This is a genomic window from Streptacidiphilus cavernicola (genome assembly GCF_042510955.1).
Lineage (GTDB): Bacteria > Actinomycetota > Actinomycetes > Streptomycetales > Streptomycetaceae > Streptacidiphilus > Streptacidiphilus cavernicola.
The window spans coordinates 23,562-68,240 of record NZ_JBHFAB010000035.1 but is presented as its reverse complement, the minus strand read 5'-3'; the positions used below and the strand labels follow the sequence as shown (position 1 = coordinate 68,240).

Annotated in this window: 44 protein-coding genes; 15 read left to right on the top strand and 29 right to left on the bottom strand. The window is 71.6% G+C overall.

Annotation, left to right across the window (positions count from 1 at the left end; all coding sequences use genetic code 11):
• Positions 1-207: 207 nt before the first annotated feature.
• Both ACEZDE_RS32000 and ACEZDE_RS31995 read left to right on the top strand, forming a co-directional pair.
• A complete protein-coding gene (locus ACEZDE_RS32000) occupies positions 208-666 on the top strand; it encodes an ASCH domain-containing protein (RefSeq protein ID WP_380544040.1) in 459 nt (152 codons plus the stop codon).
• Between the two features lie 77 nt (positions 667-743).
• Positions 744-1,538: a maleylpyruvate isomerase family mycothiol-dependent enzyme gene (locus ACEZDE_RS31995; protein WP_380544037.1), complete on the top strand. Its 795-nt coding sequence runs from the start codon at positions 744-746 to the stop codon at positions 1,536-1,538.
• 25 nt (positions 1,539-1,563) lie between these two features.
• On the opposite strand, the gene ACEZDE_RS31990 is transcribed toward ACEZDE_RS31995, so the two are convergent.
• Both ACEZDE_RS31990 and ACEZDE_RS31985 read right to left on the bottom strand, forming a co-directional pair.
• On the bottom strand, positions 1,564-2,892 hold the full coding sequence (locus tag ACEZDE_RS31990) for an ATP-binding protein (RefSeq protein ID WP_380544034.1): 1,329 nt from the start codon (positions 2,890-2,892) through the stop codon (positions 1,564-1,566).
• A gap of 205 nt (positions 2,893-3,097) precedes the next feature.
• The gene (locus ACEZDE_RS31985; RefSeq protein ID WP_380544032.1) at positions 3,098-4,384 is read right to left on the bottom strand and encodes an agmatine deiminase family protein; all 1,287 of its coding nucleotides are present in this window, start codon (positions 4,382-4,384) and stop codon (positions 3,098-3,100) included.
• A gap of 185 nt (positions 4,385-4,569) precedes the next feature.
• Here ACEZDE_RS31985 and ACEZDE_RS31980 point away from each other — a divergent pair, with 185 nt between their 5' ends.
• From ACEZDE_RS31980 to ACEZDE_RS31960, 5 genes are all read left to right on the top strand, one after another.
• On the top strand, positions 4,570-5,526 hold the full coding sequence (locus tag ACEZDE_RS31980) for a Dyp-type peroxidase (protein WP_380544029.1): 957 nt from the start codon (positions 4,570-4,572) through the stop codon (positions 5,524-5,526).
• On the top strand, positions 5,526-7,121 hold the full coding sequence (locus tag ACEZDE_RS31975; RefSeq protein ID WP_380544026.1) for an APC family permease: 1,596 nt from the start codon (positions 5,526-5,528) through the stop codon (positions 7,119-7,121). Before ACEZDE_RS31980 ends, ACEZDE_RS31975 begins: the two co-directional genes overlap by 1 nt.
• A 125-nt stretch (positions 7,122-7,246) precedes the next feature.
• Entirely contained in the window at positions 7,247-7,459 is a 213-nt protein-coding gene (locus ACEZDE_RS31970) for a dodecin (protein WP_380544023.1), read from the top strand.
• Between the two features lie 46 nt (positions 7,460-7,505).
• On the top strand, positions 7,506-8,075 hold the full coding sequence (locus ACEZDE_RS31965; protein WP_380544020.1) for a hypothetical protein: 570 nt from the start codon (positions 7,506-7,508) through the stop codon (positions 8,073-8,075).
• Positions 8,076-8,264: 189 nt separating this feature from the next.
• Positions 8,265-8,480 (top strand): hypothetical protein, encoded by a 216-nt coding sequence (locus tag ACEZDE_RS31960; protein WP_380544017.1) that lies wholly within the window; start codon positions 8,265-8,267, stop codon positions 8,478-8,480.
• 74 nt (positions 8,481-8,554) lie between these two features.
• Here the strand turns inward: ACEZDE_RS31960 and ACEZDE_RS31955 are convergent, their stop codons facing one another.
• Positions 8,555-9,367, bottom strand: coding sequence for a maleylpyruvate isomerase family mycothiol-dependent enzyme (locus tag ACEZDE_RS31955; protein ID WP_380544014.1), 813 nt, complete (start codon positions 9,365-9,367; stop codon positions 8,555-8,557).
• A gap of 84 nt (positions 9,368-9,451) precedes the next feature.
• Between ACEZDE_RS31955 and ACEZDE_RS31950 the strand changes: the two genes are divergently transcribed.
• Both ACEZDE_RS31950 and ACEZDE_RS31945 read left to right on the top strand, forming a co-directional pair.
• Complete coding sequence (locus ACEZDE_RS31950) at positions 9,452-9,838, top strand: MmcQ/YjbR family DNA-binding protein (RefSeq protein WP_380544011.1); 387 nt, start codon at positions 9,452-9,454, stop codon at positions 9,836-9,838.
• Positions 9,839-9,860: 22 nt separating this feature from the next.
• On the top strand, positions 9,861-10,163 hold the full coding sequence (locus tag ACEZDE_RS31945; RefSeq protein ID WP_380544008.1) for a DUF3099 domain-containing protein: 303 nt from the start codon (positions 9,861-9,863) through the stop codon (positions 10,161-10,163).
• Between the two features lie 16 nt (positions 10,164-10,179).
• Here ACEZDE_RS31945 and ACEZDE_RS31940 read toward each other — a convergent pair whose 3' ends face one another.
• Positions 10,180-10,854: a TOPRIM nucleotidyl transferase/hydrolase domain-containing protein gene (locus tag ACEZDE_RS31940; RefSeq protein ID WP_380544005.1), complete on the bottom strand. Its 675-nt coding sequence runs from the start codon at positions 10,852-10,854 to the stop codon at positions 10,180-10,182.
• A 186-nt stretch (positions 10,855-11,040) separates the two neighbouring features.
• On the opposite strand from ACEZDE_RS31940, the gene ACEZDE_RS31935 reads away from it, so the two are divergent.
• Positions 11,041-11,838 (top strand): DUF4389 domain-containing protein, encoded by a 798-nt coding sequence (locus tag ACEZDE_RS31935; protein ID WP_380544002.1) that lies wholly within the window; start codon positions 11,041-11,043, stop codon positions 11,836-11,838.
• Positions 11,839-11,898: 60 nt separating this feature from the next.
• On the opposite strand, the gene ACEZDE_RS31930 is transcribed toward ACEZDE_RS31935, so the two are convergent.
• The 19 genes from ACEZDE_RS31930 to arc all read right to left on the bottom strand — a co-directional run bounded on the left by ACEZDE_RS31930 (position 11,899) and on the right by arc (position 30,944).
• Positions 11,899-12,645, bottom strand: a complete 747-nt coding sequence (locus ACEZDE_RS31930) for an ABC transporter permease (RefSeq protein WP_380544049.1) — start codon at positions 12,643-12,645, stop codon at positions 11,899-11,901.
• Between the two features lie 107 nt (positions 12,646-12,752).
• Entirely contained in the window at positions 12,753-13,784 is a 1,032-nt protein-coding gene (locus ACEZDE_RS31925) for an ATP-binding cassette domain-containing protein (protein ID WP_380543999.1), read from the bottom strand.
• Between the two features lie 187 nt (positions 13,785-13,971).
• Positions 13,972-14,622, bottom strand: coding sequence for a PadR family transcriptional regulator (locus ACEZDE_RS31920; RefSeq protein ID WP_380543996.1), 651 nt, complete (start codon positions 14,620-14,622; stop codon positions 13,972-13,974).
• Positions 14,623-14,703: 81 nt separating this feature from the next.
• Positions 14,704-17,616: a DEAD/DEAH box helicase gene (locus ACEZDE_RS31915; protein ID WP_380543993.1), complete on the bottom strand. Its 2,913-nt coding sequence runs from the start codon at positions 17,614-17,616 to the stop codon at positions 14,704-14,706.
• Between the two features lie 164 nt (positions 17,617-17,780).
• A complete protein-coding gene (gene tatC / locus ACEZDE_RS31910) occupies positions 17,781-18,731 on the bottom strand; it encodes a twin-arginine translocase subunit TatC (protein ID WP_380543990.1) in 951 nt (316 codons plus the stop codon).
• A 110-nt stretch (positions 18,732-18,841) separates the two neighbouring features.
• Positions 18,842-19,135: a Sec-independent protein translocase subunit TatA gene (gene tatA, locus ACEZDE_RS31905; protein ID WP_380543987.1), complete on the bottom strand. Its 294-nt coding sequence runs from the start codon at positions 19,133-19,135 to the stop codon at positions 18,842-18,844.
• 107 nt (positions 19,136-19,242) lie between these two features.
• On the bottom strand, positions 19,243-19,494 hold the full coding sequence (locus ACEZDE_RS31900) for a hypothetical protein (RefSeq protein ID WP_380543984.1): 252 nt from the start codon (positions 19,492-19,494) through the stop codon (positions 19,243-19,245).
• 10 nt (positions 19,495-19,504) lie between these two features.
• Positions 19,505-19,750, bottom strand: coding sequence for a hypothetical protein (locus tag ACEZDE_RS31895; RefSeq protein WP_380543981.1), 246 nt, complete (start codon positions 19,748-19,750; stop codon positions 19,505-19,507).
• Entirely contained in the window at positions 19,747-20,700 is a 954-nt protein-coding gene (locus ACEZDE_RS31890; RefSeq protein WP_380544046.1) for a helix-turn-helix transcriptional regulator, read from the bottom strand. The genes ACEZDE_RS31895 and ACEZDE_RS31890 overlap by 4 nt, the downstream gene beginning before the upstream one ends.
• Before the next feature lie 26 nt (positions 20,701-20,726).
• The gene (locus ACEZDE_RS31885; protein ID WP_380543979.1) at positions 20,727-21,731 is read right to left on the bottom strand and encodes a helix-turn-helix transcriptional regulator; all 1,005 of its coding nucleotides are present in this window, start codon (positions 21,729-21,731) and stop codon (positions 20,727-20,729) included.
• A gap of 147 nt (positions 21,732-21,878) precedes the next feature.
• Complete coding sequence (locus ACEZDE_RS31880; RefSeq protein ID WP_380543976.1) at positions 21,879-22,250, bottom strand: FKBP-type peptidyl-prolyl cis-trans isomerase; 372 nt, start codon at positions 22,248-22,250, stop codon at positions 21,879-21,881.
• Positions 22,251-22,316: 66 nt separating this feature from the next.
• Positions 22,317-23,333 carry an FKBP-type peptidyl-prolyl cis-trans isomerase gene (locus ACEZDE_RS31875; RefSeq protein WP_380543973.1) on the bottom strand — a complete coding sequence of 339 codons (1,017 nt, stop codon included), beginning with the start codon at positions 23,331-23,333 and terminating at the stop codon, positions 22,317-22,319.
• Positions 23,334-23,516: 183 nt separating this feature from the next.
• Positions 23,517-24,878 carry a Pup--protein ligase gene (pafA, locus tag ACEZDE_RS31870; RefSeq protein WP_380543970.1) on the bottom strand — a complete coding sequence of 454 codons (1,362 nt, stop codon included), beginning with the start codon at positions 24,876-24,878 and terminating at the stop codon, positions 23,517-23,519.
• Between the two features lie 157 nt (positions 24,879-25,035).
• On the bottom strand, positions 25,036-25,878 hold the full coding sequence (gene prcA / locus ACEZDE_RS31865; protein ID WP_380543967.1) for a proteasome subunit alpha: 843 nt from the start codon (positions 25,876-25,878) through the stop codon (positions 25,036-25,038).
• Positions 25,879-25,943: 65 nt separating this feature from the next.
• Complete coding sequence (gene prcB / locus ACEZDE_RS31860) at positions 25,944-26,789, bottom strand: proteasome subunit beta (protein ID WP_380543964.1); 846 nt, start codon at positions 26,787-26,789, stop codon at positions 25,944-25,946.
• Complete coding sequence (locus ACEZDE_RS31855) at positions 26,741-26,917, bottom strand: endonuclease domain-containing protein (RefSeq protein ID WP_380543961.1); 177 nt, start codon at positions 26,915-26,917, stop codon at positions 26,741-26,743. Before ACEZDE_RS31855 ends, prcB begins: the two co-directional genes overlap by 49 nt.
• A gap of 76 nt (positions 26,918-26,993) precedes the next feature.
• Positions 26,994-27,212 carry a ubiquitin-like protein Pup gene (locus ACEZDE_RS31850; RefSeq protein WP_380543958.1) on the bottom strand — a complete coding sequence of 73 codons (219 nt, stop codon included), beginning with the start codon at positions 27,210-27,212 and terminating at the stop codon, positions 26,994-26,996.
• Positions 27,213-27,434: 222 nt separating this feature from the next.
• Complete coding sequence (dop, locus tag ACEZDE_RS31845; RefSeq protein ID WP_380543955.1) at positions 27,435-28,955, bottom strand: depupylase/deamidase Dop; 1,521 nt, start codon at positions 28,953-28,955, stop codon at positions 27,435-27,437.
• 222 nt (positions 28,956-29,177) lie between these two features.
• On the bottom strand, positions 29,178-30,944 hold the full coding sequence (gene arc / locus ACEZDE_RS31840) for a proteasome ATPase (RefSeq protein WP_380543952.1): 1,767 nt from the start codon (positions 30,942-30,944) through the stop codon (positions 29,178-29,180).
• Positions 30,945-31,167: 223 nt separating this feature from the next.
• Between arc and ACEZDE_RS31835 the strand changes: the two genes are divergently transcribed.
• Positions 31,168-31,455, top strand: a complete 288-nt coding sequence (locus ACEZDE_RS31835; protein WP_380543949.1) for a ferredoxin — start codon at positions 31,168-31,170, stop codon at positions 31,453-31,455.
• A 16-nt stretch (positions 31,456-31,471) separates the two neighbouring features.
• Here the strand turns inward: ACEZDE_RS31835 and ACEZDE_RS31830 are convergent, their stop codons facing one another.
• The 3 genes from ACEZDE_RS31830 to ACEZDE_RS31820 all read right to left on the bottom strand — a co-directional run bounded on the left by ACEZDE_RS31830 (position 31,472) and on the right by ACEZDE_RS31820 (position 34,396).
• On the bottom strand, positions 31,472-32,035 hold the full coding sequence (locus ACEZDE_RS31830) for a hypothetical protein (RefSeq protein WP_380543946.1): 564 nt from the start codon (positions 32,033-32,035) through the stop codon (positions 31,472-31,474).
• Between the two features lie 158 nt (positions 32,036-32,193).
• The gene (locus ACEZDE_RS31825) at positions 32,194-33,183 is read right to left on the bottom strand and encodes a tRNA (adenine-N1)-methyltransferase (protein WP_380543943.1); all 990 of its coding nucleotides are present in this window, start codon (positions 33,181-33,183) and stop codon (positions 32,194-32,196) included.
• Between the two features lie 61 nt (positions 33,184-33,244).
• Positions 33,245-34,396, bottom strand: a complete 1,152-nt coding sequence (locus ACEZDE_RS31820; protein WP_380544043.1) for a site-2 protease family protein — start codon at positions 34,394-34,396, stop codon at positions 33,245-33,247.
• Between the two features lie 232 nt (positions 34,397-34,628).
• Here ACEZDE_RS31820 and ACEZDE_RS31815 point away from each other — a divergent pair, with 232 nt between their 5' ends.
• Positions 34,629-35,543, top strand: coding sequence for a RecB family exonuclease (locus ACEZDE_RS31815; RefSeq protein ID WP_380543940.1), 915 nt, complete (start codon positions 34,629-34,631; stop codon positions 35,541-35,543).
• A 16-nt stretch (positions 35,544-35,559) separates the two neighbouring features.
• Complete coding sequence (locus tag ACEZDE_RS31810) at positions 35,560-36,231, top strand: response regulator (protein WP_380543937.1); 672 nt, start codon at positions 35,560-35,562, stop codon at positions 36,229-36,231.
• Between the two features lie 64 nt (positions 36,232-36,295).
• Here ACEZDE_RS31810 and ACEZDE_RS31805 read toward each other — a convergent pair whose 3' ends face one another.
• From ACEZDE_RS31805 to metH, 3 genes are all read right to left on the bottom strand, one after another.
• Positions 36,296-37,951 carry an ABC transporter substrate-binding protein gene (locus tag ACEZDE_RS31805; protein ID WP_380543934.1) on the bottom strand — a complete coding sequence of 552 codons (1,656 nt, stop codon included), beginning with the start codon at positions 37,949-37,951 and terminating at the stop codon, positions 36,296-36,298.
• A gap of 197 nt (positions 37,952-38,148) precedes the next feature.
• Positions 38,149-38,859, bottom strand: coding sequence for an HAD family hydrolase (locus tag ACEZDE_RS31800; protein WP_380543931.1), 711 nt, complete (start codon positions 38,857-38,859; stop codon positions 38,149-38,151).
• Positions 38,860-38,940: 81 nt separating this feature from the next.
• Complete coding sequence (gene metH / locus ACEZDE_RS31795; protein ID WP_380543928.1) at positions 38,941-42,438, bottom strand: methionine synthase; 3,498 nt, start codon at positions 42,436-42,438, stop codon at positions 38,941-38,943.
• A gap of 156 nt (positions 42,439-42,594) precedes the next feature.
• Here metH and ACEZDE_RS31790 point away from each other — a divergent pair, with 156 nt between their 5' ends.
• Positions 42,595-43,581 carry a hypothetical protein gene (locus ACEZDE_RS31790; RefSeq protein WP_380543926.1) on the top strand — a complete coding sequence of 329 codons (987 nt, stop codon included), beginning with the start codon at positions 42,595-42,597 and terminating at the stop codon, positions 43,579-43,581.
• A 92-nt stretch (positions 43,582-43,673) separates the two neighbouring features.
• Positions 43,674-44,573, top strand: a complete 900-nt coding sequence (locus tag ACEZDE_RS31785; protein WP_380543923.1) for a PAC2 family protein — start codon at positions 43,674-43,676, stop codon at positions 44,571-44,573.
• Positions 44,574-44,679 lie beyond the last annotated feature (106 nt).

Genomic DNA, 44,679 nt, shown 5'->3' with positions numbered 1-44,679 from the left:
GTCCACAACACCCGCACCATCGGCCCCCACAACATGATCCACAACCACCGCACCGGCACCATCGACGTCAACCCCACCACCGGCCTCGTCACCCTCGACGGCGAACCGCTGGAATCCACCCCCACCGACTCGGTCTCGCTCAGCCGCCTCTACTACCTCTGACAAAAAGGCGCGCGCTTGAGCTGGAGTGGTCGTTACGGTGACCGCATGACGACGACTGACTCCTCCTCATCCGCAGACCACGCCTCTCTGCCCAGAGCCGAGTTCGCTTTCCCGGGCCCGCTGCGTGACCGCCTCGTCGCGGCGATCCTCGACGGTTCCAAGACCTCCACGACGGGGCTCGTCGTCGACTACGAGCACGAGGGCGAAGCCCTGCCGGAGGTCGGGGACCGTTCGGTGGTCATCGACTCGCAGGACCGTCCGGTGGCGGTCATCGAGGTGACCGGCGTGCGCGTCGTCCCGCTGGCACAGGTGGATCTCGCCCATGTGGTCGACGAGGGGGAAGGGCACGCCGGCGTCGCTGAGTGGCGGGCGGGGCACGAGCGATTCTGGCACAGCGAGGAGATGCGTGCGGCGTTGGCGGAGCCCGATTTCACCGTGGACGACACGACGTTGACGGTTCTGGAACGCTTCCGCCTCGTCACCGACCTCCGTCACGCCGACTGACCTGGATCGGTGCAGCACCGGATGCCGCAGCACAAAATCGCTGGCCGTCGGCCGAGGCACGGTGATACACAGTCGGCGTGCGAGAGAATCTGGAATTCCCCGACCTGCTGCGGCTGATCGACGAGCGGGCAACTGCCTTCCGGGCTGCGGTCGCCGCTGCGCCCAGCCTTGATGTGCAGGTGCCGAGCTGCCCCGAGTGGACGCTGTTCGAGCTGGTGCAGCATCTGGGCGTAGGGCGTCGTGCCTGGGCTGCCACCATCGCCGCGGGGCCCGACGCCGCGGTCAAGTCCACCGCGGAGGGGGCGCCGGCCGCGCCCCGGGAGCGCGCGGCGCTGCTGGCCTGGTTGGCCGCCTCGACACAGGAACTGCTGGACGCGCTGCGGGAGGCCGGGCCGGACCGCGGCTGCTGGACCTGGTGGGGTAGCTCGCAGTCGCCGCGGACCTGCGGTGCCGTCGCCCGGCACCAGCTCCAGGAGATCGCGGTGCACACCTACGACGCCCAACTCACCCTGGGCGCCCCGCAGCCGCTGCCGGACGAGGTGGCACGCGACGGTGTCGCGGAGTTCCTGTCCACCTGCTGCGCGACGACGGCCGCCTGGCCGCACAAGCCCGCGACCCTCGACTTCCATGCCGTCGAGGGCCTTTCCTGGCGCCTCTCGCTCTCCGCCGACGGCGCGCGGGCCAGCCGTCTCCCCACGCCAGCAGCCACGCCCGCCACCGGCGAGGGCCCGGACGCAGCCGATGCCTCCGTCCGGGGCACAGCCCATGAACTGGTCCTCTTCTTCTACGACCGCGTCCCGATGGACTCGCTCCACATCGACGGCGACGGACGGGTTTTCGACCTGCTCCGTGCCTGGGAGCCGGACGAGTAGCGCGGAGTGCTCCGGTCCGCCCGGGTCACAGGCGGGCGTGGGCGGTGATGTCCGCGGTGAACTCCTCGACCATGGCCGGGGTGACCGTGGGGCGGCACCGTCCCAGGGCGTCGAGGTAGTCCGCGGTCCCCGCGCCCGCCGGGGTGCTGCCACTGCCCGGGTCGGCGGCCAGGTCGCGTTCGAACGCGGCCTGGGCCGCGCTGCGGGCCACGTGCTCGATGTCGGCCGGGGTCAGCAGCTCGCTCGCGGCGACCAGCGCGTCCAGGTCGACGTCGGGGCGCAGTGCCGCGTACCGGGACCAGATGGCCGAGCGGGCCGCCGCGTCCGGGGTGCCGATCGGGATCAGGCAGTCGAACCGCCCCGGGCGCAGGAACGCCGGGTCCAGCGAGCGGATCGAGTTGGTGGCGCACACCAGCAGCCGCTCCTCCCCCTCCCGGAACCGGGGAATGAGTTTGAGCAGCTCATTGGTGACGCCGTGCGTCGTCCCTGGCATCCCGTGCATCCCCGCCGTCCCGTGCGCCCCCGCCGTCCCCGCCTGCGCGGGCAGCGAGCGCACCGGGGCGATCTCCTCGACCTCGTCGATGAAGACCAGTACCCGCTCCAACTCCCCCACCCGGGCGAAGGCGGTGCGCAGCGCAGCGGCGAGGTTGCCCTCGTCGGCCAGCCGGGAGGGCAGCAGCTCGACGAAGGGCCAGCCGAGCCTGGAGGCGACGGCTCTGGCGAAGGTGGTCTTGCCGGTGCCGGGCGGCCCGAACAGGGTGATAGCGCGGGGCGGACGGACGCCGTGCCGGGCGGCGCGCTCGGGTTCTGCGAGCGGTCGCACGATGCGCCGCTCGATGACGTCCTTCTCCGCCTCCATGCCCGCGACCTTGCCCCACAGGTCGCCGGGCAGCAGTTGCCCGCCCAACTCGTCCAGCGACGCCGTGGCGGAGGCCCCCGCAGGCTCCGTCTTCTCGAAGTAGGCGACCGCGGGCCGCCGGGCGTAGCCGGCGTTGCGCAGCCCTTCCTCCAGCAGTTCCTCCTCGGGCAGCACATAGGCGATCCTGCGGACCCGCGCGGCGACCAGCCGACGTTCCAACTCCCGCAGCAGCGCGCTCGCCAGGCCGCGCCCGCGCCAGGCGGGGGCGATGGCGATCCGCATCACCCAGGCGCGGTCACCCGCCAGGCAGGCCAGTGCGGCGCCGATAGGCTGTCCGTCGCTGACGGCGACGACGCCCGGCTGCCGCGAGGTGAGCGCGCCGATGCACTCGGCGAGGGAGAACACCGACTCCTGGCCGAGATCGGCGGTGGAGTCGATCAGATGGACGACCGCAGCAAGATCGTCCTCGCGGTAGTCATGGATGAGCCAGTTCACCGGGGGTTCCGCCTCTCGACCGGGGATGGAGCCCGAAGCTACGGGCGGGCACCGGGGCGGCGACAGCTCCACAGCGGACAAGGAGCAGCGGCGCAGCCGACGTTCTGTATCTAGCGGAGCGGGCGGACCGGACGCACCGGGCCGAGGACTCGACGGCCCCGACGGCCCGATCCGCCTGCGACATGGACAGCGACGGCGACAGCGACTACGGCACCGGTTGCGGCTGGGTGACGCAGTGGATGCCGCCGCCCTGGTTGCCCAGGTTGTCGATGTTCAGCTGCTCGATCGTGCGGCCGGGGAACAGCCGGGTCAGCACTGCCTTCGCGTTCGCGTCCGCGGTCTTGTCGCCGAACTGCGCCGAGATCACCGCACCGTTGCACACGTAGTAGTTGGCGTAGGAGTCGACGAAGTCCACGCTCGTCGCCCGGATCTTGTTGTAGTCCGGCGCCTGCAGCTTGGTCACGCTGATGGCGCCGCCCAGCGCGGTGGTCGCCGTCGACAGCACGCCGTACTGCTGGTTCTCGTCGTTCGACCAGATGTCCGCCGGGTCGGCCGGGTTGGGCGTCTGCACCAGGCCCGTCCCGGTGCCGAGGAACCGCGACGTCGCGTCGACATGGTCGTTGGTGATGTCCTGCCCCGAGATCCCGGTGAACCAGATCACCTTCGACGCCCCGTACGCCGCGCACATCGCGGCCTCCAACTGAGCCTGCGTCATGCCCGGGTTGCGTTTCGGGTCGATGATGCTGGACTTCGTCGCCATCAGCGTGCCCACGCCGTCGGCCTCGATCGCGCCACCCTCGCTGACCAGGCCCGCGGCCGTGAACGGCAGCCCCAGGTAGGCCGCCACCCGCGACGCCACCAGCGCGTCGTTCGCGTGGGTCTGGTGGTTGCCCCAGCCGTTGAAGTTCAGCCCCACCGTGTCCAGGCCGCCCGCGCCGTTCGCGCGGAACACCGGGCCCGAGTCACGCATCCAGCAGTCGTCCACCGGGATCGTGCTGATCACGGTCACGCCGGACGCGGTGCACGCCTTCCGCGCGGCGGCGGCGCTCGCCGAGTTCGCCAGGATGAACACCGGCTCGTACCTGGCGATGGTGTTCGCGATCAGCGCGATATTCGCCTGCAGGCCTGCCAGTTGGCCGCTGTAGATGGCCTTGCTGTCCGGCCAGGCCATCCAGGTGCGGGTGTGCGGCACGCTGTCCAGCGGCACCACGAAGGTCCCGGCCCCGGTCCCGCCGGTGGGAGTCGGGGTCGGTGAGGTGCACGGGTCCGTGACCGCGCGGGGCGTCGCCGCGCGGGCGACCTGGCCGGTGCCGCTGCTGGCGGCCCACACCACGCCGACCGTGGTCAGCCCGGCAGCCACCAGGAAGTTCCTACGGCCGAGGGCCTGGGCCCGCGCCTGCACCAGGATCCGCTCGTCGGCGGACAGGGCGGACAGGTCGGAAGGGGCGGACAGGTCTGACGAGTCGTTCCCCGGTTCCGTCTGATCGTTCATTTCGGCCTCCTGTCGACTGCCGCGGGGCTTCCCGGCGGCTGTCGCGAAAGCTATAACTGACCATGCGCTCGGTCAATAGTTTGTGCAATCGACACCGCCAAAGAGCCCCGCCAAGGAGCCCCTGCCAAGGAACCCCTGCCGGAGGCCTGCGCGCCCTCGGGCCCGTTCCCGACTCGCGTGTCAGGATGGTGCGCATGCCCACGCCGCAGTCCGTGCTCGGTCCGACCACGACCGCCTCGCTGTTCCTCGTCCTCACCGTCGACACCGGCGGCGAGCCGGTGGTCAGGGAACTGCTCGCGGACCTCGCCGGGCTCCAGCGGTCGGTCGGTTTCGGCCACCCGGACGGAAAGCTCAGCGTGGTCGCCGGGATCGGCAGCGCCGCCTGGGACCGGCTGGTGGACGGTCCGCGCCCGGCGCAGCTGCACCCCTTCCCCGAGCTGCGCGGCGCCCGCCACCACGCCCCGGCCACCCCGGGCGACCTGCTGTTCCACCTCCGGGCCAGTCGGCAGGACCTCTGCTTCGCACTCGGGGCCGAGATCATGACCCGGCTGCGCGGCTCGGTCGCCGTCGCCGACGAGGTCTCCGGCTTCACCTACCTCGACCAGCGCGACCTGCTCGGCTTCGTCGACGGCACGGAGAACCCGACCGGCCCGGCCGCCGCCGACGCCGTCCTGATCGGCGCCGAGGACCAGGGCTTCGCCGGGGGCTCCTATGTGATCGTGCAGAAGTACCTGCACGACGTCGACGCGTGGAACCAACTGACCGTCGAACAGCAGGAGCAGATCATCGGCCGCCGCAAGCTGAGCAACATCGAGACCGACACCCCCGGCTCGCACGTCGTCCTCAACACCATCACCGGCCCGGACGGCGAGCAGCGGCAGATCCTCCGCGACAACATGCCGTTCGGCAGCCCCGGCAAAGGCGAGTTCGGCACCTACTTCATCGGCTACGCGCGCACTCCCGACGTCACCGAGGAGATGCTGCGGCACATGTTCCTCGGTGACGGGCCGGTCAGCCACGACCGGATCCTCGACTTCTCCACCGCGGTCACCGGGACCCTCTTCTTCGTGCCGCACGCCGACTTCCTGGAGGGCCTGGCCGACGAGGCCGTTGCCCTGGTCGAACCCGCAGCCGACAACTGATGACGGATAGTCAAAACCTCTCCTCCGTAGCCACCGAGGAACGCAGACTCCGGCGCGACCTGGGGTTCTGGGGGCTCACCGCGATCGGCTTCTCCAACATCGTCGGCTCGGGCTGGCTGTTCGCCGCGATGTACGCGGCGCAGACCGCCGGTCCCGCGTCGCTGCTGGCCTGGCTCGGCGCCGGGGTGCTGTGTTCGCTGGTCGCGCTGGTGATGGTGGAGCTCGGGGTGTCCCGGCCGGAGGGCGGCGGGACCGTCCGCTGGCCGCTGTTCGCCAGCGGACGCCTGGTGGGGACGCTGATCGGCTGGTCCACGCTGCTGTCGGTCGGTGGCACCGCCGCCGAGATCAGCGCCATCATGCAGTACGCCGGGCACTACCTGCCGTGGCTCTACCAGGACGGCGGCCTGACCGCCCGGGGCGTGGCGGTGGCCCTGGCGCTCAGCGCCGTGCTCACCGCGCTGAACTGGTTCGCCGTCAAGCTTTTCGCCCGGCTCAACAACCTGGTGTCGGTCTTCAAGATCGTGGTGCCGGTGCTCACCGTGGTCGCGCTGCTGGCCTCGGGCTTCCACTCCGGCCGACTGACCGCCGCGGCCCACGGCGGGTTCGCGCCCTACGGATACACGGCGGCGCTCAGCGCGCTGGCCGCGGGCGGCATCGTCTACTCGCTCAACGGCTTCCAGGCCCCGCTGGACTTCTCCGGCGAGGCCCGCAACCCGCGCCGCACCATGCCGGGTTCGGTGCTGGCCGGGATCGGCCTGGCCCTGCTGCTCTACCTGGCGCTGCAACTGGCCTTCCTCTATACCGTCCCGGAGCGGCTGCTCGGCCACGGCTGGTCCGGGGTGGACTTCGACTCGCCGTTCGGCCAGCTCGCGCTGATCCTCAACCTGCAGTGGGTGTCCAGCCTGCTCTACGTGGACGCGGTGGTCTCGCCCGGCGGCTCCGCCTACGTCGGCGTCGCGATCGACGCCCGGCACACCTACGCACTGGCGAAGAACGGCACCCTGCCGCGCTTCTTCATGCGGGTCAGCGGACGCGACGGGGTCCCGCAGCGGGCGCTGCTGCTCAACCTCGCCGTGATCGTCGTCTTCCTGCTGCCGTTCAGCGGCTGGCAGCAGATCGTCAGCGTGATGGGCGACATGTATCTGCTGATCTACGCCGCCTCCGCGGTCGCCGTGGCCGTCTTCCGCGGGCGTCCGGACGGGCGGCTGCGCGGGTGGATCCCCGGGCTGGCCTGGATCGCCCCGATCAGCTTCGTGGTGGCCGGCGAGTTCGTGTACTGGTCCGGCTGGCACGATCTGCGGCTGGCGCTGCCACTGGTGCTGATCGGCCTGCCGATCTTCCTGCTGCTGCGGCCCGAGCACCGCGAGGAGCCCTCGCTGCGCGCGGAGCTGCTGCGCGGCGCCTGGCTGGTGGCGTACCTGCTGGTGCTGACCCTGTTGTCCTGGCTCGGCTCGTTCAAGGGCTCCGGCCACCTGCCCGCGCCGTACGACTCGATCGCCGTCGCCGCGGTGTCGCTGGCGGTCTTCGCCTGGGCGGTACGGGCCGGACGGGCCCTGCCGGTGCGGGTGCCGGTACCCGCACCGGCGCAGGGCTGATCGCGGTGCAGGGGGCTGATTCCCCAGCACAGGGCTGAGCCCGCCCGTGGTGCGCGGAGCCGGGCGGTGCGTCAGGGTGGAGGGAGCAGGAAAACCCCAGCAGCAGCCCAGGAATGGAGCTCGCCATGAGCGACCGGACATACCGGGTCACCGAGATCGTCGGGACCTCCGGCGAGAGCGTCGAAGCCGCGATCCGCAACGGGATCAGCCGGGCGTCGCAGACCCTGCGCGGCCTGGACTGGTTCGAGGTGACCCAGGTGCGCGGCAGCATCACCGACGGGGCGGTGGACCAGTTCCAGGTCGGCCTGAAGGTCGGCTTCCGCTTGGAGGAGGCTTAAGCCTCAGTGGGCCGGGCCTGTCAGTGGCCCGTGAGACCCTGACGCGGTGACAGGAACGTTCGGGGTCGAGGAATTCCAACTGGTGCTGCTGCGGCGGATGGCCGACTTCCAGCCGGTGCTGGTCGAGCACGCGCGCGGCGGGATGGGGTTCTCGGTCGGCGACATGCGGCAGGTCAACGCGGACTGGCAGCGCTTCGTCCGGTCGCGGTCCGCGCCGCGCGGGGTGGCCCGGCTCAGGGCGGTGCTCGGTCCGCAGGAGTCGGTCCGCGAGCAGCGCAGCGGCGACCTGGTCTGCCGTCTGCACCACTGGGTCCTGCCGCTGTGGCCGGAGCTGCGCTTCGAGGCGGTGGAGGGCCCGGACCGCGGCGTTTGGCAGGAGTGGCTGGTCCGCGCGCCGGAGACGAGCCCGCCACCGGTGGCCCCTGGCGCCGATCCGGCGCCCTGGGCGTATGTGGTCAGCGACCTGGAGCGGTTGTTCCCCGAGGTCCGGCATCTGCCCGAGGACGCGCCCAGCCGCTGGATCAGCCGCTTCGGCGTCCCCGACGGCCAGGGCGGTCTGCGCCACCGTCGCGCCTGCTTCGTGCACGGGCTGCTCCAGGACGTCACGGACGCCTGACCGGACCCTCCTGACCGGACCCCGCTGACCCGCCCGGACCCCCTCAGTCGCCGGTAGTCACAAATGGGGAACGGAATATTCCCTGACGACCGGAGTGTGCCTAGAGTGGTCTACACCACAAAGTGGTGTAGACCAAAGGCGGTCCGCCGGGCGCGGGCGCTGTGCCGGGTCGACGGAACGGAGAGTCCGATGTCCCAGTGGAACGTCACCATCGCGACAGTACGAGACACCGGCACGGAACTGGTGCGCGGACGTCAGATCTGGGTCGTGGACGTCGCCCGGCCGCACGAGGCCAGGGAGCTGGCGCTGACCGCAGCCGTCACCCCGGACGCCGCCCGGCACCGCCGCGGCGCGCTGCTCGACACCACCAGCATCGACGTCGACGAGTGGCAGAACGGCTGGTGACTCCCGGGCCTTGAGCCGCCCACCCCAGGCCGCCCCACCGCGGGCCGCTCACCGCGGGCTTCAGGGCACGGCGCTCAGGGCGCGGTGAAGTACCCGGTGAACCGGGGCGCGAGCCAGGGCCGACGGCCGTAGGCGAGGACGGCGCCCCGGGCCAGCGCGGACCACGGGCCCCGGCGTCCCAGCGCCATCAGGAAGAATCCCACCGGCTCGCAGACGATGGTGCAGTCCGGCCGCGGCGGCGGGTCCGCGGTCACGGTGACCGCGCCGTCGGCGAAGACCACCCCGAAGCGCGGTCCGCCGCGCAGCCCGATCGCGTATCCGGCCCGATGGCCCGCGGCGGCCCGGGAGTCTAGGATCCGGGGCATCGCGGCGGTGAGGAACGGCAGCGCCAGCTCGACCCGCTCACCGGTGACCATGTGCCGCTGCCCGGTCGCCCGAGCCAGGTCGTAGCCGTGGCCGAGCATGTGGGTGAGCAGGTAGCAGGCCAGCGTGCCCAGGTCCATCGGCCCGAGCGGGCTCAGCAGCGGCTCGGCCGCCGGGCGGCTCGCGGCGGCCTCGGCGAAGGCCCGGGTGTGCCGGACGACCGCCTCGGCCAGCACCGTCGGATCGCGTTCGGGGTAGGCGGCCAGCGACTCCTCGTTGGCCGCGGCGAGGCTGCCCGGGGTCCCGTCGCCGTAGCGGCGCTCGCGGCCCGCGGCGAGGTCGGCCATCAGCTCGTTCGCCAGCGCCAGGTGCGCGGCGGCCTCGCCGACCGACCACAGCGCGCCGGGTATCCGCAGGTCAGGACGGTCGCACCGGTGCAGAACCAGGGCGATCTCCGCGGCCACCGCGGCGATCTCGTCGAGCAGGCGGGCATCCACGGCGGTGCCGGGCGGCGGTGCGATCATGAGGTGGAAGCCTGGACCAGGACCTGCCCGTTGTCCAGGGTTTCAACGGCCCGGGACGGGCCCGCCGGGCGTACCCTGGCGAGCGTGGCGACGTGGAACGACGTACGGCGGATCGCGCTGGCGCTTCCCGGGACGGGAGAGCGCCCCTCGCGCGGGAGCGCCATGTGGTGGGTCAAGGACAAGAGCTTCGCCTGGGAGCGTCCGCTCCGCGGGACCGATCGGGAGGCCCTGGGCGACGCGGCGCCGGACGGTCCGATCCTGGCCGTGCGGGTCGCCGACGAGGGGGCGAAGGCGGCTCTGCTCGCCGAGGACGGCGAGGTCTTCTTCACCGTCCCGCACTTCGACGGATACCCGGCGATCCTGGTCCTGCTGGAGCGGATCGGGGTCGCCGAGCTCAAGGAGCTGATCGTCGAGGCCTGGCTGCTGCGCGCGCCCAAGCGCCTCGCCGGCGAGTACCTCGACCGGCCGTAGCCCGGAGCCGTAGCCTGGAAAGGTGCAGGCACACCGGCGCCATGTCAGGTACTTCGTCATGATGAGCGTCTGCGTAGGACTGTTCGTCCTGGCGTGGGGAGTGGTGCGCTTCTACTCGATCGGCGCGGCGGTCGGCATGTGCGTGGTGGCCATGGTGATCCCGCCCTGCGCGGCGATCTTCGCCAACAGCCGGGACCGCGACGACGACTGGTGGGAGGACCCGCGCTGGGACGACCCGGACTGGGACCGGCCCGGCCACGACCGGAACCGTCCGGACCACGAGGACCACCACGAGGACCGTGACCAGCGCGAGGACCGTCCCTGAGCCGACGGCCCCGGCTTCAGAGCCGGGCCGGGTGGACGTGGGCCAGCAGGCGGTCCAGCGGTCGTGGCACCCGGGCCAGGTCCAGGCCGTCGACCAGCGCCTGCGCGTAGTGGATCTTGCGACCGCTCAGCGTCCCCATAAACCGCTTGAGCTGCTGTTCCACCGTCCGTCCGCGCTGGGCGGGCTGCTTCTGGAAGGTGCGGAACGACCGCAGGTCGCCCTGCGCCTCGACCACCTGCTCCACCCCGGCGACGCCGAGCGCGCGGATCAGCTCCTGCTCCAGGTCCGCCACGCAGACGTAGAAGCCGAGCGACTCCATCCCGTCCCTGCTGAGGTCGGCGCCCAGTCCGGCCCGCTCCAGGCTGCGCCGGAAGTAGCCCTCCTCCCCCGCGTCGCAGAGGCCCGCCACCGGGACGTCCAGGCCCTGCGGGCCGACCAGGCCGAGGAACCGCCCGATGCTGGTGGCCCCGCCCAGCGGCACCACCGCGACGCCCTCGGCGTCGAGGTCACGGGACCGGCGCAGCGCGAGCGCCTCGATCGCGGCCACGTCGCTGGCCCCCTCGACCAGGACCACCGCCCGCAGGCCGACGGCCGCGGCCAGCTCGCCCGCGGTCGCGGCGGCGGCCCCCGCCTCGGGACCGCCCGCCGCCCAGGCGACGACGGCCGCGCGGAACCGCTTCATCTCGTCCACACCGCCAAGCTTCGCAGCCCCGCCCGCACCGGACCACGACGGGGGTCGGGTACGGCCGGTCGGACCGACCGCGGGGGCCGCCGGTAGCTCGACCGGGTCAACCCGGGCGTCCCGGCGCGCGGGCCCAGGGCGCCGCTGCCAGGCTGGACCTGAGTGGGGGTCGGACGGCTGAACGGAGCAGGGCGGATGGCGCAGACCGGCTGGGCGAACACGGTTCCCCCGACGGCGCCGGCGGAATGGCTGCCGGCCCTGGACGTCACCGAGCCGGCCCAGCAACGGCGGCTCACCGTGCTGCTGCGCTGGCTGCTGCTGGTCCCCCAGTTCATCGCGCTGTGGCTGCTGGGGATCGCGGCGCTGGTGGTCGTGGTGATCGGCTGGTTCGGCGCCCTGTTCCTCGGACGGCTGCCGGACTTCGCCGCCGAGTACCTGAGCGCCTTCCTCGGCTACGAGACCCGGGTGGGCGCCAGCGCGATGCTGCTGGTGGACCGCTATCCGCCGTTCGCGCTGCAGCCGCCGCCGGACTACCCGGTCCGGGTCGAGGTCCGGCCGGGCGCGCTGAACCGGATCGCGGTGTTCTTCCGGCTGCTGCTGGTGATCCCGGCGGCGATCGTGCACAGCCTGCTGATCACCGGCTGGTACGTGGCGGCGTTCTTCATCTGGCTGATCGTGCTGGTGCTGGGCCGGATGCCGCGCCCGCTGTTCGAGGCGACCGCGGCGGTGCTCCGCTTCGTCATGCGGGTCAACGCCTACATGCTGCTGCTCACCTCGGCCTATCCCAAGCGGCTGTTCGGCGACGAGTCGGCGTTCGACCCGCAGCCGCCGGTGTCGGCGACCCGGCCGCTGCTGCTCAGCGGTCTCGGCAAGGGCCTGGTGGTGCTGTTCCTGGTGCTCGGCCTGGCCGGCAACATCGTCGACGGCACCCTGACCAGCAGCGGCAGCAGCAACAGCAACGACGTCAACGCCAGTGCCTCCGCCGGTCGCTGAGAGCGGCGGAGGCACCGGCGGACGGACCGTCAGGGCGACGATCGGACCAAGGCGGTCGGGTCAGACGGACTTCTGGTAGGAGCGGAAGGTCCGCAGCGAGAGCCAGACCGCGAACGCCGCGAGCAGCAGGGTCCAGCCGCCGTGGCTGAGCACCGACCACCAGTCCGGGTGCGCGGCCATCGCCGCGCGCCCGGTCTCCAGGGCCCAGTTGACCGGGTTGAACCGGGCCACCACCTGCATCCAGTGCGGCATCAGGCCGGACGGCATGAAGGCGGACGAGAGGAAGGTCAGCGGCAGCAGCAGGAAGGTGTTGATGCCGATGATCGACTCGCGTTCGCGGACCAGCATCCCCAGCGCGTTGGAGAAGGCCCCGAAGATCGTGCCCAGCGCCGAGGAGACCAGCACCAGGATCAGCAGCCCGGGGAAGCCGCCGGGGTAGTGCGCGCCGCCGGCCCAGCCCAGCAGGATGATGATCACCGACTGCAGCGCGGTGGTGACCGACTGGGCCACCACATTGGCGTTCATCAGCGCGCTGCGGCGGACCGGGGTGACCAGGAAGCGGTTCAGCGTGCCGCGCTCGATCTCCTCCAGGGTGCCCATCCCGGCCCACATGTTGGCGGAGACCGCGCTCATCACGATCACGCCGGGGACCAGGTAGTCGAGGTAGGAGCCGCCGCCGAAGCCGGGCAGCTCGACCACCCGGCGGAACAGCGCCCCGAACAGGAACAGCCAGATCACCGGCTGGATCAGAGTGATGATCAGGTACGCGGGCTGCCGGGCGAAGGCCATGAACTGGCGCTGCGTCATGTACCAGGTCTGCGCGACGGCCTCGGCCGCGCGCGCCGGGAGCGGGGTCCGGGCCGCGGCGGGAACCGGGGACGGGGACGGCACCGGCGGGGCCGTGTTGACGGTGCTCATCGGGTGGCTCCTTCGGCGTCGGCGAAGCTGCGTCCGGCATAGCGGAGGTAGACGTCGTCCAGGGACGGGCGGGCGACGGTGACCGCGGCGACCGGGCTGCCCGCCTGGTCCAGCGCGGCCAGCAGCGCGGGCACGGCGGCGGCGCCGTCGTCCGCGCGGGCGCTGACCCGGCGGCCGTCCACGGTGATGTCGCGGACGCCGGGCACCCGGCCCAGCGACTGGTAGACGTCGAGGGCGTCGGTCTCAGGGGCGCGGACCAGCTCGACGTGGACGGCGTCGCCGTGCAGTTCGCCCTTGAGCTCGTCCGGGGTGCCTTCCGCCACGATCCGGCCGCGGTCGACGATGGCCAGCCTGGCGGCGAGCTTGTCGGCCTCCTCCAGGTAGTGCGTGGTGAGCAGGATGGTCAGCCCCTCGTCCCCGGCCAGCCGGGAGATCTCCTCCCACATGGCGGTACGGGCCTCCGGGTCGAGCCCGGTGGTCGGCTCGTCCAGGAACAGCACCTGCGGACGGTGGACCAGCCCGAGGGCCACGTCCAACCGCCGCTGCATGCCGCCCGAGTAGGTCTTGACCTGGCGCTTCGCGGCGTCGGTGAGGTCGAAGCGGCTGAGCAGCTGATCGGCCCTGCGGCCCAGCTCGGCGCCGCGCATGCCGTAGAGGCGGCCCTGCAGCAGCAGGTTCTCCCGGCCGGTGGCGACCGGGTCGGCGCCGGAGCGCTGGGCGACCACGCCGATGGCGCGGCGCACCCGGGCCGGTTCCGCGGTCACGTCGAGGCCGGCCACGGCGGCCCGGCCGCTGTCGGCGGCGGCCAGGGTGGTGAGGATCTTGACGGTGGTGGACTTCCCGGCGCCGTTGGGGCCGAGCAGCCCGAAGACGATGCCGGGCTCGACGGTGATGCTGAGCCCGTCGAGCGCGCGGACCGGCTCGTCGCGGCCCTTGACCTGGTAGGTCTTCACCAGGTCAAGGGTCTGGACGGCGGGTGTCGCGGTGGTGCGGCCGGCCCGGGTCACGGGCGGGGCGGGGCTGTTCATGACGGGGTGTCCCTTCGTGCGTCGATCACTGGTCGCGTGTGCGGCGGCCGATCCACGACGGGGACCCGGGCTACGATGAGGGTGCGTGTTCCTCGTAGCTGCCGAGCCCTGTTTGCCGCAGGTCGGTGCCGAGGTTCCCGGCCCCGCCCGGTGTTTGCCGCACCGGGGCGGGGCCTTTCTGCTCAGTTCAGCTGTTCTGCTCCTCGATCCGCTGGTCCTGCAGGGTCGACCACTCCTCGGGGGCCCGGCCGGTGGCGTGGTACTGCCGCCAGCCGTCCAGGCCGGTGAGCGAGCCGTCGGCCATGTCCTTCACCAGCTGCCGGGTCCACTCCGCCTCGGTGGCGAGCATCGCGGCGCTGTACTCGGTCTCGATCAGGAAGACCCGGGGCAGCAGTCGGCCGTACTCGGCGAGCGTGCCGCGCTGCTCGGCGAGCAGGCCGTCGAGGGCCGCGACCCGCTGTTCGAGCAGCTGCCGGACCTCGTCCGGCGGCAGCACTGCCATGAGCGAGAGCGCGGCCTCGAACCGCGGGTACTCCTTGACCGGGGTGCCGATCAGCTCGGAGAGCCACTCGCGCAGCTCCACCGCGCCGGATTCGGTGACCCGGTAGACCGTGCGCTCGGGCCTGCGGCCGTCGCGCTCGGTGCCCGAGGCCTCGATGAAGCCGTGCCGCTCCAGGCTCTGCACCACGGTGTAGAGCGAACCGTAATTGATCTTGATGCTGTGCTCCTTGCCGCGGGCGCGGAGCACTTGGGCGATCTCGTACGGATGGCGCGGCTGTTCCCGGACGGTCGCGAGGACGGCCAGGGCGAGCGGATTGCTCATCTTCCGCCTGCTCATCACGCCTCCTCGGTTCCGACTATCCGTGACCGAGTATAGAGACGCGACAGTCGTGACGTCAACACGCTATATCGCGTCTTTTCAGCCGACCGAGGAGTACGCGATGATCCCGCGCCGGATCCCGTCCACCGCCTTGCGGGCGGTGGCCCGCACCGTGCCGCCTTCCGGAGCCGCGTTGGCGATCTGGCCGAGGACGTCGATCAGCTGACGGGTCCAGCGGACGAAGTCGCCGGCCGGCATGTCCGCCTCGCGGAGCACCGCGTCCAGCGCGTTGCCGGAGGCCCAGCGGTAGGCGGTCCAGGCGAAGCCGAGGTCGGGCTCGCGCTGGCCGACGTTGTCCTCGGTGGAGAGCTTGTGCTGCTCCTCCAGGGCGTCCAGGTGGCCCCAGAGCCGGACCATCTCGCCCAGCGCCTCCCGGGCCGCGCCGTCCGGCAGCTTGGGCGTGCCGCTCTCGTCGTCGGCCCGGCGCGACTCGTACACCAGGGCCGAGGCGCAGGCCGCCAGCTCGGCCGGGGTGAGGCCCTCCCAGACCTCCTCGCGGAGGCACTCCGAGGCCAGCAGGTCCAGCTCGCCGTAGAGCCGGGCGAGCCTGCGGCCGTCGTCGGTGACCGTGTCGGCGCGCAGGTAGCCGAGGTCGGTCAGCAGCGCACAGACCCGGTCGAAGGTGCGGGCGATGGTGTGGGTGCGGGACTGCATCCGGCGTTCCAGCTGCTGGGTGTCGCGGTGCAGCCGCTCGTAGCGCTCGGCCCAGCGGGCGTGGTCCTCGCGCTCGTCGCAGCCGTGGCAGGGGTGCTGCCGCAGCGCGGCGCGCAACCGGGTGATCTCCGGGTCGTCGGCCCCCGCGGCCCGGCCCCGGCGCAGCCGCTCCGGCTCGATGTGCCCGGCCTTGCTGCGCAGCGCCGAGGCCAGGTCGCGCCGGGACTGCGGGCTGCGCGGGTTGAAGCTGCGCGGGATGCGGACCCGCTCGATCGCCGCCACCGGGACCGGGAAGTCGATCATCGCCAGCCGCTTGACCTGCCGTTCGGCGGTGAGTACCACCGGGCGCGGGCCCTCGCTGTGGTCCTGCCGGTCGTGTCGGCTGCCGTGTCGGCCGACCGCCGGGATGCCCGGGTCCAGCACCAGCGCCAGACCGGCGAAGCGGCCGGTCGGGACGTGGATCACGTCCCCCGGCTTCAGTTTCTCCAGCGAGTCCGCCGCGCTGGCCCGGCGCTGGTTGGCGCCCTCGCGGGCCAGCTGGTTCTCCCGGTCCTTGAGCGCGCGGCGCAGCCCGGAGTACTCCTCGAAGTCGCCGAGGTGGCAGCTGATCGCCTCGCGGTAGCCCTCCAGACCCTCCTCGTTGCGCTGCACCTGCCGGGCGATGCCGACCACCGAGCGGTCGGCCTGGAACTGCGCGAACGAGGTCTCCAGCAGCTCACGGGACTTGTGCCGGCCGAACTGCTGGACCAGGTTGACGGCCATGTTGTAGGACGGCTTGAAGGAGGACCGCAGCGGATAGGTCCTGGTCCCGGCCAGGCCGGCCAGCGCGGCCGGATCCAGGTTGGGCTGCCAGAGCACCACCGCGTGGCCCTCGACGTCGATGCCGCGCCGCCCGGCGCGCCCGGTGAGCTGGGTGTACTCGCCGGGAGTGACGTCGGCATGGGTCTCGCCGTTCCACTTGACCAGCTTCTCCATCACCACCGAGCGGGCCGGCATGTTGATGCCCAGCGCCAGCGTCTCGGTCGCGAAGACCGCCTTGACCAGGCCGCGCAGGAACAGCTCCTCGACGACCTCCTTGAAGGTCGGCAGCATCCCGGCGTGGTGCGCGGCGACGCCGCGCTCCAGCGCGTCCACCCACTCGTAGTAGCCGAGAACGTGCAGGTCCTCGTCCGGGATGCTGGCGGTGCGGGACTCGACCAGGGCGCGGACCTGGGCCCGCTCCTTGTCGTTGTTCAGCCGCAGCCCGGAGTGCAGGCACTGCTGCACCGCGGCCTCGCAGCCGGCCCGGCTGAAGATGAAGGTGATCGCGGGCAGCAGCCCCTCGTCGTCAAGACGGCCGATCACCTCGGCCCGGCTGGGGGTGTAGGCGCGGCCCGGACGGCCGGTCGGCATGCTGCGGCCACGGCCGCGCTTCTCGAACCGGTCCCGGCCCGCGCCCCTGCGGTCCTGCTCGGAGCGGGCCAGCCGGACCAGCTCCGGGTTGACGTCGGCCTCGCCGCCGCGCTGGCCGCCGCCCTCGCGCTTGCGCCCGGAGGCGCGCTCCTCCGCCACCCGCGTGGTGAACAGGTCGTACATCTTGTGACCGGCCAGCACGTGCTGCCACAGCGGGACCGGGCGGTGCTCGGAGACGATGACCTTGGTGCCGCCGCGGACGGTGTCCAGCCAGTCGCCGAACTCCTCGGCGTTGGAGACCGTCGCCGACAGCGAGACCAGGGTGACCGACTCGGGGAGGTGGATGATCACTTCCTCCCAGACCGCGCCGCGGAAGCGGTCGGCCAGGTAGTGCACCTCGTCCATGACCACGTAGCCGAGGCCGTTCAGGGTCTGCGAGCCCGCGTAGAGCATGTTGCGCAGCACCTCGGTGGTCATCACCACCACCGGGGCCTCGCTGTTGACCGTGTTGTCGCCGGTCAGCAGGCCGACCTTGTCCGCGCCGTAGCGCTTCACCAGGTCGGCGAACTTCTGGTTGGACAGCGCCTTGATCGGCGTGGTGTAGAAGCACTTGCGGCCCTCGGTCAGGGCCAGGTGCACCGCGAACTCGCCGACGATGGTCTTGCCGGAGCCGGTCGGCGCGGCCACCAGCACGCCGGAGCCGGCCTCCAGCGCCGCGCAGGCCTCGATCTGGAAGCCATCCAGCGGGAAGTCGTACAGCTCACGGAACGCGAACAGGGCGGTGGCCTGCTCCTTGGCCAGGCGCCGGGAGGCGGCGTAGCGCTCGGCGGGGCTGAGGTCCTCGGGGCTCGGCTCCTCGTCGTCGAGCGGGGCAGCTGCGGGGTCATCAGGAGCTGCGGAGGTCATCGCGGCACCTTCCTCCCGGGTCGGGCGCACGGGAGCGCGGTTGGCGGTGCCTCGGTCGTGGTCATCGTGGATCTGCATCTCCAGCAGAGGCTACCCGCCCGGACCGACACTTGACCCAGTGATTTTCCCGGCGGGGCGCGCCCCGCCGGGAGCCGGACCGGCCGTCAGGTGATGTCGTCCATCTGCTCGCCCCGGGCCGAGGGGACGCCCGCCGACTCCTCGTCGGGGTGGTAGACCATCGGCTCGGCGTGGGCGAACTCCTCGGCGGACACCGGATCGGGCGTCACGCCCTCCACCGAGAACTCCGAGGGGGTGAGGTCCAGCGAGGAGGCCTCGTCGTCGCCGAGCAGGCTGTCCGGGTCGTTGGCGCGGCGCCGGGCCTTGGCCCGGTCGTTCATCGTGCAGACCGCGAGCGCGAGCAGGAACAGCAGGCAGATCGGGACGGCCAGCACGCTCATGGTGAGCGGGTCGCCGGTGGGCGTGGCGATCGCCGAGAACACGAAGATCAGGAAGATGATCCCGCGCCACCAGCTGCGCAGCTTGGCGGCGCTGAGGATGCCGAGGAAGTTCAGCGCCACCAGCAGCAGCGGCAGCTCGAACGACAGGCCGAAGACCAGCACCATCCGGATGAAGAAGTCCAGGAACTCGGCGCCGGAGAACGCGATGGAGAAGCCGGGCGGGTTGAAGCTGACCAGGATGCCCAGCGCCTTGGGGAAGATCCAGAAGGCGAGGTACGCACCGAGCAGGAAGAGCGGCACGGCGGCGGCGGTGAAGCCGAGGCCGTACTTCTTCTCCTTCTTGTAGAGACCGGGGGCGACGAAGGCCCACAGCTGGTACGTCCACACCGGGCTGGCCAGGACCAGGCCGGCCATCATCGAGATCTTGAAGCTGAACGACAGCGGCGCGAGCACACCGGTGTTGACCAGCAGCCCGTTCGGGCACTGCGCGGTCTGCGCGCCGTACCCGTGCACCCCCTTGATCGCGCAGGCGGGGCCGGTGAGCTGGTCGATCAGCCAGTTGTGGATCACCCAGCCGACGACGGTCGCCACCAGCAGCGCGGCGACGGCGATCAGCAGCCGGTTGCGCAGTTCCCGGAGGTGGTCCGAGAGGGGCATGCGCCCCTCGTTTTCCTTGGGCTTGTCGCTCACCGTGCGGCTTCAGTCCCTGCGAGGTGGGTGGATGGAGAGGGGTGGGCCGCCGCTGGCGCTCAGGCCCGGTCGGTCGCTCAGGCCTGGTTGGTGGGCTGCGGCTGGGAGACGGTGTCGGCGACCGGGCGGGCGCTGGCGGACTCGCCGGGGGCGGCCTGGATGGTCCGGGGGGCGACGACCGGCTCGGCCGGGGCGGCCTCGGCCTTGCCCTCGGGAGTCTTGCCGTCCGACTTCATCGCGCCGACCTCGGACTTGAGGATGCGCAGCGACTTGCCGAGGGCGCGGGCGGAGTCGGGGAGCCGCTTGTAGCCAAAGAGCAGCAGCAGCACGACCGCCAGGATGATCAGTTCAAGTCCGCGGTTCTCGAGCATGGTTGTCCCTCTTCGTTGTGGTCTCTGCGCCGATGATACGCATCTGCCCCGCAGAAGCGTCCAGAGCGGGTGCACAGAACTTGAGGACGTCGGTCCCCGCTCTTATCCTACGCGCGGCCCGGCCCACCCTGGGTGAACGGAGAACTACGTCCAGGCAGCAGCTCCCCGGCGCGGCGCGCGACCGGCTCCGCGGCCTGCTCCAGGCTCCGCGCGGCGGTGGCGACCCGCAGCGCCCCGGCGTCCAGCTCCCGGGACAGCGCGAGCACCTGCCGGTACACCAGCAGCGCGCACCAGCCGAGCACCAGCAGCCCGGCGGTGGACAGGCCGACCACGGCCAGAACGGTCCAGGGCATGTGCATGACCCGCATGCTATTGCACCATCCCGGCCTGGCGGCCCAGGTGCAGCCGCATGGTGCGGACCCCGGCCCCGGACAGCGCCTCGACGATCCGCTCCCCCGCCCGCTTGCGCACCGCGGCACCGCAGGACGGGCAGGTGAAGGAGTAGAAGGTGCGCTCGCTGCTGGCGCCCAGCGCGAGCCGGAAGGCCTCGGCGCCCAGCTCGGAGGTGGAACGGCAGTCCGGGCAGGACGCCCGGAACCGGGTGGGCATGTTCATCCGCGCCCGGCCTCGGCCGCCGCGGCCAGGTCGGCCGCCCGGTACAGCGCCAGCGCGTCCGCCGCGGTGGACCGGGCCAGCTCGGCCAGCTCGGCCGGGGCGGTGATCCGGCCGTCCGCGCCGAGCCGGAGCGCCAGCCGCAGCAGCCCGGTGGGGTCAGGTGTGCGGAGGGTGATCCGCAGCCCGCCGTCCGGCAGTTCGACGGCGTCCTCGTAGCCGTAGTACTCGGTGACCCAGCGACCGCCGGGGCCCACCTCAAGCACCACCTGCGGGTCGTCCTCGGCCGGGCGGACCAGGCCCTCGGACAGGTCGCGCAGCTCCAGCGGCGGCGGGTCGGAGGGGACGTCCAGCACCTCGATGTCGGCGATCCGGTCCAGCCGGAAGATCCGCCGGTCCTCGGACAGCCGGCACCAGCCCTCCAGGTAGGTGTGGCCCTCGGTGACCAGCCGGATCGGGTCCACCTCGCGCTCGGTCATCTCGCCGCGGCCGGAGGAGTAGTAGCGCAGCCAGAGCCGCCGCCGCTCGGTGATGGCCCGGTCCACGTCCGCGAAGACGCTGCCCTCGGCCTCGAAAGTTACACCGACCCGGGCGCTGCCCTCGGCCGCGTCTCCGGCCGCCGCCTCCAGTTTCACCACCGCGCGGGTCAGCGCCGCCCGGTCCCGCTCGCGCAGCCCCGGCAGCCCGGCCACCGCGCGCGCGGCGACCAGCAGCGAGATCGCCTCGTCCGAGGACAGCCGCAGCGGCTGGGCCACGTCGTCGGCGTTGTGCCACCAGATCCGCTCACCGTCGGTGTCGATGTCGAGCAGGTCGCCGCCGCGGAAGCTGGTGCCGCACATCGGCAGCACGCCGAGGTCGCCGGTCAGCTCGCGCTCGGTGATGCCGAAGGCGCGGGCCACGTCGGCGACCCTGGCCCCGGGGCGCTCGCGCAGGTAGGTGACCAGGGACAGCATCCGGCGGGTCTGGTCGATGGCGTTGCTCACAGCGCTGCTGCTCCCTCACTGGCGGTGGCCCCGGCGGGACCGGCGGCGGCGACGGCGCCGAGCCGGGCGATCAGATCGGCGCGCAGCTCGGCCGGGCCGACCACCAGCAGGTCCGCCCCGAACTCGCTGAGGTCGGCGGCCAGCCCGTGGCCGTAGGGGATCTCCAGCTCGTCCCAGTCCGCGTCGACCGGCTCGGACTGCAGCGCCTTGGAGCGCAGCGGGAAGGCCGCGCCCCGGCGCAGCCGGATCCGGGCGGTCGCGGTCGCGCCCTCCCCGGCGAAGCGGGCGACGTGCTGCCGGACGTCGACGTGGTCCGGGACCTCGGCGCTGAAGGCGTCGCCGCGGGTCCTGACCCGGCCGACGATCCGGCTGAGCCGGAACACCCGGACGTCCTTGCGGTCCCGGTCCCAGCCGGCCAGGTACCAGTGGCCGTGCCAGCACTCCAGCGCCCAGGGCTCGACGCTGCGCGGCTCGGCCTGCGCCGCACCGGACTTGCGGTAGGAGAAGGTCGCCGGACGGCGGTCCCTGGCGGCGCCGAGCAGCGGCTCGAAGGCGGCCTCCCGGGCCGGGATCCGCGGTTCCAGCGCGGTGTGCGCCTCCGCGCCCTGGTCCACCAGCACCCCGGCGGCGCGCAGCTTGTGCAGGGCACCGCTGGCGGCCCCGGCCAGCCGGGCCTGCCGCCAGACGCCGGCCGCCAGGCTCAGCGCGGCGGCCTCCTCCACGTCCAGGGAGATCTCCGGCAGCCGGTTGCGGTCGCGCCGGGCCAGGTAGCCCTGTTCGCCGTCGAGAGCGTTCTCGTCCACGTCGATGACCAGGCCGAGCTCGCGCAGGTCGTCCTTGTCCCGTTCGAACATCCGGTTGAAGGAGTCCTCGCTGGCGCTGTCCGCGGCTTCCCGGTAGGCCTCGATGGAGTCCCGCAGCTCACGCTTGCTCAGCGGTCGCTTGGTGTTCATCAGGCAGAGCGCGAGGTTCATCAGACGCTCGGACTTGGCGATGGGCATCGCACACCCTTCCCTGCGCGCGACCACGGAATGGGGACCACGGAAGAGGCCGGCGGACACGACCGTACCGGTACCGGGGCCGACGGCAAAAGCGCGGCCCCGCCCTGCCACGACTGTGGTAGAGCGGGGCCGCGCCGCGGTCGCGCGTCAGACCGCCAGCAGGTCCACCACGAAGATCAGGGTCTCGCCCGGCTTGATCGCGCCGCCGGCGCCGCGGTCACCGTAGCCGAGGTGCGGGGGGATGATCAGCTCGCGCCGACCGCCGACCTTCATCCCCGCGACGCCCTGGTCCCAGCCCGCGATGACCCGTCCGCCACCGAGCGGGAAGGTGAACGCCGAGCCGCGGTTCCAGCTGGCGTCGAACTCCTCGCCGCTGCTGAAGGCCACGCCCACGTAGTGGACGCTGACGTTCTGGCCGGGCTCGGCCTCCGCGCCCTCACCCACCCAGATGTCCCTGATCTGCAGCTCGGCCGGCGGCTCGCCACCTGGAAAGTCGATCTCCGGCTTCTCGATGCTCACAGTTGCTTCTCCTCGTTGGGACCGGGGCGGTCAGGCCCCGGCCACCGGACAGTTCAGGACGCTACGTTACGCCGCGCCGAGGATGTCGACGACGAAGACCAGGTTCGCGTTCGCCGGAATCGTGGGGGGCGAACCCTGCGCGCCGTAGGCCAGCGCGGACGGGATGGAGAGCAGCACCCGGCTGCCGACCGTCTGGCCCACCAGGCCCTGGTCCCAGCCCGGGATGACCGCGCCCTGGCCGATGACCGTGCCCATCACGCCCGAGTCGGTCCAGGACGAGTCGAAGACCTTGCCGTCGGCGAGGTTGGCGCCGGTGTACTGCACCAGGATGGTCTGGCCGGACAGCACCTTGGGCCCGGTGCCCTTGATCAGGTCGGCGGTGAGCAGCTTGGCCGGCTTGCGGTCGGCGTCCGGGATGGTGAAGGTCGCGGCCTTGCCGACCGGGGCGACCACGGACGGCATGCCGGCCGGGGAGGCGGCCTGGGTACCGGTGATGTCGTCCTTGGCGCCGACCTTCTTGGTGATGTCGACGATGAACACCAGGGTGTCCTTCGCCGTGGCGCCCATCTGGGTCAGGTTGCTCGGGTCCATCTGCGCGGTGGCGGCGCCGGGAGGGGCGACCACCTCGACCCTGCTGCCCGCGGTGTGCCCGAGGACGGCGTTGCTGAGCGCGGGGAGCGTGCCGGAGGCCAGGGTGAGCACCAGCGGCGCGCTGCCCTTGGCATAGGCGGTGTTGATCGCCTTGCCGTTGTTCCAGTCCACCACCGAGAAGTTGGTGACCGCGACATCGGTGTTGGTGATCTTCGCGCCGGTGCCCTCCTTGAGGGTGTGCACGACGAAGGTGCCGTCCGGCTGCGTCTTGGGGATGGTCACCTTGGGGGTGGTCCCGAACGCGCCGGTCACGGTCGGCAGGTTGGTGGTGGAGTCCACGGCCGTGGGCACCGGCACCGGAGTGGCGGAGGCCGAGGCGGACGCCGACGCTTTCGGCGCGGCGGCGTCGTCGGACTTGGCCTTGGAGCTGCTGCCGCAGGCGGTCAGGAACAGGGCCGGGACGATGAGCAACCCAGCGGCGAGTCGGCGCACGGTGGTCCTTAGGAGGTCTTGCCGACGTCTTGGTCGGTGGGGAACGGTTCGGACGATTGGTCCTCGCCACTCTAAGACCTCATCGGGACGAATCGGCAATGGTGCGCCGACCCTGTGTCCCCGATGAGAGGACACAGGGGCCGATTCGTCACATAAATCACCCGCCGGGCCGACCGACGGCGGCTACATGCCGGCGATCAGCTTCTCCACCCGCTCGTCGACCGAGCGGAACGGGTCCTTGCAGAGCACCGTCCGCTGCGCCTGGTCGTTCAGCTTGAGGTGCACCCAGTCGACGGTGAAGTCGCGGCGCTGCTCCTGCGCCCGGCGGATGAAGTCGCCGCGCAGCCGGGCCCTGGTGGTCTGCGGCGGCACCGACTTGGCCTCGAAGATCTTCAGGTCGTTGCTGGTCCGCTCGGCCTGGCCGCGGTTCTGCAGCAGGTAGAACAGGCCGCGCTTGCGGTGGATGTCGTGGTACGCCAGGTCGATCTGGGCTACCCTGGGATGCGACATGTTCATGCCGTGCTTCTCCCGGTAGCGCTCGATCAGCTGGTACTTGATCACCCAGTCGATCTCCCGCTCCACCTTGGAGAAGTCCTGCGCCCTGATCGCCTCCAGGGTGCGGCCCCAGAGCTCCAGCACCTGGGCGATGGTGCCGCTGCGCAGCCCCTTGGCGTCGGCGAACTCGCTGGCCTTGGTGAAGTACTCCTCCTGGATGTCCAGCGCGCTGGCCTCCCGGCCGTTGGCGAGGCGCACCTGGCGGTTGCCGGTCAGGTCGTGGCTGACCTCGCGGATGGCCCGGATCGGGTTCTCCAGGGTGAGGTCCCGCAGCACCGTCCCGGCCTCGATCATCTTCAGCACCAGGTCGGTCGCGCCCACCTTGAGCAGGGTGGTGGTCTCCGACATGTTGGAGTCGCCGACGATGACGTGCAGCCGGCGGTAGCGCTCGGCGTCGGCGTGCGGCTCGTCCCTGGTGTTGATGATCGGACGGGAGCGGGTGGTGGCCGAACTCACCCCCTCCCAGATGTGCTCGGCCCGCTGGCTGACGCAGTAGACCGCGCCGCGCGGGGTCTGCAGCACCTTGCCCGCGCCGCAGATCAGCTGCCGGGTGACCAGGAACGGGATCAGGATGTCGGCCAGCCGGGAGAACTCGCCGTGCCGTCCGACCAGGTAGTTCTCATGGCAGCCGTAGGAGTTCCCGGCCGAGTCGGTGTTGTTCTTGAAGAGGTAGACGTCGCCCGCGATGCCCTCCTCGTGCAGCCGCCGCTCGGCGTCCACCAGCAGGCCTTCGAGGATCCGCTCCCCCGCCTTGTCGTGGGTGACCAGCTCGGAGACGTCGTCGCACTCCGGGGTGGCGTACTCCGGGTGCGAGCCGACGTCCAGGTAGAGCCGGGCGCCGTTGCGGAGGAAGACGTTGCTGCTGCGGCCCCAGGAGACCACCCGGCGGAAGAGGTAGCGGGCCACCTCGTCCGGGGAGAGCCGCCGCTGGCCCCGGAAGGTGCAGGTGACGCCGTACTCGTTCTCCAGTCCGAAGATTCTGCGGTCCATGGTCTCTCCCCTTCGCCGGCCCTCACTCAAGATGTGCACTGTCGGACGGTGTCCGAAACCGAATAGGTCCCGGCGTCGTTGATCTACCGTCAGTTCGGCCGAGGGGCGGGGACGCGCGCGGTCGATCGCACGCGCGCCCCCGGACAGGCGGGGCCGCTCAGTCCTCCTCGGGCGCCTCGGACTCGCCGTCCAGCTCCGGCAGGTCGTCGAGCACCTCGTCCAGGTCGGCGGCCTGGTCCGCGGCGGACTCTGCGGCAGCGGGCCCGTCCGCCGCCTCGTCCTCGCCGGCTGCGGTCTCGTCCCCCGCCAGCAGCCGGCCCAGCTGGTCGCCGGTCAGCCGCTTGAACTTGCGCTGCTGCCAGCGGCCGCGGTCCAGCACCGCGACCTCCAGCTGATCCTGGGTCAGGGTCCGGGCCTGGCCCCCGTTGGGGTCCCTGGCCAGGCTCTCCACCGCGACCTTCAGCGCCTCGGGGAGGGTCAGCCCCTCGGTGTGGCGCTGTTCCAGATAGGTGCTGATGGACTCCGAATTGCCGCCCACCGCGACCGTGTGCTGCTCGTCGACCACCGAGCCGTCCGGGGTCAGCCGGTAGATCTGGTCGTCGGACGGGGCCTTGCCGACCTCGGCCACGATCAGCTCCACCTCGTACGGCTTCTCGCCGGTGCTGGAGAAGATGGTGCCCAGGGTCTGCGCGTAGACGTTGGCCAGCCCGCGGGCGTTGACGTCGGCGCGGTCGTAGGAATAGCCCCGCAGGTCGGCGTAGCGGACGCCGCCGATCCTGAGGTTCTCGAACTCGTTGTAGCGGCCGACCGCGGCGAAGGCGATCCGGTCGTAGATCTCGGACACCTTGTGCAGCGCCCGGGAGGTGTTCTCAGCCACGAAGACGATGCCGTCGGCGTAGGTGAGCACGACCACGCTGCGCCCGCGCGCGATGCCCTTGCGGGCGTACTCGGCGCGATCGGCCATGGCCTGCTGGGGTGAGACGTAGAACGGCGTCGACACCGGCGGTCGCCCCTTCTGATCAGTCGTGAGTATTGGCGGTGGAAGTGGTCGGAATCAGAAGGGGGCTAGAGCAGACCGGCCTGCGGGCCGTTCGGGAACTCCAGCCGGCGGTCGAGGATGCTCCGGGCCAGGGCCCCCACCTCCTCGTCCGGCAGGCGGCGGAAGCCGTCCGCGGTGATCACGCCGACGATCGGGAAGATCCCCCGGGTCAGGTCGGGGCCGCCGGTCGCCGAGTCGTCGTCGGCGGCGTCGTAGAGCGCCTGGACCACGGCGGTGGTGGCCTCCTCGGCGGTGAGGTCGCGGCGGTAGAGCTTCTTCAGCGAGCCCTTGGCGAACAGCGAGCCGGAGCCGGTGGCGGCGAAGCCCATCTCCTCGGAGCGACCGCCGGTGACGTCATAGCTGAAGATCCGGCCGCGGCCGAGGTCGAGGTCGTAGCCGGCGAAGAGGGGCACCACGGCCAGGCCCTGCATGGCCATGCCGAGGTTGCCGCGGATCATGGTGGTGAGGCGGTTGGCCTTGCCCTCCAGCGAGAGCTGGGTGCCCTCGATCTTCTCGTAGTGCTCGAGCTCCAGCTGGAACAGCCGGACCATCTCCACGGCGAGGCCGGCCGTGCCGGCGATGCCGACCGCGGAGTACTCGTCGGACGGGAACACCTTCTCGATGTCCCGCTGGGCGATCAGGTTCCCCATGGTGGCGCGGCGGTCGCCGGCCAGGATGACGCCGCCGTCGAAGGTGACCGAGACGATGGTGGTCCCGTGCGGGGCCTCCAGCGGCTGGACGCCCGGCGGCAGGGCGCGGCGGCCCGGCAGCAGCTCCGGCTGGTGGTCCGCCAGGAATTCGACGAAGGACGACGAACCCGGCGTCAAGAAGGCAGCCGGCAGACGCCCGGTGCCACGAGTGTTGGCTTCCACACGTTCCCTTCCAGATAGTCGGCCCCACGTCGGAGCAGGTCGGGCCGGTCCTTGAACTGCCCCGGCCCGCCATTGCAGTTGAGGCAGGGGATGGCTCGGACCCTACCCGTTTTACGACCGTGATCCACATGTTCCGGCCCCGGATTCCGGTCGGTGCGGAACGGGACCGGAATCCGGGGCCTGCCGGTCAGGCCGGGCTCCGGGTCACTGACCGCCCTTTTGCACGTACGAGCGGACGAAGGACTCCGCGTCCGACTCCAGGATCTCGTCGATGTCGTCGAGCACCGCGTCCACGTCGTCGTCGAGCTTGGCCTTGCGATCCTTGAGGTCGGAGGATTCGTTGGCCTCGACCTCCGCCTCCTCGACCTCCTCGGAGGAGCGGTTCGCCCGCTGCTGGCCGCCGCCGGTGTCCTTGGTCGCCATGTCCCTCACCCCGCTCGGTTGTCGGCGCGCCGATGCGCGCCAGGCTTGCCCGGAACTTCTCGGTACTGCTGGTCAGACCCTATACACGAGGGGTGACAACCGCCCCGTCTTTTGCGCTACCACTTCAACGTCCGGTGCTGCTGGGATGATGCCCAGCGGCTTTCCCGTTCACCCGTAGTCACTCGCGGCTACTCAGCGGTTACGCCCGAAGCGGACAGGTGTTCACCCCCCGGCGCCGCCGGACAGCACCCGGACCAGCTCCTCCGCCGTGCGGCAGCGGTCCAGCAGCGCCTTGACGTGCTTACGGGTGCCGCGCAGCGGCTCCAGCGTGGGGACCCGCTGCAGCGAGTCCCGCCCCGGCAGGTCGAAGATCACCGAGTCCCAGGACGCCGCGGCGACGTGGTCCGCGTACTGCTCCAGGCAGCGCCCGCGGAAGTACGCCCTGGTGTCCTCCGGCGGCTTGTGGGCGGCCCGCAGCACGTCCGCCTCGTCCAGGATCCTGTCCATCCGGCCGCGCTGCGCCAGACGGTTGTAGAGGCCCTTCTCGGCCCGCACGTCGGCGTACTGCAGGTCGACCAGGTGCAGCCGGGGGCTGTCCCAGTCCAGGGAGTCCCGGGTGCGGTAGCCCTCCAGCAGCTCCCGCTTGGCGATCCAGTCCAGCTGCCGGGACAGGCTCATCGGGTCGCTCTCCAGCCGGCCCAGCACGTCCTCCCAGCGCTCCAGGACGTCCCTGGTCTGCTCGTCGGCGTCGGCGCCGAAGCGGTCCTCGACGTACTTGCGGGCCAGCTCGCAGTACTCCATCTGGAGCTGCACCGCGGTCATCTTCCGGCCGCTGCGCAGCGAGAGCAGGTGGCCCAGGTCCGGGTCGTGGGAGATCCGGTGCAGGGTGCGCACCGGCTGGTCGACCACCAGGTCGACGTTGATGAAGCCGTCCTCGATCATGGACAGCACCAGCGCGGTGGTGCCCAGCTTGAGGTAGGTGGAGACCTCGGAGAGGTTGGCGTCGCCGATGATGACGTGCAGCCTGCGGTACTTCTCGGCGTCGGCGTGCGGCTCGTCGCGGGTGTTGATGATGGGGCGTTTGAGGGTGGTCTCCAGGCCGACCTCGACCTCGAAGTAGTCGGCCCGCTGGCTGATCTGGAAGCCGTCGACCGAGCCGTCCTGGTTGATGCCGACCCGGCCGGCCCCGGTGACCACCTGGCGGGAGACGAAGAACGGGGTGAGGTGCCTGACGATGTCGGCGAACGGGGTGGACCGCTTCATCAGGTAGTTCTCGTGGGTGCCGTAGGAGGCGCCCTTGTTGTCGGTGTTGTTCTTGTAGAGGTGGATCGGCAGCGCGCCGGGCACCTGGGCCGCGCGGCTGGCCGCCTCCTCCATGATCCGCTCGCCGGCCTTGTCCCAGAGCACCGCGTCCCGCGGGTTGGTGACCTCGGGCGAGCTGTACTCGGGGTGGGCGTGGTCCACGTAGAACCGGGCGCCGTTGGTGAGGATGATGTTGGCGAGGCCGATGTCCTCGTCGGTCAGCTGGCTGGCGTCCGCGGTCTCCCTGGCCAGGTCGAAGCCCCGCGCGTCGCGCAGCGGGTTCTCCTCCTCGAAGTCCCAGCGGGCCCGCCGCGCCCGGTGCATCGCCGCCGCGTAGGCGTTGACCACCTGCGACGAGGTGAGCATGGCGTTGGCGTTGGGGTGCCCCGGGACGGAGATCCCGTACTCCGTCTCGATTCCCATAACGCGCCGTACAGTCATGCGGCCCTCCTTCGAACTGCCGTTGACGACTCACCGTCAGCGGTCGGCTCGGTTCGGTGACCCGAGCCTAGAACTGCGCACTGACAACCGGGAGGTCACCGCCCGGAGTTGTTCGAATGTGTCGGGACGCGAACCGTCCGGCTGCGGGAACAGCCGCAGCCGGACGGTGGCGGTCCTTGGTCCTACGGGTCCTACGGTGCTACCGGTACTGCGTCAGAGGTGTCAGAGGTACTGGCCGGTGTTGGCGACGGTGTCGATCGAGCGGCCGGAGTCGGCGCCCTGCTTCCCGGTGACCAGCGTGCGGATGAACACGATCCGCTCGCCCTTCTTGCCGGAGATCCGGGCCCAGTCGTCCGGGTTGGTGGTGTTGGGCAGGTCCTCGTTCTCCTTGAACTCGTCCACGCAGGCGGAGAGCAGGTGGGAGACCCGGAGACCGCGCTGGCCCTTGTCGAGGAAGTCCTTGATGGCCATCTTCTTCGACCGGTCCACGATGTTCTGGATCATCGCGCCGGAGTTGAAGTCCTTGAAGTACAGGACCTCCTTGTCACCGTTGGCGTAGGTGACCTCCAGGAAGCGGTTCTCCTCGGTCTCGGTGTACATCCGCTCGACCACCGCCTGGATCATGGCGGCGATGGCGGCGTCCACCGAGGAGCCGTGCTCCTTGACGTCGTCGGGGTGCAGCGGCAGGGAGTTCTTCAGGTACTTGCTGAAGATGTCCTTGGCCGCCTCGGCGTCCGGGCGCTCGATCTTGATCTTGACGTCGAGCCGTCCGGGCCGCAGGATCGCCGGGTCGATCATGTCCTCGCGGTTGGAGGCGCCGATCACAATGACGTTCTCCAGCCCCTCCACCCCGTCGATCTCGGCGAGCAGCTGCGGGACGATGGTGTTCTCCACGTCCGAGCTGACGCCGGAGCCGCGGGTGCGGAACAGCGACTCCATCTCGTCGAAGAAGACGATGACCGGGGTGCCCTCGCTGGCCTTCTCACGGGCGCGCTGGAAGACCAGGCGGATCTGCCGCTCGGTCTCGCCGACGTACTTGTTGAGCAGCTCGGGGCCCTTGATGTTGAGGAAGTAGCTCTTCCCCTGGGGCTGGCCGGTGACCTCGGCGACCTTCTTGGCCAGCGAGTTCGCGACCGCCTTGGCGATCAGGGTCTTGCCGCAGCCGGGCGGGCCGTAGAGCAGCACGCCCTTGGGCGGGCGCAGCTCGTACTCCTTGAACAGCTCGGCGTGCAGGTACGGGAGCTCGACCGCGTCCCGGATCATCTCGATCTGGCTGCCCAGACCGCCGATCCGGTCGTAGTCGATGTCCGGGACCTCCTCCAGGACCAGGTCCTCGACCTCGCTCTTGGGCACGACCTCGTAGACGTACCCGGAGCGGGGCTCCAGCAGCAGGGCGTCGCCGGGGCGGAGCTTGATCCCGCGCAGCGGTTCGGCCAGCCGGACCACCCGCTCCTCGTCGGTGTGCCCGGTGACGAGAGCGCGCTCGCCGTCCTCCAGGACCTCCTTGAGGGTGACGATGTCGCCGATGCTCTCGAACTCCATCGCGTCGACGACGTTGAGGGCCTCGTTCAGCATCACCTCCTGGCCGCGGGTGAGCTGCTCCAGGTCGAGGCTGGGGGTGACGTTCACCCGCAGCTTGCGACCGCCGGTGAAGATGTCGGCGGTGCCGTCCTCGTTGGCGCTGAGGAACGTGCCGAAGCCGGCCGGCGGCTGCGCGAGCCGGTCCACCTCCTCCTTGAGGGCCACGATCTGGTCGCGGGCCTCCCGCAGGGTGGACGCGAGCCGCTCGTTCTGGGCGGTGACCCCGGCCAGGTTGGTCTGGAGTTCTACGACGCGCTCTTCGAGGATTCTCGCGTGACGCGGCGATTCTGCGATCTTGCGGCGCAGGACAGCGATCTCCTGCTCCAGAAAGGAAACCTGACTGAGGGCTTCCTCAGAACCCCGTGCGGGCCTGCCGCCGCGGGTGTAGTCGTCGTCGTGGGCTGCCACGGTCCTCACCTCCTCCGGGGAGCTGAACGTGACCCGACCCTACCCGCGCCGTGTCCCGTTGGAACCCCTAGATCAGAAAGTCGGAAGGGGTGTGTCTGATCTTCACCCTTGCGCACGTCCCCTCGGTACTGGGATACCCACTCGTACCGACCGGGAAGCGGACGGCGGGCAGTTGTAGAGTCGATCGGGTCAACAGTTGTCGCCAACAGGAACGGCGGGCGGTATGTCCTCGCAGGACGAGCCTCTTGAGGTGTGGATCGACCAGGACCTCTGCACCGGGGACGGCATCTGCGTGCAGTACGCGCCGGAGGTCTTCGAGTTGGACATCGACGGCCTGGCCTACGTCCGCGGCGAGGGCGACGAGCTGCTGGCCGAGCCGGGCGCGACCGTGCCGGTGCCGCTGACGCTGCTTCAGGACGTGGTGGATTCGGCCAAGGAGTGCCCCGGCGACTGCATCCACGTCCGCCGGAGGAGCGACCTGGTCGAGGTGTACGGGCCGGACGCCGACTAGCCTTTTGTGATCAAGGTCACACCTGCGACAGCGGGACGGTGACCGTGCGTGAGTACCCGTCAGGCCCCGGCGTCCAGGTGTACGTCTGGTGCAGGTCGGCGCAGCAGCGCGGCACGTCCGCCGAGGAGTAGCCGTCGACCGCGGCGTGGATCGCCCCGTCGGCGCGCAGGCCGACGCTGCGGACGGTGAGGTCCTGGGCCGGGCTGATCAGGGTGGCCGCGATCCTCGGCCTGCCGCCGGGGCCGGAGCGCAGCACGTAGAGGCCGTCCGGCGGGGTCCCGTTCTGCGCGTCGCAGTGCACCGCGACCACGGTGACCAGCGCGCCGTTGCCGGTGGTGTCGGCGCTGAAGTGCTGGGTGACCTTGGCCGGCAGCCCGGCGCAGTCCAGCGGGAAGGCCACCAGGGCCGGGTCGGGGGCGGAGGCGGCGGGGACGGTGTGCGGCCCGTCGGCGACCGGGGCGGCGGAGCCGGCCGGGGCCAGCGCGACGGCGGCGGCGACCACGGCCGCGACGGCGGCGGCGGTGCCGAGCCAGTGCCACGGACGGGCCCGGGTGTGGCCGAGCGCCCCCTGCTGGTCCATCCCGTCCCCCTTCCGCGCGACCTCGCGGAGCATCCTTCCACAGCGGCGGTCACCGCCCTCGGGCAGGGGTGGCCGCGCCGCTGCGGGCCGGGGACCCGGGCCGGAACGCCGCCGCCCGCCCGGTGGTGTCCGGGCGGGCGGCGGGTGGTGACGGCGGGTCAGTCCTGCGCGGGGCCCTCGGCGGCGGCGGTGACGGCGGCCTCCGCGCGCGGGACGGCGCCGTCGGCGGCGCCCTCCTCGGCCATCTTCAGGAAGCGGCCGGACTTCGGCGCGACCGGGACCTCCACCTCGCCGTACGCGCCCTTCGCCGGGCGGCGGCGGCGCAGCGGGGGCTCGACCCCGTCGGCGAGCCGGCGGGAGGTGAGCAGGAAGCCGGTGTGGCCGATCATGCGGTGGTCCGGGCGCACGGCGAGGCCCTCGACGTGCCAGTTGCGGACCATCGACTCCCAGGACTGCGGCTCGGTGAAGTTGCCGTGCTCGCGCAGCGCCTCGACGGTGCGCGAGAGCTGGGTGGTGGTGGCCACGTAGCAGCAGATCACGCCGCCGGGGACGAGCGCCTTGGCGGCCACGTCCAGGCACTCCCAGGGGGCCAGCATGTCCAGCACCATCCGGTCCACCTCGGTCTCCACCAGGTTGTCCTGGAGGTCGCCGAGGGTGAGCTTCCAGGCCGGGTGCGGGCTGCCGAAGTAGCGCTCGACGTTGCTCCTGGCGATCTCGGCGAAGTCCTCGCGGCGCTCGTAGGAGGACAGCGAGCCGCTGTCGCCCACGGCCCGGAGCAGCGAGCAGCTGAGCGCGCCGGAGCCGACGCCGGCCTCGACCACCCGGGCGCCGGGGAAGATGTCGGCCATGGTGACGATCTGCCCCGCGTCCTTGGGGTAGACCACCGCGGCGCCGCGCGGCATGGAGAGGACGTAGTCGGAGAGCAGGGGGCGCAGCGCGAGGTAGGCGGTGTTCCCCGTGGTGCGCACCACGGAGCCCTCGGGGGCCCCGATCAGCTCGTCGTGCGGGAAGGCGCCCTTGTGGGTGTGGAACGCCTTGCCGGGTTCGAGCGTGATGGTGTGGTGGCGGCCCTTGGGGTCGGTGAGCTGGACCTGGTCCCCGACCTGGAAGGGCCCGCGGCGGCGGGCGGCGCCGGTCGGTTCTGACATGCCGCTCAGTCTAGAGGAGCCCGCAGCGCCCGCCGACCACACCCGGCGGGCCCGGCCGGGCTCAGACCGCCGAGGCGGAGACGTCGGGCGCGGGCAGCGGCGGCCGTCCGGCCATGGCCAGGGCGAAGGCCTGCTCCACGTCCACCGCGGCGATGACGCCGAGCACCGTCCCGTCCGCCTCCTGGACCAGGAACTCGGCCGCCCGGCCCGCCCTGAGCGCGTCCAGCAGCTCCTCGCCGGTCAGCTCGGCGGAGATCCGCAGCCCCGGCTCCAGGGCGCGGGAGACCGCGCCGGTGGCGGTCCACGGACGGCGGTGGTCGGGGACGGTCCTGACCGCGTGCTCGCGGACCAGCGCGGCCGGGCGGCCCGCGCCGTCGACCACCACCAGGGCCCGTGCCCCGGCCTGCTCCAGCTGCCGCAGCGCCTCGGCCAGCGGGGTGTCCGCGGTGACCTCGACCGCGGGCCTGGCCAGGCCGCGCGCGGTCAGCTGCGGCAGCCGCTCGCGCAGCCGGGCCACCCGCAGGCTGCTGCCGGCCCCGTTCCAGATGATCGCGGCGAGCATCGCGCCGAGCGCGGCGTCGATCAGCACCGTGCCGGTGGACTGGTTCACGCCCTGGTAGGCGGCCCAGGTGGGCATGCCGACCAGGACCAGCAGGGCGAGCAGCCGACCGGCCCAGGCGGCGGCCAGGGTCCCGGCCATCGGCCGCCCGGTGGCCTTCCAGACCAGGGCGCGCAGCATCCGGCCGCCGTCCAGCGGCATCCCCGGCAGCAGGTTGAAGACGGCCACCACGAAGTTGCTGAGCATCAGCGCGGCCAGCAGCACCCCGGGCACGGTCGCGGGCTGCACCAGCCGCAGCGCCGCCAGGAACACCCCGCCGAGCACCAGCGACAGCAGCGGCCCGGCGAAGGCGAGCCAGAACTCGCGCCCCGGGGTGTCGGCGTCCTTCTCGATCTCGGAGACCCCGCCGAAGAACTGCAGCTGGATCCGGCGCACCGGCAGCCGCAGCCGCAGCGCGACCACGGTGTGGGCCAGCTCGTGGATCAGCACCGAGCCGTAGAAGGCGATCGCGAAGAACAGCGCGACCAGGTAGCGGGCCCGGCCGAGGCCGGGCAGCAGCCGGTCGATCTGGCCGCCGAAGGTCCAGGTGATCAGCGCAGCGATGACGAACCAGGCCGGGGTGACGTACACCGGTACGCCGAACGGGCGGCCCATCAGCAGCGCCCCCGCCGGGCGGTCCCCCTTGCTGTCGTCGGTCACAGCGGCTCCCTCTTGCTGGTGCACCCGGCCGGGTGCGGGTCGGTCCGCCCCGGGTCAGGCTACGCGCCCCCACCGGCATTCCTACCCGCGCCGGGCGGCGGCTACCGGTGCGCCGCGAGCCCGGCCGGATCGCGGCGGGTTGCCGGTACCGGCCCGGACTGTCGGTGCGGGCGCATAGGGTCGGCCCATGCACTCGCCCGACACCGTCAGCACCGAGGCCGTCCGTACCGGTACCGACCCCGGTCCGGGTACCGGCCCCGGTACCGCCGACCCCGGCGCCGTCCGCCCGGCCACCGCCCCGGTGGCGCTCTCGCCGTCCCGGGCCGGGGACTTCATGACCTGCCCGCTGCTCTACCGGCTGCGGGTGATCGACCGGATCCCCGAGCCGCCCAGCGCCGCGGCCACCCGGGGCACGGTGGTGCACGCCGTGCTGGAGCGCCTGTTCGACGCGCCCGCGGGCCGGCGCACCCCCGAGGCGGCGCGGGCGCTGCTGCGCCCGGCGTGGGAGGAGCAGCTGGCGAAGCGGCCCGAGCTGGCCGAACTGTTCCCCGGCGACGTGGACGGGACGGAGCTGGCGAACTGGCTGGCCGACGCGGAGAAGCTGCTGGACGGCTGGTTCCGTCTTGAGGACCCGAACCGGCTGGAGCCCGCCGAACGCGAGCTGTACGTGGAGACCGAGCTGGAGTCCGGGCTGCGGCTGCGCGGCTACGTCGACCGGGTGGACGTGGCGCCGACCGGCGAGGTCCGGGTGGTCGACTACAAGACCGGCCGGGCCCCCTCGCGGGACTTCGAGGGCAGGGCGATGTTCCAGATGAAGTTCTACGCGCTGGTGCTGTGGCGGCTGCGCGGGGTGGTGCCGCGCCGGCTGCAGCTGGTCTACCTGGGCGGCGGCGGGGCCGTGGTCGCCTACGACCCGGACCTGGCCGACCTCCAGGCGGTGGAGCGCAAGCTGCTGGCGCTGTGGGAGGCGATCCAGCGGGCGCTGGCCACCGGCGAGTGGCCGGCCAACCGCAACCGGCTCTGCGACTGGTGCTCCTACCAGGCGCTGTGCCCCGCGTTCGGCGGGACGCCGCCGCCGTACCCTCTCCCTGTAGCCCCTTGACGAGTTGGAGCGTGTTGTGGCGATCCGAGTACTGCTGGTCGACGACCAGCCGCTGCTCCGTACCGGTTTCCGGATGATCCTGGAGGCCGAGGCGGACATCGCGGTGGTCGGCGAGGCCGGTGACGGCCAGCAGGCGCTGGACCAGGTCCGGGTGCTGCAGCCGGACGTGGTGCTGATGGACATCCGGATGCCGCGGATGGACGGCGTGGAGGCGACCCGCCGGATCGCCGGGCCCGGCCGCGACGGCCCGGCCAAGGTGCTCGTGCTGACCACCTTCGACCTGGACGAGTACGTGGTCGAGGCGCTGCGCGCGGGGGCCAGCGGCTTCCTGCTCAAGGACGTCCCGGCGGAGGAGCTGGTGCAGGCGATCCGGGTGGTCGCCGACGGCGCGGCGATGCTGGCCCCCAGCGTGACCCGGCGGCTGCTGGACATGTACGCCGGGCGGCTGCCCTCCGGCGAGGAGGCCCCGCCGCCGTCGCTGGCGACGCTGACCGAGCGCGAGGTGGAGGTGCTCAAGCTGGTGGCCCGCGGCCTGTCCAACGCCGAGGTGGCCGCGGAGCTGTTCGTCAGCGAGACCACAGTGAAGACCCATGTCGGGCATGTGCTGACCAAGCTGGGCCTGCGGGACCGGGTGCAGGCGGCGGTGTTCGCCTACGAGAGCGGCCTGGTCCGCCCCGGCAACGGCTGACCCGGAACGGCAGGAAGGGCCGGCCGGAGCGGGTGCTCCGGCCGGCCCTTCCCCCCCCGGTGGGTCAGCTCTTGCCGATCATCCAGAAGCGCATGATCGCGGCCAGGTCCAGCGTCAGCGGGACGCCGGTGACGTTCGCCTGGGTCACGATGTACTGCTTGTTCTGCCACAGCGGGATGTACGCCGCGTCCAGCGCGAACTGCTTCTGGATCTTCTCGAAGGTGCTGGCGGTGGCGTCGTCCGCGCGGTCGGCCTGCTTCAGGCTGAGCGGGGTCAGCTTGTTGATGATGTTCGGCGGCGCGTAGCCGTTGCCGAAGGTGTTGTCGAGGCCGACGAACGGGGAGACGAAGTCGTCCGGGTCCGGGTAGTCGGGCTGCCAGCCGGTCAACGACGCGGCGAGCTTGTGGCTGGACCAGAGCGGGATCATCTTGCCCAGGTTGGCCACGCTGGTCAGCTTGACCTTGAACAGGCCGCTGGCCTCCAGGGTCTTCTTGATCTGCGCGGCCTCGGCCGGGCCGCCGACCGAGTTGCCGGCGTAGGTGAGCTCGAAGCTGATCGGCAGGCTGACCCCGGTCAGCGAGGCCTTGACCACGGCCGGGCTGAGCGGCTTGACGTCGTAGGGGCTCTCCTCGTACGGCGTGGTGCCGTCGCCGATGCCCCCCGGGATCACCGAGTACAGCGGCGTCACGGTCTGGTCGTAGGTGTTGGCGATGGCGTCGCGGTCGATCAGCTTGGCGATGGCCTGGCGCACCGCCACGTTGTCGAACGGGGCCATCTTGGTGTTCAGCACCATCATCCGGGTGTTGGCGCCGGCGCCCTCGACCACCTGCAGGCCCTTGCCCAGCTGCTGCGCGCCTTCGAGCTCGGTGACGTCCTTGGCGGTGAGGTCGCTGTTGGCGTTGAGGTCGATCGAGCCGTCGTCCAGCGCCTTGCGGACGTCCGCGGGGGCGTCGTAGTACTTCAGCGTGACGCCGGAGTTGGTCGGCTTGGTCTTGCTGTAGGCGCCCTTGTAGTTCGGGTTGAGCGACAGCTTGACCTCGGTCGGCACGGTCGCGCCGGTGGAGTCCTTGGTGGTCTGCACCGAGTCGATCTTGTACACGCCGGAGCCGACCACCGAGGTGCCGTCCAGCACCCGGGTGGCGGAGTAGGCCTTGGGGTCGACGATCTCGCCGACACCGGAGGCCAGCCGGTCGGGGAAGGTCGCGTCCGCGGTCTTCAGGTGGAACACGACCGTGGTGGGGGTGGTCGCGTCCACCGACTTCATGGTGCTCAGCAGGCCGCTGACGCCGGAGCCGTTGTCGGCGGGCTGCTTGTCCGGCAGGGTCTCGCTGCCGATCTTGACCACGCGGTCGAAGGAGAACTTCACCGCGGCCGAGTCCAGCGGGTCCCCGTTGGAGAAGGTGAGGCCGGCCGGCAGGGTGCAGCTGTAGGTCATCAGGTCGGTCCCGACGAACCCGCAGCTCTTGGCGGCGTCCACGGTCGGCGACGTCGAGCCGGGCAGGTAGGTCAGCAGGCCCTGGTAGACGTTGTAGAACACCATCCACGAGCCGGCGTCGTAGGCGCCGGCCGGGTCCAGGCTGCTGTAGGCGCTGACCGTGCCCATGTTCAGCGTGGTCTTCGGCACTCCGGCGACCCCGCTGGAGGATGAGGAGCCGCAGGCGGCGGTCGTTGCGAGCAGGCCGACGCAGCCGAGCGTCCCCAGTCGTTTCGCGGCAGACATGTCTTCCTTTGCGTGTCGTACGACCGCGCAGCCAGACACCACTTTCCGGGGTGTCGCCATGAGAGCGCAGTGGTCTGTCGCCTGTAGGGTGCCACATGTTGAGACCGGCTCGCAGTGCCCCCTGACACAGGGTTTCGCAAAGATCAAACTATTGGCATGCAATAGCCAGGTATGCCCGATATGGCGTTAGCAGCTAGTTACTCTGACAGCCCGTCAGGTACCGGAACCAGGCGTCGCAGCAAAGCCACGTCGACCTGCTGCAATGACGCCAGGACGGTCCGCCCCGGGGCCGGTCCGATGGGTGTGACGGACGGCACAGCGACCATCCGGCAGCCGGCCGCCTCGCCCGACGCCACGCCGGTCGGCGAGTCCTCCACCACCACGCAGCGGGCCGGGTCCGCGCCCAGCCGCGCCGCGGCGGCCAGGTACGGGTCCGGGTGCGGCTTGGTCCTGGCCACCTCGTCCCCGGCCACCGAGAAGGCGAACCGGTGCGCGCCCAGGGTCCTCAGCACCAGGTCGATGATCCGCCGGTGCGACGCCGACACCAGCACGGTCGGGATGCCCGCAGCCGCCAGCTCGTCCAGCAGCTCCAGGGCGCCCGGGAGCACCGGCACGCCCCGGCCGACCAGCTCGGCGAAGCGCTCGTTGATCATCGGGCCGAACTCCTCGGGGCTGATTTCGACCCCGCTCACCGCGAGCAGGTGCGCCACCACCCGGTTCATCGGCCCGCCCACGACCACCTGCCGCTCGGCCGGGTCCAGCCGGTGGCCCAGCTCGGCCAGCAGCCCGGACTCGGCCTCCCACCAGAAGTCCTCGGTGTCGACCAGCGTGCCGTCCATGTCCAGCAGGACGGCCTGCAGGCCGGTGGATTCGCGGTCGAGCGCCGCGGCTGTGGCGAAGGTGGTCAACGTGCACGCAACTTTCCTGGTCCGTCCCGGTTCGGGGCAGACCAGGATAAGCATGCGCGGTGTCCGATCAGTGGAGATCGATCAACGCGCGTTGAAGTACTTGGCGTCCGGGTGGTGAATCACGATGGCGTCGGTGGACTGCTCCGGGTGCAGCTGGAACTCCTCGGAGAGGTGCACCCCGATCCGCTCCGGCCGGAGCAGGTCGGCGATCTTGGCGCGGTCCTCCAGCTCCGGGCAGGCCCCGTAGCCGAGCGAGAAGCGGGCGCCCCGGTACTTCAGCGCGAACATCTCCTTCATCTCCTCCGGGTCCTCGCCGGAGAAGCCCAGCTCGGCCCGGACCCGGGCGTGCCAGTACTCGGCCAGCGCCTCGGCCAGCTGCACCGACAGGCCGTGCAGCTCCAGGTAGTCGCGGTACGAGTTCGACTCGAACAGCTCCTTGGTCGCCTCGCCGATCCGGTTGCCCATGGTGACGATCTGGAAGGCCACCATGTCCTTCTCCCCCGACTCCTCCGGGCGGAAGAAGTCGGCCAGGCAGAGCCGGCGGCCGCGGCGCTGGCGCGGGAAGGTGAAGCGGGTCCGCTCCCCGCCGTCCTCGCCGAGCACCACCAGGCTGTTGCCCTGGGAGACCGCCGGGTAGTAGCCGTAGACCACGGCCGCCTCCAGCAGGCCCTCGGTCTGCAGCCGGTCCATCCACATCCGCAGCCGGGGACGGCCCTCGGTCTCCACCAGCTCCTCGTACGAGGGGCCGCCGGTGCGGGCCGCCTTCAGCCCCCACTGGCCCTTGAACAGCGCGTCCTCGTCCAGCCAGGAGGCGTAGTCGCGGAAGTTGACGCCGGTGACCACCCGGTCGCCCCAGAACGGCGGCGACGGGACCGGGTTGTCCACCGCCACGTCGGAGCGGGTGGTGCTCTCCTCCGGCTCCTCGACCTCGACCTTGGCGTGCCGGCGCGGCTTCAGCTCCGGCAGCACCGCGCCGGGGACCCCGCGCTTGACCCCGATCAGCGCGTCCATCAGCCGCAGGCCCTCGAACGCGTCGCGGGCGTAGCGGACCTCGCCCCGGTAGATCTCGTGCAGGTCCTGCTCGACGTAGGCCCGGGTCAGCGCGGCCCCGCCGAGGATCACCGGGAAGTCGGCGGCCATCCCGCGCTGGTTCAGCTCCTGCAGGTTCTCCTTCATGATCACGGTGGACTTCACCAGCAGCCCGGACATCCCGATCACGTCCGCGCGGTGCTCCTGCGCGGCGTCCAGGATCGCCGAGACCGGCTGCTTGATGCCCAGGTTGACCACGGTGTAGCCGTTGTTGGTCAGGATGATGTCCACCAGGTTCTTGCCGATGTCGTGGACGTCGCCCTTGACCGTGGCCAGCACGATGGTGCCCTTGCCCTCGTCGTCCGACTTCTCCATGTGCGGTTCCAGGTAGGCCACCGCGCCCTTCATCACCTCGGCGCTCTGCAGCACGAACGGCAGCTGCATCTGGCCCGAGCCGAACAGCTCGCCGACCGTCTTCATGCCCTCCAGCAGCACCGTGTTGACGATCTCCAGCGCGGGCAGCACGGTCAGCGCCTCGTCCAGGTCCGCCTCCAGGCCCTTGCGCTCGCCGTCCACGATCCGCCGCTGCAGCCGCTCCTCCAGCGGCAGCGCCGCCAGCTCCTCGGCCTTGCCGGCCCGCACCGACGCCGCGCTGACGCCCTCGAACAGCTCAAGGAAGCGCTGCAGCGGGTCGTAGCCGGGGGTGTCGCCGTCCTCCGCCCGGCGGCGGTCGTAGACCAGGTCCAGGGCGACCTCGCGCTGCTCGTCCGGGATCCGCGCCATCGGCAGGATCTTCGCCGCGTGCACGATCGCCGAGTCGAGGCCGGCCTCGACGCACTCGTTCAGGAAGACCGAGTTCAGCACCATCCGGGCGGCCGGGTTGAGGCCGAAGGAGATGTTGGACAGGCCCAGCGTGGTCTGCACCGCCGGGTGACGCCGCTTCAGCTCGCGGATCGCTTCGATGGTCTCGATGCCGTCCCTGCGCGACTCCTCCTGGCCGGTGCCCAGGGTGAAGGCCAGGCAGTCGACCAGGATCGAGGACTCCTCGATGCCGAACCGGGTCCACAGGTCGGCGATCAGCCGCTCGGCCACCTCGACCTTCTTGTCCCTGGTCCTGGCCTGGCCCTCCTCGTCGATGGTCAGCGCGATCAGCGCCGCGCCGTGCTCCGAGGCCAGCGCGGCGATCCGGCCGTAGCGGGAGTCGTCGGCATCGCCGTCCTCGAAGTTCACCGAGTTCAGCACAGCCCGGCCGCCGAGCATCTCCAGACCGGCCGCCAGCACCTGCGGCTCGGTCGAGTCCAGCACGATCGGCAGGGTGGAGGCGGTCGCCAGCAGCGCCGCCAGCTTCTTCATGTCCTCGACGCCGTCCCGGCCGACGTAGTCCACGCACAGGTCGAGCAGGTGGGCGCCCTCGCGGATCTGCTCCCTGGCGATCTCCACGCAGGCCTGCCAGTCCCCGGCGAGCATGGCCTCGCGGAACTTCTTGGAGCCGTTGGAGTTGGTCCGCTCGCCGATGGCCAGGTAGGAGGTGTCCTGACGGAACGGCACCGCCTGGTAGAGCGAGGAGGCCGCGGCGTCCGGCTTCGGGTCGCGCACGGTCAGCGCCGTCCCGCGGACCCGCTCGACCACCGCGCCGAGGTGCGCCGGGGTGGTGCCGCAGCAGCCGCCGACCAGGCCGAGGCCGTACTCGCGGACGAAGACCTCGTGCGCGTCGGCCAGCTCCTCCGGCGTCAGCGCGTAGTGCGCGCCGTCCTTGCCCAGCACCGGCAGGCCCGCGTTGGGCATGCAGGAGATGCCGACCCGGGCGTTCTTCGCCAGGTAGCGCAGGTGCTCGCTCATCTCGGCCGGGCCGGTGGCGCAGTTCATCCCGATCAGGTCGATGCCCAGCGGCTCCAGCGCGGTCAGCGCCGCGCCGATCTCCGAGCCGAGCAGCATGGTGCCGGTGGTCTCCACGGTCACCTGCACGATCACCGGCAGGTCCACCCCGGCCTCGCGCAGCGCCTGCTTGGCGCCCAGCGTGGCGGCCTTGGTCTGCAGCAGGTCCTGGCTGGTCTCCACCAGCAGCGCGTCGGCGCCGCCCGCGATCAGGCCGGCCGCGTTCAGCCGGAAGCCCTCCTTGACGTCCGCGTAGGGGAGGTGTCCCAGCGAGGGGAGCTTGGTGCCGGGGCCGATCGAGCCGAGCACCCAGCGCTCGCGGCCGTCCGCCGCGGTGAACTCGTCGGCGACGCCGCGGGCGATCCGGGCGCCGGCCTCGGCCAGCTCGAAGATCCGCTCGGGGATGTCGTACTCGCCCAGGGCCGAGAGGTTGGTCCCGAAGGTGTTGGTCTCCACGCAGTCGACGCCGACCTCGAAGTACGCCCGGTGCACCTCGCCGACGACGTCGGGGCGGGTCACGTTGAGGATCTCGTTGCAGCCTTCCAGGCCCTGGAAGTCCTCCATGGTCGGATCCTGGGCCTGCAGCATGGTTCCCATCGCGCCGTCGGCGACGACGACTCGGCTGGCCAGAGCCTCTCGGAGGGCGGTGGCGCGGGACTGCTGGGTCATGGTCATGCTGCTGACTCCCTGGATGCGACGGCTGTCGACGGTGCGCGGCGTGCGCGCGGGCCCAGCTTAGTCCGCCGGGCAAACGGGATTGCGGCGGCGCGGGCGCACGGAACCGAACAGGCGTCGCACGAGTCCCGTTGATTGAGCCCGGGAGGGGTGCGCATGGTGTTCCGGAGATGGGCGGTACGGCTGGTGGCCACGGTGCTGCTCACCCTGTTGGGCGTGCTGCTCGGGCTGTCCGGCGGCTTCTGGGCGGACTCGCTGGGGACGCCGCGGGCGGACGCCAGGAGCCGCGGCGCCGACGCGGTCTGGCTGGGCCACGCCTGGGTGGACGGCCGCAAGGGCCCGGCCGACGTGGCGGCGCTGGCGGACCGGCTGCGCGGCGGCGGCGTGCGCGACCTCTATGTGCACACCGGCCCGCTGGCGCTGGACGGCTCGCTCGACCCGTCGCTCTACCCGGGGGCGGCCTGGCTGCTCCCGGCGCTGCACCGGGCGCTGCCCGGGGTCAGGGTGCAGGCCTGGCTGGGCCAGGTGCTGGACGACGAGGGGCCGGGGATGGACCTGGCCAGGGCCACCGACCGGATCACGAAGTCCTGCGGCCAGGTGCTGGACGCCGGGTTCGACGGGGTGCACCTGGACCTGGAGCCGCTGCACTCCGGCGACCCGCACTACCTGGAGCTGCTCTCCCGGGTGCACACGATGACCGCGGACCGCGGCCGGCTGCTCTCGGTCTCCGCCCCGCAGACCGACCCGGTGCCCGGCGCGCACCTGTTCGGCTCACTGCTGGCGAACCATCCCAAGTGGTGGTCCTCCGGCTACCTCACCGCGGTCGCGGACCGGGTCGACCAGGTGGCGATCATGGCCTACGACACCGCGATGCCGACCAGGAGCCTGTTCACCGGCTACACCGAGGAGCAGACCCGGCTGGCGCTGCAGGCGGTGCCGCCGTCGGTGGACCTGCTGATCGGGCTGCCCGCGTACACCGAGTCGAACCTGGACCACCACGGCTCGGCCGAGACCGTCCCGGCGGCGATCCGCGGGGTGCGGCTGGCCGACAGCGGGCGGCTGAAGTTCGGGGTGGCGATCTACGTCGACTACACCGCGACCGCGGCGGACTGGGCCGCCTACCACCGCGACTGGGCGAGCTGAGCACCCGGCACGGGCATGGTTCGCCGTAGGCTTGGGCACTTACAGTCCGTGGAACTCGCTGTTCCACGGCACGCGCTGGAGGGAGGCCCTGGGTGATCGAGCTCGAGGACATGCCCGAGCTCATCGACCCGGTCATGGTGGCCGCGTTCGAGGGCTGGAACGACGCCGGCGACGCTGCGTCGTCGGCGGTGGCACATCTGGACGAGATCTGGGAGGGCAAGGTCTTCGCGGCGCTCGACGCCGAGGACTACTACGACTTCCAGGTCAACCGTCCCACGGTGTGGATGGACGAGGGGGTACGGCGGATCACCTGGCCGACGACCCGGCTGTCGGTGGTCCGGGTGACCGAGCCGAAGACCCGGGACATCGTGCTGATCCGCGGGATCGAGCCCAGCATGCGCTGGCGCTCGTTCTGCCAGGAGCTGCTGGGCTTCGCGCACGAGCTGGGCGTGGAGATGGTGGTGATCCTGGGCGCGCTGCTCGGGGACACCCCGCACACCCGTCCGGTGCCGGTCAGCGGGGTGACCTCGGACGGGGACCTGGCGACCACGCTGGACCTGGAGGAGAGCAAGTACGAGGGCCCGACCGGGATCGTCGGGGTGCTGCAGGAGGCCTGCGCGCACGCGGGCATCCCGGCGGTGACCTTCTGGGCCGCGGTGCCGCACTACGTGGCGCAGCCGCCCAACCCCAAGGCGACGCTGGCCCTGCTGAACAAGGTGGAGGACCTGCTCGACCTGCGGATCCCGTTGGGCGAGCTGCCCGACGACTCCAGGGCCTGGCAGCTCGGGGTGGACCAGCTGGCCGCGGAGGACAGCGAAGTCGCGGAGTACGTCCAGCAGTTGGAGGAGGCGAAGGACACCGCCGAGCTGCCGGAGGCGTCCGGCGAGGCCATCGCCAGGGAGTTCGAGCGCTATCTGAAGCGCCGGGACAACCAGCCGCCGCGGCACGAGACCGGCCCCGGCAAGGCGGCCGAGGGCGACGCCGGGGAATGACGTGTACGCGGAGAGTAGCCCTCCGTACACCCGGGGCGCGGGCCGTCCGGCGGACGCCGTAGTGGGCGGTGCGCATCCGCTCGGTGCCGGGCGGGACGTAGGAGAT

Excerpts from the sequence above, each read along its gene's own strand:
- ACEZDE_RS32000 (WP_380544040.1), top strand. The coding sequence starts at position 208 with ATGACGACGACTGACTCCTCCTCATCCGCAGACCACGCCTCTCTGCCC.
- ACEZDE_RS31985 (WP_380544032.1), bottom strand. The coding sequence starts at position 4,384 with ATGAACGATCAGACGGAACCGGGGAACGACTCGTCAGACCTGTCCGCC.
- ACEZDE_RS31980 (WP_380544029.1), top strand. The coding sequence starts at position 4,570 with ATGGTGCGCATGCCCACGCCGCAGTCCGTGCTCGGTCCGACCACGACC.
- ACEZDE_RS31975 (WP_380544026.1), top strand. The coding sequence starts at position 5,526 with ATGACGGATAGTCAAAACCTCTCCTCCGTAGCCACCGAGGAACGCAGA.
- ACEZDE_RS31970 (WP_380544023.1), top strand. The coding sequence starts at position 7,247 with ATGAGCGACCGGACATACCGGGTCACCGAGATCGTCGGGACCTCCGGC.
- ACEZDE_RS31960 (WP_380544017.1), top strand. The coding sequence starts at position 8,265 with ATGTCCCAGTGGAACGTCACCATCGCGACAGTACGAGACACCGGCACG.
- ACEZDE_RS31955 (WP_380544014.1), bottom strand. The coding sequence starts at position 9,367 with ATGATCGCACCGCCGCCCGGCACCGCCGTGGATGCCCGCCTGCTCGAC.
- ACEZDE_RS31935 (WP_380544002.1), top strand. The coding sequence starts at position 11,041 with ATGGCGCAGACCGGCTGGGCGAACACGGTTCCCCCGACGGCGCCGGCG.
- ACEZDE_RS31930 (WP_380544049.1), bottom strand. The coding sequence starts at position 12,645 with ATGACGCAGCGCCAGTTCATGGCCTTCGCCCGGCAGCCCGCGTACCTG.
- ACEZDE_RS31925 (WP_380543999.1), bottom strand. The coding sequence starts at position 13,784 with ATGAACAGCCCCGCCCCGCCCGTGACCCGGGCCGGCCGCACCACCGCG.
- ACEZDE_RS31920 (WP_380543996.1), bottom strand. The coding sequence starts at position 14,622 with ATGAGCAGGCGGAAGATGAGCAATCCGCTCGCCCTGGCCGTCCTCGCG.
- ACEZDE_RS31915 (WP_380543993.1), bottom strand. The coding sequence starts at position 17,616 with ATGACCTCCGCAGCTCCTGATGACCCCGCAGCTGCCCCGCTCGACGAC.
- tatC (WP_380543990.1), bottom strand. The coding sequence starts at position 18,731 with ATGCCCCTCTCGGACCACCTCCGGGAACTGCGCAACCGGCTGCTGATC.
- tatA (WP_380543987.1), bottom strand. The coding sequence starts at position 19,135 with ATGCTCGAGAACCGCGGACTTGAACTGATCATCCTGGCGGTCGTGCTG.
- ACEZDE_RS31900 (WP_380543984.1), bottom strand. The coding sequence starts at position 19,494 with ATGCACATGCCCTGGACCGTTCTGGCCGTGGTCGGCCTGTCCACCGCC.
- ACEZDE_RS31895 (WP_380543981.1), bottom strand. The coding sequence starts at position 19,750 with ATGAACATGCCCACCCGGTTCCGGGCGTCCTGCCCGGACTGCCGTTCC.
- ACEZDE_RS31890 (WP_380544046.1), bottom strand. The coding sequence starts at position 20,700 with ATGCTGTCCCTGGTCACCTACCTGCGCGAGCGCCCCGGGGCCAGGGTC.
- ACEZDE_RS31885 (WP_380543979.1), bottom strand. The coding sequence starts at position 21,731 with ATGCCCATCGCCAAGTCCGAGCGTCTGATGAACCTCGCGCTCTGCCTG.
- pafA (WP_380543970.1), bottom strand. The coding sequence starts at position 24,878 with ATGGACCGCAGAATCTTCGGACTGGAGAACGAGTACGGCGTCACCTGC.
- ACEZDE_RS31850 (WP_380543958.1), bottom strand. The coding sequence starts at position 27,212 with ATGGCGACCAAGGACACCGGCGGCGGCCAGCAGCGGGCGAACCGCTCC.
- dop (WP_380543955.1), bottom strand. The coding sequence starts at position 28,955 with ATGACTGTACGGCGCGTTATGGGAATCGAGACGGAGTACGGGATCTCC.
- ACEZDE_RS31835 (WP_380543949.1), top strand. The coding sequence starts at position 31,168 with ATGTCCTCGCAGGACGAGCCTCTTGAGGTGTGGATCGACCAGGACCTC.
- ACEZDE_RS31830 (WP_380543946.1), bottom strand. The coding sequence starts at position 32,035 with ATGGACCAGCAGGGGGCGCTCGGCCACACCCGGGCCCGTCCGTGGCAC.
- ACEZDE_RS31825 (WP_380543943.1), bottom strand. The coding sequence starts at position 33,183 with ATGTCAGAACCGACCGGCGCCGCCCGCCGCCGCGGGCCCTTCCAGGTC.
- ACEZDE_RS31820 (WP_380544043.1), bottom strand. The coding sequence starts at position 34,396 with ATGGGCCGCCCGTTCGGCGTACCGGTGTACGTCACCCCGGCCTGGTTC.
- ACEZDE_RS31815 (WP_380543940.1), top strand. The coding sequence starts at position 34,629 with ATGCACTCGCCCGACACCGTCAGCACCGAGGCCGTCCGTACCGGTACC.
- ACEZDE_RS31805 (WP_380543934.1), bottom strand. The coding sequence starts at position 37,951 with ATGTCTGCCGCGAAACGACTGGGGACGCTCGGCTGCGTCGGCCTGCTC.
- metH (WP_380543928.1), bottom strand. The coding sequence starts at position 42,438 with ATGACCATGACCCAGCAGTCCCGCGCCACCGCCCTCCGAGAGGCTCTG.
- ACEZDE_RS31790 (WP_380543926.1), top strand. The coding sequence starts at position 42,595 with ATGGTGTTCCGGAGATGGGCGGTACGGCTGGTGGCCACGGTGCTGCTC.